The following is a 55371-nucleotide window of genomic DNA, read 5'->3' as shown; positions in this document are numbered from 1 at the left end:
AAGCGCTGGCCACCGAACTGGGCCTTACCACCCAGCGGCTGCTGGGTGATCATCGAGTACGGGCCGGTCGAACGCGCGTGGAGCTTGTCGTCGACCAGGTGGTGGAGCTTGAGGATGTACATGTACCCGACGGAGATCGGGTCCGGGAACGGCTCGCCGGAGCGGCCGTCGAACAGCCTCGCCTTACCGGTCGGGAGCACCATGCGCTCGCCGTCGCGGTTCGGGATGGTGTGCTGGAGCAGACCCGCGAGCTCGTCCTCGCGCGCACCGTCGAAGACCGGGGTCGCGACGTTGGTGCCGGGGGCGACCTGGTCGGCGCCGATCGCCTGGAGGCGCTGCGCCCACTCGTCCGCGAGGCCGGAGACGTCCCAGCCGCGGCTGGCGAGCCAGCCGAGGTGGATCTCCAGGACCTGTCCCGGGTTCATTCGGGACGGGACACCCAGCGGGTTGAGGATGATGTCGACCGGAGTTCCGTCCTCGAGGAACGGCATGTCCTCGATCGGAAGGATCTTCGAGATAACACCCTTGTTGCCGTGACGGCCGGCGAGCTTGTCACCGTCGGTGATCTTGCGCTTCTGGGCGACGTAGACGCGGACCAGCTGGTTCACGCCCGGGGGAAGCTCGTCGCCCTCCTCGCGGTCGAAGACGCGGACGCCGATGATCTTGCCGATCTCGCCGTGCGGGACCTTCAGCGAGGTGTCACGGACCTCGCGCGCCTTCTCACCGAAGATCGCGCGGAGCAGACGCTCCTCGGGGGTCAGCTCGGTCTCACCCTTGGGCGTGACCTTGCCGACGAGGATGTCGCCGGCGACGACCTCGGCACCGATACGGATGATGCCGCGCTCGTCGAGGTCGGCGAGGACCTCCTCGGAGACGTTCGGGATGTCCCGGGTGATCTCCTCCGGGCCGAGCTTGGTGTCACGGGCGTCGACCTCGTGCTCCTCGATGTGGATCGAGGAGAGGACGTCGTCCTGCACGAGGCGCTGCGACAGGATGATCGCGTCCTCGTAGTTGTGGCCCTCCCACGGCATGAACGCCACGAGGAGGTTCTTGCCGAGCGCCATCTCGCCGTCTTCGGTGGCGGGACCGTCGGCGAGGACCTGGCCCTCGATGACGCGCTGCCCCTCGTCCACGACGACCTTCTGGTTGACAGAGGTGCCCTGGTTGGAGCGGGAGAACTTGTGCAGGCGGTACGTGATGTACGTGCCGTCGTCGTTGGCGACCGTGATGTAGTCGGCCGACAGCTCCTGGACGACACCGTCCTTCTCGGCCTTGAGCACGTCGCCGGCGTCGGTGGCGCAGCGGTACTCCATGCCCGTGCCGACGAGCGGGGCCTCCGACTTAATCAGCGGCACCGCCTGACGCATCATGTTCGCGCCCATGAGGGCACGGTTGGCGTCGTCGTGCTCGAGGAAGGGGATCATCGCGGTCGCGACCGACACCATCTGGCGCGGCGAGACGTCCATGTAGTCCACGTCCGACGGCTCGACGTAGTCGACCTCGCCGCCACGCTTGCGGACCAGGACGCGCGGCTCGGTGAACTGCATCTCGTCGTTGAGCGCGGCGTTGGCCTGCGCGATGACGAAGCGGTCCTCCTCGTCGGCGGTGACGTAGTCGACCTCGTCGGTGACCTGGCCGTCGACGACCTTGCGGTACGGCGTCTCGATGAAGCCGAACGCGTTGACGCGGCCGTACGAGGCGAGCGAACCGATCAGACCGATGTTCGGGCCTTCGGGGGTCTCGATCGGGCACATGCGTCCGTAGTGGGACGGGTGCACGTCTCGGACCTCGAAGCCGGCCCGCTCACGGGACAGACCACCAGGGCCCAGCGCCGAGAGACGACGCTTGTGCGTCAGACCCGACAGCGGGTTGTTCTGGTCCATGAACTGCGAGAGCTGCGAGGTTCCGAAGAACTCCTTGATCGACGCCACCACAGGGCGGATGTTGATCAGGGTCTGCGGGGTGATCGCCTCGACGTCCTGCGTGGTCATGCGCTCGCGGACGACGCGCTCCATGCGAGCCAGACCCGTGCGGACCTGGTTCTGGATGAGCTCGCCGACGTTGCGCAGACGACGGTTGCCGAAGTGGTCGATGTCGTCGGTCTCGACGACGATCTCGTTGCCGTTCTCGCCGACCGTCTCGGTCTCGCCCGCGTGGAGCTTCACGAGGTACTTGATCGTGGCGATGATGTCGTCGGTCGTGAGGACACCGGCGTCCAGCGGCTCGTCGGCGCCGAGCTTCTTGTTCACCTTGTAGCGGCCGACCTTCGCGAGGTCGTAGCGCTTCGGGTTGAAGTAGAGGTTCTCGAGCAGCGTCTGAGCGGCCTCACGGGTCGGCGGCTCGCCCGGACGGAGCTTGCGGTAGATGTCGAGCAGCGCGTCGTCCTGGCCCTGGGTGTGGTCCTTCTCCAGGGTGGCGCGCATGGACTCGTACTCGCCGAACTCCTGCAGGATCTGCTCGGTGGTCCAGCCGAGAGCCTTCAGGAGGACGGTGACCGACTGCTTGCGCTTGCGGTCGATGCGGACACCGACGAGGTCGCGCTTGTCGATCTCCATCTCCAGCCAGGCACCCCGGGACGGGATGATCTTGGCGGAGAAGATGTCCTTGTCGGACGTCTTGTCGATCGAGGAGTCGAAGTAGACGCCGGGCGAGCGGACGAGCTGCGACACGACGACACGCTCGGTGCCGTTGATGACGAAGGTGCCCTTGTTGGTCATGAGCGGGAAGTCGCCCATGAAGACCGTCTGGGACTTGATCTCGCCGGTCTCGTTGTTGGTGAACTCGGCAGTGACGAAGAGCGGGGCGCCGTACGTGAAGTCACGGTCCTTGCACTCGTCGATCGAGTTCTTCGGCGGCTCGAAGCGGTGGTCGCGGAAGGTCAGCGACATCGACCCGGAGAAGTCCTCGATCGGGGAGATCTCCTCGAAGATCTCCTCCAGACCGGACTTCGTGGGGACGTCCTGTCCCGACTCAAGGGCAGCCTCGACGCGAGCCTTCCAGGCGGCGTTGCCGAGCAGCCAGTCAAAGCTCTCGGTCTGCAGCGCGAGGAGGTTCGGAACCTCGAGGGGCTCCTTGATCTTTGCAAAGGAGATGCGCAGCGGGGCGGTGCTTGCGCCGTTGTTCGTATTGGTCGAGGCGTTGCGCGAGGCGGCCAAGAGGGGGTCCTTCCGAGGGCTCGGACTCACTACGCGCGTACCGGTCCCCAGCAACGCTTCACGGCAGACTTTTCCTGAAATGACCAAAAGGCCAGGTCAGATGGGGTCGGTCCACGAAGCTGATGCGAAGGTATGCCCCTGGTGACGGGCAGGGGGCAGCTAACAGGCAGCGCAAAGGGTCAGTGTAGCCACTTGGCTCACTGATGTCCAGGGCGACTTCTTCGCGACCCTCGTTGCTCTCAACTCCGCGGTACCTCGCGCCGTGCGGCGCACCTCGATACTGCCCGTTCAGTCGTCGATCCATGCCTCGGATACGGATCGTTGTGACGACGCGTCCTGAGAATTGCGCGCTGCGTGCGGTTCGTCAAGGCCCCCCGGTCGACGGGGCGCACGGCGAAGATCACCATACTCCGCCCCGGACGCCCTCACGAGCCCCCGCCACGCCCTTCCCCGGGAACGCCGAAAGGCGACCACCCAGAAGGGTGATCGCCTTTCAGTGCCCCCGCGTTACACGGGGACGAGAGTCACTCAGCGACTCGTAACGGTCTTACTTGACCGTGACGGAGGCACCGGCGGCCTTGAGGGCCTCGGCGGCCTTGTCAGCGGCCTCCTTCGCGACCTTCTCGAGGACCGGCTTCGGGGTGCCGTCGACGAGGTCCTTGGCCTCCTTGAGGCCCAGGGAGGTGAGCTCGCGCACGACCTTGATGACCTGGATCTTCTTGTCGCCGGCACCCTCGAGGATGACGTCGAACTCGTCCTGCTCCTCAGCCGCACCGGCAGCGTCGCCGCCACCAGCCGCGGGGGCGGCAACAGCGACGGCCGCGGCGGCGGTGACGTCGAACTTCTCCTCGAAGGCCTTCACGAACTCGGAGAGCTCGATGAGGGTCATCTCCTCGAACTGGGCGAGGAGGTCGTCCTGAGAGAGCTTCGCCATGATGGGCGATCCTTCCACTAATTCGGCTGGTGCCGATGTGTCTATAGAGGCGGGCGTAACGGCCCGCTACGACCCGCGCACTAGGCGGCGCGGATCAATGCGCGAGCCGAATTACTCGGCACCGCCCTGCTCGGCCTGCTTGGCGCGAAGAGCGTCCACGGTGCGGACGAGCTTCGACGGCAGCGCCTGGAAGAGCTGAGCAGCCTGAGACTGCTTGCCCTTGAAGGCACCGGCCAGCTTGCTGAGCAGAACCTCGCGGGACTCGAGGTCCGCAAGCTTCTTGATGTCGTCGGCGGAGAGAGCCTTACCGTCAAGGACACCGGCCTTGATGATGAGGTTCGGGTTCTCCTTGGCGAAGTCACGCAGGGCCTTCGCCGACTCCACCGGGTCACCGGTGACGAAGGCGACCGCGGTCGGACCAGCGAAGTGCTCGTCCAGTGCGGTGATCCCGGCCTCGTTGGCCGCAATCTTGGTCAGCGTGTTCTTCACCACGGCGTACTGGGCGTTCTCACCGAGCGAGCGACGCAGCGTCTTGAGCTGCGCGACGGTGAGACCCCGGTACTCGGTCAGCACGGCGGCGTTGGAGCTCTGGAACGCGTCCTTGAGCTCGGCCACCGATGCAGCCTTGTTGGGCGTCGGCATAGTGCGTTCGCCTCCTTCCGGGTGATGAGGACCGCTCAGAAGGGGCTGAACAAACAAAACGCCCCGGCGCAGGCGCACGGGGCGTAGCTCGACCGGATGAGAACATCCGGGAACTTTCCACAGTCACCTGCGCGGGTCGTCCGCAGTCAGCGGATCCTTCGGCCACCGCACCCGAGAGGGCACAGCAACGACCAGCGGTCTTTGGCTTCTGTGGAAGAGTACGTGAGGGTGTCCGCTTCGGGCAAATCAGCCCTGTGCGCCCGCCCCGCCCAGGCCCTTGAGCATCTCGAAGAGGTCGACGGTGTCCTCGGCCGGCGGGGCCTGGACCGCGGCCTTGGTGCCGTAGTCGCTGTAGTCGGCGGTGAGCTTCATCTTGCCCTCGGCCATGGTCATGTCGATGTCCATGCGCGCCGGGTAGCCGTCCTCGTTCACCCAGAGCTCGGTGTCGTAGCCCTTGAAGCCGGCCTTCTTCATGCTCTCGGTGAGCTCGGCGTGGTCTTCCTTGGAGAGCAGCTTCGAGGTCTCGTTCGCCTTGAGCATCTGCTCCAGGGTGAGCGTGCCCTTGTAGTGCTGGGTCTCCATGCCGTTGATCTTCTCGGAGCCGACGTGCTTCACGTCCGGGGAGTCGAGGAGCAGGGCGAGCTGCTGGGCCGGGTCCTGGTTCATGTTGTCCAGGCCGCCGGTCAGCTGCTTCTGGAGGCCCTTGTCGCCGGCGAGCTCGCCCGCGGCCTTCAGGTCCAGCTTCATCCAGCGCTTGCCGTCCATCTCGGCGGCCAGCTTGGTCCCCATGTCGATGTACATGACCTGGTCGAGCATGACCACGCGCATCTGCTCGGGCATGTCCGCGCCGGCGCCGGCACCCGCGCCGGCGAGCGCCGAGCCCTTCATGGTGAAGTCCATGGCCGCGGGGTCCCAGCCCTGGACGCCGGTCATCACGGCGGTGCCCGAGTCGGCGCCTGCGCCTTCCATGCTCATCGTCATCTTGACCTTGGCGGCCTTGGCGGCCGAGGTCTTCTCGTACGCGGCCGTGATGACCTTCGTGACGTCCCCGTGGTCGTTGGCCTTCGCCTCCGGCGCGGCCTTCGCGTCGCCGTCCTGACAGCCCGCGACACCGGTCACCACGGCCACGGCCGTCAGGGCCACACCGGCACGCTTCCAAGCGGTCTTGTTCATGAGCGTCCCCACCCGTTCGGTCCAGTCTTCTTTACGGTCTCTTGAACCGTAACAAGAAGCCGGCCCCGCTCCTCCGAAGAGGTGCGGGGCCGGCTGACCACTCAGCGAACCGGTGAGGTTCAGACCGCGGCCGGGTCCTCCTCGACGAGGAGGTTGCGGGTGCGGTTGGAGTCCAGCGGGATGCCGGGGCCCATCGTGGTGGTGAGGGCGGCCTTCTTGATGTAGCGGCCCTTCGCGGCGGACGGCTTCAGACGGAGGATCTCCTCCAGCGCCGCGGCGTAGTTCTCGACCAGCTTCGTGTCATCGAAGGAGACCTTGCCGATGATGAAGTGCAGGTTCGAGTGCTTGTCGACGCGGAACTCGATCTTGCCGCCCTTGATGTCGTTGACAGCCTTCGCGACATCGGGGGTGACGGTGCCGACCTTGGGGTTCGGCATGAGACCACGCGGGCCGAGGACGCGGCCGAGGCGGCCGACCTTGCCCATGAGGTCCGGGGTGGCCACAACGGCGTCGAACTCGTTCAGGCGGTTGCCCTTGGAGATCTCGTCGATGAGCTCGTCGGAGCCGACGATGTCGGCGCCCGCGGCGATCGCGGCCTCGGCACGCTCACCGGTCGCGAAGACCAGGACCCGGGCGGTCTTGCCGGTGCCGTGCGGGAGGTTCACGGTGCCACGGACCATCTGGTCGGCCTTGCGCGGGTCGACGCCCAGGCGGAAGGCGACCTCGACGGTGCCGTCGAACTTGGTGGTGGCCGTCTCCTTGGCGAGACGGACGGCCTCGAGGGGGGCGTAGAGCCGCTCGCGGTCGATCTTGGCGTCCGCGGAGCGGAGAGCCTTGCTGCGCTTCACTGCTTCTCCTGGTGTTTCAGGTATGGAGTCGTGGTGCGGGCCGCGCAGGCCCTACCACTGAAGGTCAAACGGGGGTGATCAGCCCTCGACCGTGATGCCCATGGAACGGGCGGTGCCGGCGATGATCTTGGACGCGGCGTCCAGGTCATTGGCGTTGAGGTCGGGGAGCTTGACCGTGGCGATCTCGCGGACCTGGGCGGCCGTGAGCTTGGCGACCTTGGTCTTGTGCGGCTCGCCGGAGCCCTTCTCCACACCCGCGGCCTTGAGGATCAGCTTGGCGGCCGGCGGAGTCTTGGTGATGAAGGTGAAGGAGCGGTCCTCGTAGACCGTGATCTCCACCGGCACGACCATGCCACGCTGCGACTCGGTCGCGGCGTTGTAGGCCTTGCAGAACTCCATGATGTTGACGCCGTGCTGACCCAGCGCGGGGCCGACCGGCGGGGCCGGGTTGGCCGCACCAGCGTTGATCTGGAGCTTGATAAGCCCCGTGACCTTCTTCTTCTTGGGAGGCATTGCTCTCTCCGGGTCCTAGTGAGAGTGTTCAGCCCGCCTTCCGGTCATCCGGATGCAGGCATACCGCACAACGATAACGGGTATAGACGTGCGGCTAAAAACCGAGCAGGTCAGAGCGGCTGTGAGAAGCCCCTCTGACCTGCTCGGAAGACGGTGAGATCAGTTCTTCTGGATCTGGTCGAAGCTCAGCTCGACCGGGGTCTCGCGACCGAAGATCTCGACGAGGCCCTTGACCTTCTTCGAGTCGGGGTTGATCTCGTTGATCGTGGCCTGGAGCGTCGCGAAGGGGCCGTCGGTGACGGTGACCGAGTCGCCGACCTCGAAGTCGAGGACCTGGACCTCCAGCTTGCGGGCCGGAGCCGGCTTGCCCTCGGCCTCGGCGGCCTCGCGGGCGGCCTTCTCCTCGGCCTCCGGGGCGAGCATCTTGACGATCTCGTCCAGGGTCAGCGGGTACGGGTCGTAGGCGTTGCCCACGAAGCCGGTGACGCCGGGGGTGTTGCGGACGACGCCCCAGGACTCGTTCGTCAGGTCCATGCGGACGAGAACGTAGCCGGGGAGCTTGTTCTGCTTGACGTTCTTGCGCTCGCCGCCCTTGATCTGGACGATCTCTTCCTCGGGGACCTCGGCCTGGTAGATGAAGTCCTCGACGTTGAGCGAGACGGCACGCTGCTCGAGGTTGGCCTTCACGCGCTTCTCGTAGCCCGCGTAGGTGTGGATGACGTACCACTCGCCGGGGAGGGTGCGGAGCTCCTCGCGGAGCGCGGCGATCGGGTCGACCGGGGCGGCCGGCTCGGCCTCCTCCTCGGTCTCGACCTCGTCGGCCTCGTCCTCGACGGCGGTCTCGTCGTCCTCGTCGGACTCGACCTCGTCGTCCTCGTCGGACTCGTCGTCCTCGTCGGACTCGACGTCCTCGTCGTCGGACTCGTCGATCTCGACGTCCTCGTCCGCAGCGTCCTCAGCAGCGTCGACCTCGACGTCCTCGACGTCCTCGTCGGCGGCCTCGACGATGTCCAGCTCGTCCTCGACGGACTCGGACTCGAAGGCGTCGTTCAGGTTCGCGTCAGACACGGTGGCTGCTTCTTCCTGCGATACAGATGGGGTGGAACAAAAAGTCAGCCGAAGACGTACTTGACTGCTTCCTGGAAGCCATAGTCAATCACGGTGACAAGGCCGATCATGATGACGACGAAGACAATCACCACGGTGGTGTACGACGTCAGCTGGCTGCGAGTGGGCCAGACGACCTTGCGGAGCTCCGCGATGATCTGGCGGTAGAAGAGCGCGAGGCGGGCCAGAGGGCCCTTCTTGCCGCGCTTGCCGCCCTTGCGGGCCTTCTTCTTGGAATCGGTGGCCGCGTCCTCGGCATCAGGCATGTCGATGGAGCCTACGGCGTCCGTCACGATCTCTCACCTGATTCCGGGTCGGCCGTGCCGCGCCCGGGTGGAGCCGCACGGCGGTGCAATGAAGTACGTACACATGCGCACAACACCTGGCGGTGTGTGTAGCAGGGCCGGAGGGACTTGAACCCCCAACCGCCGGTTTTGGAGACCGGTGCTCTACCAATTGAGCTACGACCCTTTGTTGGTGTCCCTCAACCTACCGCATCGTGAGATGTGGTCGGTGCGGGCCAACGAGGAGTGAGCATACGCGGTGATGGGGGCTCACGTCGAACAGAAACCGCGCCGACCTGCTCTCGGACGGGCGTACGACCGGGAATGACCGTTCCTGTCCGGTCCGTGAAACCCGTGTCCCGGGGCCGTATCCGGTCTGGGACGATGGGCCGTATGAGCGCTGCTACCCCTCCCACCGAGCGTCGGGTCTCCGCACGCATCGGTGCGATCTCCGAGTCCGCCACCCTCGCCGTCGACGCCAAGGCCAAGGCCCTCAAGGCCGCCGGGCGCCCGGTGATCGGCTTCGGTGCCGGCGAGCCCGACTTCCCGACCCCCGACTACATCGTCGAGGCGGCCGTCGAGGCCTGCAGGAACCCGAAGTTCCACCGCTACACGCCGGCCGGCGGTCTGCCCGAGCTGAAGGCCGCGATCGCCGCCAAGACGCTCCGCGACTCCGGTTACGAGGTCGACGCCTCCCAGGTCCTGGTGACCAACGGCGGCAAGCAGGCGATCTACGAGGCCTTCGCCGCGATCCTCGACCCGGGCGACGAGGTCATCGTCCCGGCGCCGTACTGGACGACGTACCCCGAGTCGATCCGCCTCGCGGGCGGCGTCCCGGTCGAGGTCGTGGCGGACGAGACCACCGGCTACCGCGTGTCGGTGGAGCAGCTGGAGGCGGCGCGCACGGAGAAGACCAAGGTCGTCCTCTTCGTCTCCCCGTCCAACCCGACCGGCGCGGTCTACTCCGAGGCCGACGCCGAGGCGATCGGCCGCTGGGCCGTCGAGCACGGCCTGTGGGTCCTGACCGACGAGATCTACGAGCACCTGGTCTACGGCGACGCGAAGTTCACCTCGCTGCCGGCGATCGTGCCCGAGCTGCGCGAGAAGTGCATCGTGGTCAACGGCGTGGCGAAGACGTACGCGATGACGGGCTGGCGCGTCGGGTGGATCGTGGGCCCGAAGGACGTCGTGAAGGCCGCGACGAACCTCCAGTCGCACGCCACGTCCAACGTGAGCAACGTCGCGCAGGTCGCCGCCCTCGCCGCCGTGTCGGGCAACCTGGACGCCGTCGCGGAGATGCGGACGGCCTTCGACCGCCGCCGCCAGACGATCGTGCGCATGCTCAACGAGATCGAGGGCGTGTACTGCCCGACCCCCGAGGGCGCGTTCTACGCGTACCCGTCGGTGAAGGGCCTGCTCGGCAAGGAGATCCGCGGCAAGCGCCCGGAGACCTCCGTGGAGCTCGCCGCCCTGATCCTGGACGAGGCCGAGGTCGCGGTCGTCCCGGGCGAGGCCTTCGGCACGCCGGGCTACCTGCGCCTGTCGTACGCGCTGGGCGACGAGGACCTGGTCGAGGGCGTGTCCCGGATCCAGAAGCTGCTGGCGGAAGCCAAGTAGGCGCGGGGAGTCGGCAGCGACTCCCCGCGGGCCCCCGGTTCTTCGGAGCCGGGGGCCCGTTTTTACGTTCGGGCAAGGTACCGATAGGGAAAACGGACTGTTTTCGTCCATTCGGGTGCGGCAGGATCAGCCAATGGAGCACGTTCACCGCGACCTCAGCGCCCTGCCCAAGGCCCATCTGCATCTGCACTTCACCGGCTCGATGCGGCCCACGACGCTCATCGAGCTGGCCGACAAGTACGGCGTCCGCCTCCCGGACGCCCTGAGCAGCGGTACGCCCCCGAAGCTGCGGGCGACCGACGAACGCGGCTGGTTCCGTTTCCAGCGCCTCTACGACATCGCGCGCTCCTGCCTGCGCGAGCCCGACGACATCCGGCGGCTGGTCCGCGAGGCGGCCGAGGAGGACGTCAGGGACGGCTCGGGGTGGCTGGAGATCCAGGTCGACCCGACCTCGTACGCGCCGCTGCTCGGCGGTCTGATCGCGGCGATGGAGATCATCCTCGACGCGGTAGACGCGGCCTCCCGTGACACCGGGCTCGACATGCGGGTGGTCGTCGCGGCGAACCGCATGAAGCACCCGCTGGACGCGCGGACCCTCGCCCGGCTCGCGGTGCGGTACGCGGACCGGGGCGTGGTCGGCTTCGGGCTCTCCAACGACGAACGGCGCGGCATGGCCCGCGACTTCGACCGGGCCTTCGCGATCGCCCGGGACGGCGGTCTGCTCGCGGCCCCGCACGGCGGCGAGCTGACGGGCCCGTCCTCGGTGCGGGACTGCCTGGACGACCTGGGGGCGACGCGGGTCGGCCACGGCGTCCGCTCGGCGGAGGACCCCCGGCTGCTGCGGAAGCTCGCGGAGCGCGGGATCACCTGCGAGGTCTGCCCCGCCTCCAACGTGGCCCTCGGGGTGTACGAGAAGCACGAGGACGTGCCGCTGCGGACGCTCTTCGAGGCGGGCGTGCCGATGGCCCTGGGCGCGGACGACCCGCTGCTCTTCGGTTCGCGGCTCGCGGCCCAGTACGAGATCGCCCGCCGCCACCACGCCTTCACGGACGAGGAGCTGGCGGAGCTGGCCCGTCAGTCGGTGCGGGGCTCGGCGGCCCCGGAGGACGTGCGGGAGAAGCTCCTGACGGGCATCGACGACTGGCTCGCCGCCTGACCGCCCGAGGGGGCCCTCGGGCGGCCGGCTCAGAGGCTGACGCCGACCGTCACCGGCTCGTTGACCAGGGTGATCCCGAAGGCGTCCCGGACGCCCGCGACGACCTCGCGGGCGAGCGCGAGGAGGTCCTCGGTGGTCGCCTCGCCGCGGTTGGTGAGGGCGAGGGTGTGCTTGGTGGAGATCCGGGCGGGCCCGGAGCCGTACCCCTTGGTGAAGCCGGCCTTGTCGATGAGCCAGGCGGCGGAGGTCTTCACCTGACCGTCGGTGCCCGTGGGGAAGGCGGGCGGGGCGACGTCGGCGCCGAGGCGCTCGGCGACGCGGGTGAGGAAGGTCTCGTACTCCCCCGCCGTGAGGATCGGGTTGGTGAAGAAGGAGCCGGCGGACCAGGTGTCGTGGTCCTCGGGGTCCAGGACCATGCCCTTGCCCGCGCGGAGCCGGAGGACGGTCTCGCGGGCGTGCGCGAGCGGCACGCGGTCGCCGACCTCGACGCCGAGGGCCCGGCCGGTCTCGGGGTAGTTCACCGGCGCGGACATGCCGTCCGCGTCCTCCAGCTCGAAGCGGACGCGCAGCACGACGTACCGGTCGGGCTGGTCCTTGAAGAGGCTGTGGCGGTACGAGAAGGCGCACTCGGCGCCCGTGAGGGTGACCGTCTCGTCGGCGCGCCGGTCGTAGGCGACGACCTCGGTGACGGTGGCGGAGACGTCCTGGCCGTAGGCGCCGACGTTCTGGATCGGGGTGGCACCGGCCGAGCCGGGGATGCCGGCGAGGCACTCGATCCCGGCGAGCCCGGCCTCGACGGTCCGGGCGACGGCGTCCGTCCAGACCTCGCCCGCGGCGAGCTCCAGGCGCGTGCCGTCCAGGACGAAGCCGGTGGTGGCGATGCGCAGCGCGGTGCCGTCGAAGCCCTTGTCGCCGATGACCAGGTTGGATCCGCCGCCGATGATCAGGAGCGGGGTGCCGCCGGCGTCGGCCTCGCGGACGGCCGCGATCACCTCGTCGTCGGTGGTGGCGGTGACGAGCCGGGTGGCGGGTCCGCCGAGCCGGAAGGTGGTCAGGGGCGCGAGGGGGGCGTCTGCGATCTGCTGCACGGGCTCAAGGGTACGGGCCCGCCGCTCGCGCGACGGGCCCGTGAGGTGCGTGCGGCGGGCGTACGTCAGGCGAGGCGGACGACGGCCCGGGACATGCCCAGGACCTTCTGTCCGGCGCTCGTGGCCGTGATGTCGACCCGCACCTGCTGGTCGTCGAGCTTGGCGCCGACCTTGGCGGAGACCTCGATCTCGGCGCCGACGCCGTCGTTGGGGACGACGACGGGCTTGGTGAAGCGGACGCCGTACTCGACGACGGCGGCGGGGTCGCCGGCCCAGTCGGTGACGACGCGGACCGCCTCGGCCATGGTGAACATGCCGTGGGCGATGACGTCCGGCAGGCCGACCTCGACCGCGAACTTCTCGTTCCAGTGGATCGGGTTGAAGTCCCCGGAGGCACCGGCGTACTGGACGAGCGTGGCGCGCGTCACGGGGAACGTGCGCGCGGGCAGCTCGGTGCCGACCTCGACGTCGTCGTAGGCGATCTTCGCGGTCATGGTCAGGCCTCCTCGGGCGCGCGGGAGACGAGCTTGGTCCAGGCGGTCACGACGTGCTCGCCGGTCTCGTCGTGGACCTCGCCGCGGATGTCCAGGATGTCGTTGCCGGCGAGGGACTTGATCGCCTCGATGGTGGAGGTGACCGAGAGCCGGTCCCCGGCGCGGACGGGCCGGGTGTAGGCGAACTTCTGGTCGCCGTGGACGACGCGGCTGTAGTCGAGGCCCAGCTGCGGGTCCTCGATGACGGCGCCGGCCGCCTTGAAGGTGATGGCGAACACAAAAGTCGGCGGGGCGATCACATCGGGGTGGCCGAGTTCCTTGGCCGCCTCCTGGTCGGTGTACGCGGGATTCGCGTCACCGATCGCCTCGGCGAATTCGCGGATCTTCTCGCGGCCGACCTCGTAGGGCGCGGTGGGCGGATAGGTCCGGCCCACGAAGGACTGGTCGAGCGCCATGGACTCGATACCTCCTGCTGGATCTGGTGCGACTGGCGACTTGCTGCGACAAACGACACGAGGCCGCCCCCGGGTGGGGACGGCCTCGTGTACGAGCCTGATTAACGCGTCTCGCGGTGCGCGGTGTGCGAGTTGCAGCGAGGGCAGTGCTTCTTCATCTCAAGACGGTCCGGGTTGTTACGCCGGTTCTTCTTGGTGATGTAGTTCCGCTCCTTGCACTCCACGCAGGCCAGCGTGATCTTCGGGCGGACGTCGGTGGCAGCCACGTGAGTGCTCCTTGACGGACGGATGGGATGGATTAACGCATGAAAGAGTAGCCGATCGCAGGACCGACCCCACAATCGGCTACCGTGTGTAGCGGTGACCGGACTTGAACCGGTGACACAGCGATTATGAGCCGCTTGCTCTACCGACTGAGCTACACCGCTTTGATGATCCGGATCCCCGCCCGAGGGCGGGGGTCCTTCTCACCAGAGCCCCAATACGGAATCGAACCGTAGACCTTCTCCTTACCATGGAGACGCTCTACCGACTGAGCTATTGGGGCGAGCGAGGAAGACATTACACGGTCTCCGGCCCATCGCCCAAATCCGTTTCCGCGACCCCCCTCGACGGCCCCCACCAGGCGTCCCGTAGGCCACTCGTGGACTCGCCGGTACGACTTTTGCGCTCCTCCTCGAAGGCGGGTCCGAGCGCCCCTAGGCTCGGGCCCACCCCGCGCGGTCTTGATCTTGAGGAGTCCTGAGGAGCCCGATGTCAGCCGACAGCAAGCAGCCCCAGCCGCCCGAGGACGGGGCCGCCACCACCGCCGACGCGACCACGCTCCTGCTCTCCCACGCCCGCCTCACCGACGGCCGCACGGTGGACGTCCGGCTCGTCGGCGGACGGATCGAGGCCGTCGGCACCGCCGGCAGCCTCAGCTCCGCCGGCCCGCGCGTCGACCTCGCCGGCTACCTCCTCCTCCCGGCCGCCGCCGAGCCCCACGCCCACGCCGACACCGCCCTCTCCGCCGAGACCCCGGGCCCCGTCTCGTACGCCCCCGAGGAGGTCCAGCGGCGGGCCACCGAGGCCGCGCTCCTCCAGCTGGGCCACGGCGCCACGGCGCTGCGCGCGCACGTGCGGATCGGCGACGTCCAGGGGCTGGGGCCGCTGGAGGCCGTCCTCCAGGCCCGGCGCTCGCTGCGCGGCCTCACCGACCTGACGGCCGTGGCGGTCCCCCGCCTCCTCACCGGCGTCGCGGGCGCGGACGGGCTCGCGATGCTGCGGGACGCGGTGAAGATGGGCGCCGGGGTCGTCGGCGGCTGCCCGGACCTCGATCCCGACCCGGCGGGCTACGTGGAGGCGGTCCTGGAGGTCGCGGCCGAGCACGGCTGCCCGGTGGACCTGCACACGGACGGGAACGACCCGGCCCGGCTCGGGCGGCTCGCGGCGATGGCCGGCGGGCTGCGGCCCGGCGTGACGATCGGGCCGTGCGGCGCCCTCGGGCGGCTGCCGGGGGACGCGGCACGGCGGGTGGCGGACCAGCTGGCGGCGGCCGGGGTGACGGTGGCGTGCCTGCCGCAGGGCGGCTGCGGGGCGACGGAGACGCGCGGCGTGGCGCCGGTGCGGCTGCTGCGGGCGGCCGGGGTGCGGGTCGCGGCGGGCAGCGGGGCGCTGCGGGACGTCTCGAACCCGGTGGGGCGGGGCGATCCGCTGGAGGCGGCGTACCTCCTGGCCTCGCTCGGCGGGCTGCGGCCACCGGAGGCGTACGCGGCGGTGAGCACCGAGGCGCGGGCGGCCATGGGACTGCCCGAGGTGCGGGTCGAGGCCGGGTTCCCGGCGGAGCTGCTGGCGGTGCGCGGGGAGCGTCTCGCGGGCGTGCTGTCGCTCGCGTACAGCCGGATCGTCGTGCACCGGGGGCGGGTGGTGGCGCGGACGAGCGCGGTGCGGGAGTACTGCGACTCGGCGGCGGCCCTGGACCTCCCCCGTCAGACGCGACCCGAACGGCCGCCCGAGCCGGGGAGCCCCGGGGCCGGTCCCGTCGTACGGTCGTGAGTATGCGCATCGTCATCGCTGGAGGACACGGTCAGATCGCCCTGCGCCTGGAGCGGCTCCTCGCCGCGGGCGGGCACGAGGTCGCCGGGATCATCCGGCGTCCGGAACAGGGGGACGACCTGCGGGAGGCGGGCGCGGAGCCGGTCGTCCTGGATCTGGAGTCGGCCTCGGTGGAGATGGTCGCGGCCGTCCTCCAGGGCGCCGACGCGGCCGTCTTCGCGGCGGGCGCGGGCCCGGGCAGCGGGGCGGGCCGCAAGGAGACCGTGGACCGGGCGGCGGCGGTTCTCTTCGCCGACGCGGCGGAGCGGGCGGGCGTACGGCGGCACGTGGTCGTCTCGTCGATGGGCGCGGACGCGGCGCACGAGGGCGACGAGATCTTCGACGCGTACCTGCGGGCGAAGGGCGCGGCCGACGACGACGTCCGGGCGCGTACGGGCCTGGAGTGGACGATCCTGCGCCCCGGCGGCCTCACGGACGAGCCGGGCACGGGGCGGGTGCGCCTGGAGGCGCACACGGGGCGCGGTCAGGTCTCGCGGGACGACGTGGCGGCGGTGCTCGCCGAACTCCTCGACACCCCGGCCACGGCCGGCCTGACCCTGGAACTGATCGGCGGCCCGACCCCGGTCGACGTCGCGGTGAAGGACGTGGCCGGAAACTGACGGGACCGGCCCCTCCGAGAAACGAGTGAAGGTCCCCGGTGCAAGCACCGGGGACCTTCTTCACGTGGCGACGCCAGGATTCGAACCTGGGTAGGCTAAGCCGACGGATTTACAGTCCGCTCCCATTGGCCACTCGGGCACATCGCCATGGGTTCGTTGTTCGGGAGCCGCTTTCGCGGTGTTCCCTGGCAACGACGTAAACAATACCTGATCCCCGGGGGTGCTTCGCCACCGGATTGATCAGCGGTGGGGGGCGTGGCGAACCCCCTAGGCTTTGGGGGTACCCCACAGCACCCGAACAAGGAGCCACGAGTCATGGCCGACTCCAGTTTCGACATCGTGTCCAAGGTCGAGCGGCAGGAGGTCGACAACGCCCTCAACCAGGCCGTGAAGGAGATCTCGCAGCGTTACGACTTCAAGGGCACCAGCGCCTCGATCTCCTGGTCGGGCGAGAAGATCCTGATGCAGGCGAGCGGCGAGGAGCGCGTCCTCGCGATCCTCGACATCTTCCAGTCCAAGCTGGTCAAGCGGGGCATCTCGCTGAAGTGCCTGGACGTCGAGGGCGACCCGCAGCTCTCCGGCAAGGAGTACAAGCTCTTCGCCTCCGTCCAGGAGGGCATCTCCCAGGAGAACGCCAAGAAGGTCGCGAAGACCATCCGCGACGAGGGCCCCAAGGGCGTCAAGGCGCAGGTCCAGGGCGACGAGCTGCGGGTCAGCTCGAAGAGCCGCGACGACCTGCAGGCCGTGCAGGCGCTGCTCAAGGGCAAGGACTTCGACTTCGCGATCCAGTTCGTGAACTACCGCTGAGCCCCCTCCCGTACCGCGAGGCTCGTGTCCGAAAACCGCCAGCCCGAGGCGTGGTGGGCCCGCACACTGGATCCTGAGAGACCCGTGTGGGGAGAGGAACAAGCCATGACCGTGTACGCGTACGTCGACGGCCCCCTGGGCGAGATGCTCCTTGTCGGACAGCTCGCCGAAGGGGGCCGTGCCGTTCTCCGCTCCCTGTCGCTGCCGGGGCAGAAGGGCGGCGTCGAGGTCGAGGACGGGTGGACGCTCGCGCCCGGGGCCTTCGTGGAGGTCGCGGAGCAGCTGGGCGAGTACTTCGCCGGGCGCCGGGACCGGTTCGACCTGCCGCTCGCCGCCGACGCCGGGACGGAGTTCCAGCGGCGCGTCTGGCAGGCCCTGGAGGAGATCCCGTACGGGACGACCGTGTCGTACGGCGACATCGCCCGGCAGGTCGGTTCGAGCGGTGCCGGGGTCCGGGCCGTGGGGACCGCGATCGGGCGCAACCCGCTGCTCGTGGTCCGGCCCTGCCACCGGGTGATCGGGGCGGACGGGAGCCTGCGCGGGTACGCGGCCGGGCTGGAGCGGAAGGAACGGCTCCTGGGGCTCGAAGGGGCCCTCGTGTGACGGCTGACGGCCTCTTCCCGCTCGCCGAGGGGCTGCCCACGCGCGCGCGTGCCGAGATCGCGCCCGGCGCGGTGCACGTGCCCGGGTGGCTGCCGTTCGCGCGGCAGCGGGAGATCGTGGACGCCTGCCGCGAGTGGGGCCGGGGCCCCGCTCCGTACCGGCACACCGTGCTGCCCGGCGGGGGCGTCATGTCCGTCAGGTCGCTGTGCCTGGGCCGGCAGTGGGAGCCGTACCGCTACCTCGACCGGGTCGGCGTGCCCGTACCGGACTGGCTGACCGGGCTGGGGCGGGCGGCGCTCGTGGAGGCGTACGGGGAGGACCTGGGCTTCACCCCGGACACGGCGCTCGTGAACTTCTACGGACCCGGGGCCCGGATGGGCATGCACCAGGACCGGGAGGAGCGCTCGGGGGCACCCGTGGTGTCGCTGAGCCTCGGGGACCGGTGCGTCTTCCGGTTCGGCAACGAGGAGACGCGGGGGCGGCCCTACCAGGACGTGGACCTGGTGTCCGGGGACCTGTTCGTCTTCGGGCGCGAGTCCCGGTGGGTCCACCACGGGGTGCCCAAGGTGTACCCGGGGACGGCGGAGCCGGGACTGGGGCTCGTCGGGCGGCTGAACATCACGTTGCGGGAGACCGGACTACCCCTGGCGGGGACCTAAGGTTCCGTACATGACATCCGAACTGCGCCGGTCGCTCGGCGTCTTCGACGCGGTCGCGATCGGCCTCGGTTCGATGATCGGCGCGGGCGTCTTCGTGGCGCTCGGGCCGGCCGCCTGGGCCGCCGGGTCGGGATCCGGGCTGCTCGTGGCGCTCGGCCTCGCCGCCGTCGTCGCCTACTGCAACGCCATGGCCTCGGCGCGGCTCGCCGCGGTCTACCCGGCCTCCGGCGGCACGTACGTGTACGGTCGCGAACGCCTCGGCTCCTTCTGGGGCTACCTCGCCGGCTGGGCCTTCGTCGTCGGCAAGACGGCCTCCTGCGCGGCCATGGCCCTGACCGTCGGCGCCTACGCCTGGCCGGAGCACGCGCACGCGGTCGCCGTCGGCGCCGTCGCGGCCCTGACCGCCGTCAACTACCGGGGTATTCAGAAGTCCGCGCTCCTCACGCGCGTCGTCGTGGCGGTGGTCCTCGCGGTCCTCGCGGCCGTCGTCACGGTCTCCTTCCGGGCCGGTGACGCCTCCGCCGGCACGCTCGGCGGAGAGCTCGTCGCGGGCGGGGTCCTCCAGGCCTCCGGTTTGCTCTTCTTCGCATTCGCGGGGTACGCGCGGATCGCCACGCTCGGCGAGGAGGTCCGCGATCCGGCCCGCACGATCCCCCGGGCCGTCCCGATCGCGCTCGGCATCACGCTCGCCGTCTACGCCCTCGTCGCCGTCAGCGTCCTCACCGTCCTCGGCCCCGAGGCCCTCGCCCACTCCCCCGCGCCGCTCGCCGACGCGGCCCGCGCGGCGGACGCCGGGTGGCTCGTGCCGGTCGTCACGGCGGGGGCGACGGTCGCCGCGCTCGGCTCGCTGCTCTCGCTGATCCTCGGCGTCTCGCGGACGACCCTGGCGATGGCCCGCGACGGCTACCTGCCGGGCGCGCTCGCGGCCGTACACCCGCGTTTCCGGGTCCCGCACCGGGCGGAGGTCGCCGTGGGCGTCCTCGTCGCCCTGGTGGCCGCCACCGCGGACCTGCGGGGCGCCATCGGCTTCTCGTCCTTCGGCGTCCTCGTCTACTACGGAATCGCCAACGCCTCCGCCTGGACCCTCGGCGGCGGCCGGACCCGGGCGCTCGCGGCGCTCGGACTCGCCGGCTGCGGGGTGCTCGCGTTCGCGCTGCCGCTGGGGTCGGTGCTGGCGGGGGCGGGGGTGCTCGCGGGTGGGGTCGTGGCGTGGTCGGTCAGTCGGGGGCGGGCGGTGCCGCCGCGCGGGTAGCTCCGCGGGCGGGGGTGTCGGTGCCGGTGCCGGTGCCGGTGGGTGGGGCGCCTGCGGCGGGCCTTCACCCCACCCCGCCCCTTCCCGAAACCGGGGCGCTGCCCCGGACCCCGCGCCTCAAGCGCCGGCGGGGCTGGATTTCCGCCCGCATCGCCCGTCAGTCCGTCGGGACGATTTCCTTGCCCAGTGGCAGCAGCGAGACCGGGATCATCTTGAAGTTCGCGATGCCGAGCGGGATGCCGATGATCGTGATGCAGAGCGCGATGCCCGTCGTGATGTGGCCCAGCGCCAGCCACCAGCCCGCCAGGATCAGCCACAGCACGTTGCCGACGCACGAGGGCGCTCCGGCGTCGCGGCGGTCGACGACCGTGTGGCCGAAAGGCCAGAGCGCGTAGAGGCCGATGCGGAACGCGGCGAGGCCGAAGGGGATGCCGATGATCGTGATGCAGAGCAGGACGCCCGCGAGCATGTAGCCCAGGAACATCCAGAATCCGCAGAGGATCAGCCATATGACGTTGAGGACGGTCTTCACGGGCGGCGACCTGCCATCTCTTCGAGCCGGGCGATGCGCTCGGCCATCGGCGGATGTGTGGAGAACATCTTGGACACGCCCTTGCCCGGGCCGAAGGGGTTCGCGATCATCATGTGGCTCGCGGTCTCGATCTTCGGTTCCGGCGGGAGCGGCAGCTGCTTCGTCCCCGCGTCCAGCTTCCGCAGCGCGCTGGCGAGGGCGAGCGGGTCGCCCGTGAGCTGGGCTCCGGAGGCGTCGGCCTCGTACTCCCGGGAGCGGGAGATGGCGAGCTGGATGATCGAGGCGGCGATCGGGCCCAGGATGACGATCAGCAGGTAGCCGAGGATGCCGGGGCCGTCGTCGTCGCTGGAGCGGCCGACCGGGATCAGCCAGGCGAAGTTGACGAGGAACATGATCACCGAGGCGAGGGCGCCGGCGACCGAGGAGATGAGGATGTCCCGGTTGTAGACGTGGCTGAGCTCGTGGCCGATGACCCCGCGGAGCTCGCGCTCGTCGAGGATCGCGAGGATGCCCTCGGTGCAGCACACGGCCGCGTTGCGCGGGTTGCGGCCGGTGGCGAAGGCGTTGGGCGCCTGGGTCGGCGAGATGTAGAGCCGGGGCATGGGCTGGCGGGCCTGGGTCGAGAGCTCGCGCACCATCCGGTAGAGCGCGGGCGCCTCGAACTCGCTGACCGGGCGGGCCCGCATGGCCCGCAGCGCCAGCTTGTCGCTGTTCCAGTACGCGTACGCGTTGGTGCCGAGCGCCACGACGAGCGCGACGATCAGGCCCGTACGCCCGAAGAAGCTGCCGATGACGATGATGAGGGCGGAGAGCCCTCCGAGGAGGACGGCGGTCCTCAGCCCGTTGTGCCGGCGGTGCACGGTACGCCCTCCAAGTGGTGCGGCAGGGGAACCCTTTTCGCTGCGTGATGGTCCTCTGGCTGTTCTGGTCCAGTGGACCCTCCCTTACTGGTCAACGCCAGGCGGGAGGCTCGGGTTCCCCGGGCCGCGGGGGGTGCCGTGTGGGCCGTACGGGTGATCAGCGGGCCGCCGGGACGCCGATCTTCGCGAGGGCGTCGGCTCCGACGGCGGTGGGCTCGACCTCGCTGGTGCAGTGGCCGCAGCGGGTGGCGATGGCCGGGATCTCGGTGAAGCAGCGGGGGCAGTCGCGCTTCTCGGCCTTGGGGTCGGCGGCCTCCTCCTTGGCGAACTTGTTCTGGATCTTCGTCATGGGGACGACGATCAGGAAGTACAGGACCGCGGCCGTGATGACGAAGGCGATGACGGCGGCGATGGCCAGGCCGTACGGGAAGACCGTGCCCTGGACCTTGAAGCTGGCCTCGCTGAAGTCGCCGACCGAGCCGGTCGCGAGACCGATGAGCGGGGTGATGAACGCCTTGCTGAAGCCCGTGACGACGGCCGTGAACGCCGAGCCGACGGCCAGACCGATGGCCATCGAGACGACGTTCCCGCGAAGTATGAAGTCCTTGAATCCGTTCAGCACGGGGTGTTGCTCCTCGGTTTTTCTCTGTGGGGGGTCAGAAGAGGCTGTCCGTCGCGAAGCGGAGGGCGAACTGCGGGTAGCCCGACAGGACGGCTCCGGCGGCGGCGGTCAGCGCGATCGCCAGGGTGACCGGTGCGGTGGCACGGTACGCGCGCGTGGCGGGCGCTCCCTCCGGCCCCTCCGGCGTGCGGAAGAGGAGGGCCGTCCAGCGCAGGTAGTAGTACAGCGCGATCACGACGTTGAGACCCATGACCACGGCCAGCCACCCGAGGCCCGCGTCGACGGCCGCCGAGAAGACGGTCACCTTGGCGAAGAGGCCGATGATACCCGGGGGCAAACCGGCCAGATTCAGGAGGAAGAAGGCGAGCGCGAGGGCGGCGGCGGGGCTGGCCGCGTACAGGCCGCGGTAGTCCGCGAGGCGGTTGCGGGGGTGCGCGCGGGCGACGAGGGCGACGACCGCGAAGGCGCCGAGGTTCACGACGGCGTACATGAGGGCGTACGCGACGGTGGCGCCGATCTGGTCGTCGCCGGAGTACGCGGCGGCGGCGATCGGCACCAGGAGGTAGCCGGCCTGGGCCACGGAGGACCAGGCGAGCAGCCGGACCGCGCTCCACGCGCGCGTGGAGGCCTGCCGGAGGGCGGCGACGTTGCCGACGGTCATGGTGAGCGCGGCGAGGACGGCGAGCGCCGGTCCCCACACGTCGGCGTACGAGGGGAAGGCGACGACCGTCACGAGGATGAGGCCGGTGAAGCCGACGGCCTTGCCGACCACGGAGAGGTAGGCGGCGACGGGCAGCGGGGCGCCGACGTAGGTGTCGGGGACCCAGAAGTGGAAGGGGACGGCGGCCGTCTTGAAGGCGAAGCCGACGAGGGTGAGGGCGACGCCCGTCTCGGCGAGCGTCTGGAGCTGGCCGGGGACCTCGTCGAGGCGCTGGGCGATCTCGGTGAGGTGCAGGGTGCCGGTGGCCGCGTACACGAAGCTGACGCCGAGGAGGGTGACGGCGGTCGCGGTGACGGAGGAGAGGAAGAACTTGAGAGCGGCCTCTCCGGACCTGCGGTCGCCGCGCTTGAGGCCGACGAGCGCGAAGGCGGGCAGCGAGGCGACTTCGAGTGCCACGACGAGGGTGGCGAGGTCGCGGGAGGCGGGCAGCAGGGCCGCGCCGGCGGCCGAGGAGAGCAGGAGGAACCAGAACTCGCCGGCGGGGAGCTTCTTCCCGCGGGTCGCGTCCCCGGTCGCGTCCAGCGAGAGGAGCGCGGTGAGGAGGGCTCCGGCGAGGACGAGCAGCTGGATGACCAGGGTGAAGTGGTCGGCGGTGTAGCTGCACGCCGTCACCTGGGTGTCGGCGGTGAGGCAGAAGGTCTCGCGGTCGCCGGAGCGCAGCGGGAGGAGGAGCGCGAGGGCGGCGGCGAGGCCGCCGACCGCGGTCCAGCCGAGGACACGCTTGCGCTCGGGCGGGAGGAAGAGGTCGGCGACGAGGACGACGAGGGCGACCACGGCCGTGAGGGTCGGGGGCGCGATCGTCAGCCAGTCGACGGACTGGACGAGCGAGGCGTCTGCGCTGGCGAACGTCGTCACTGCGGTCACTGGGTGCCTCCGGCGAGGAGCTTCTGGACGGCCGGGTCGGTGAGGCCGAGGAGGACGGCGGGCCAGAGTCCGGCGAGGACGGTGAGGGCGACGAGCGGGGTCCAGGCGGCGAACTCGTACCCCTGGACGTCGGCGATCGGTGCCTCGCCCGCGGGGCGGGGGCCGCCCATGCAGACGCGGCGGACGACGACGAGGAGGTACGCGGCGGTGAGGAGGGTGCCGAAGGCGCCGATCGCCGTGAAGGTGAGGAAGGCGGCGCGGTTGAGGCCCGCCGCCGGTTCGAAGGCGCCGAAGAGCGCGAGCATCTCGCCCCAGAAGCCGGCCAGGCCGGGGAGGCCGAGGGAGGCGACGGCGGCGAAGGCGAGGAGGGCGCCGAGGCGGGGGGCGCGGCCGTAGAGGGCGGCGCCGGTGGCTCCGGCGAGGGTGTCGAGGTCGGCGGTGCCGTAGCGGTCCTTGAGGGCGCCGACCAGGAAGAAGAGCAGGCCGGTGACGAGGCCGTGGGCGATGTTGGCGAAGAGGGCGCCGTTGACCCCGGTGGGGGTCATGGTGGCGATGCCGAGGAGCACGAAGCCCATGTGGCCGACGGAGGAGTACGCGATCAGGCGCTTGAGGTCGCCCTTGGCGCCGGGGCGCGCGAGGGCGAGGCAGGCGAGGGATCCGTAGATGATGCCGGCGACGGCGAAGGCGGCCAGGTAGGGCGCGAAGGTGTGCATGCCGTCGGGGGCGATCGGCAGGACGATGCGGACGAAGCCGTAGGTGCCCATCTTGAGGAGCACGCCGGCGAGGAGGACCGAGCCGACGGTCGGGGCGGCGGTGTGGGCGTCCGGGAGCCAGCTGTGGAGGGGCCACATCGGGGTCTTCACGGCGAGGCCGAGACCGATCGCGAGAACGGCGATGACCTGCACGGACGTGGTCAGTCCACGGCCGTTGTCAGTGGCCAGTGCCACCATGTCGAACGTGCCGGCCTTCACGCCGATGAGGAGCAGGCCGAGCAGCATGACGACGGAGCCGAGCAGCGTGTAGAGGACGAACTTCGTGGCGGCGGCCTGCCTGCCCTCGCCGCCCCAGCGGGCGATGAGGAAGTACATCGGGATGAGGACCATCTCGAAGGCCAGGAAGAAGAGGACGAGGTCGAGGACGGCGAAGGTGGCGAGGGTGCCGGCCTCCAGGACGAGGAGAAGTGCGACGAACGCCTTCGGGGACGGGCCCGACGGCATCTTGAAGTAGCTGTAGAGCGCGCAGAGGAAGGTCAGGAGCGCGGTCAGGACCAGGAGGGGGAGGGAAATGCCGTCGACACCGAGGTGGATCCGCACGTCCAGTGCCTGGATCCACGTGATGTCCGTCGTGGCCTGCATCCTCGACGGCTGGTCGTGGTCGAAGCCGAGCGCGAGGACGATGGCGGCCAGCAGGATCACGCCGGTGACGGTCACGCCGTGGCGGAGCACGGCCTGGTCGGGGGACTTCCCCTTCAGCCCGGGCGGGGCCGGGAGGAGAGCGGCGGCGGCGCCGACGAGCGGGCCGGCGACGATCAACGCGAGAAGGAACTGCATCACGGATTCGCTGATATCGATCACGGCTCACGCTCCTGCGGCGGCGTTGGCGAGGGCGACTGCGGCGATCACCAGGACGACGGAGCCGGCGAGCAGGGCGCTCAGGTAGGTCTGGACGTTGCCGGTCTGGGCGCGGCGGACGAGCCATCCCAGTCCCCTGGCGGTCTGGCCCGCGCCCCGGACGTAGGTGTCGACGACCTCGCGGTCCAGGAAGCGGACCAGGGAGGCGGCGGCGACGACGGGGCGGACGAAGGCGGCCCGGTAGACGGCGTCGAGGTGGAAGCCGTCGGCGGCGGGGCGGTGCAGCGGTCCCAGGAGGGCGCGGCCGGGGTCGGCCGGGTCCTCGGCGGGGTGCGGCAGGGTCAGCGCCTCGGCCTCGACGAGACCGGCCTCGGCGTCGGGGTCGGGCACGTGCGGCACGGGTGCGGGGAGGTCGGCGGCGGTCCTCACGGCCAGGGTGCGCCAGACCGCGTACGTGATCACGCCTCCGGCGGCGGCGAGGCCGGTGCCGAGGACGGCCGTGGTGACCGTCGGGGTGAGGGCGTGGCCGTCGAACCAGTCGTCGAGGTAGGTGACGGTGAGCCCGAAGCCGAGGGACGGGATCGCCAGCACCCACAGGACGGACGTCATGGCGATCGGCTGGCGGCCGTGGTCCGGCGCCTCGGGGCCGCGGCCGCGGAAGGTCCGCAGCCAGAGGCGGAGCGCGTAGGCGGCGGTGAGCAGGGCGGTGAGGAGCCCGGCGACGAGGACGGTCCAGCCCGCCCCGGCGGGAGCGACGGTGCGGTCCCCGAGCGCGGTGTGCTCGGCGGCCACGAGGACGGCTTCCTTGGAGAAGAAGCCGGCGAAGGGCGGGATCGCGGCGAGCGCGAGGAGGGCGACGGTCATCGTCCAGTACGCGTCGGGGATGCGCTTCGCGAGGCCGCTCGTGCGGGACATCGCGGTGAGCGAGTTGGTGCCGGCGGCGTGGATGACCGTACCGGCGGCGAGGAAGAGCAGCGCCTTGAAGGCGGCGTGCGAGAGGAGGTGGAAGACGGCGGCCCCGCGGTCGCCGACGGCGAGCGCTCCGGCCATGTAGCCGAGCTGGCCGATCGTCGAGTAGGCGAGGACCCGCTTGATGTCGTCCTGCGCCAGGGCGGCGAGCGCCGAGCCGACCATCGTGATCGCGGCCATCACGGCGAGCACGGTCATGGCGGCGGCCGAGGCGGCGAAGACGGGGAGCAGCCGGGCCGTGAAGTAGATGCCGGCGGCGACCATCGTCGCCGCGTGGATGAGCGCGGAGACGGGGGTGGGGCCGGCCATCGCGTCCGGGAGCCAGGTGTGCAGCGGGAACTGCGCGGACTTGCCGGCCACGCCCGCGAGGAGCAGCAGGGCGATCAGCGTGGGGTGGTCGAGGCCGCCGCTCGCGACGGCGCCGAGGACGCCGGTGATCCGGAAGGTGCCGGCGTCGGCGGCGAGCGCGAAGAGACCGATGAGGAAGGGGACGTCACCGAGCTTCGTGACGAGGAAGGCCTTGAGGGACGCGGCACGTGCCTCGGGCGTCTCCCAGTAGTGGCCGACGAGGAAGTACGAGCAGATGCCCATGATCTCCCAGCCGACCAGGAGCACCATCAGGTCGCCGGAGTAGACGACGAGCAGCATCGCGGAGGTGAAGAGGGAGACGAGCGCGGCGTACGAGGGGTAGCGCGGGTCGTCGCGGAGGTAGCCCGTCGAGTAGACCTGCACGCAGGTCGCGACGACGCCGACGAGGACGGCGACGAGGGCGGCGAAGCCGTCGATGTGCAGGGCGAGGTCGATGGGGACCGAGCCGGTCGGGGTGAGCTGGGTGGCCGCGTCGATCGCCTTGCCCCCGCCCTGGCGGACGGCGACGAGGACGGCGAGGACGGCGGCGGTGAGCGTCGGGAGGACGGCGAGCGGGCGGACGAAGCCGGGGGCCTTGCGGCCGAGGAGCAGTCCGGCGGCGGAGCCGAGGAAGGGGAGGACGGGGACGAGGACGGCGAGGGTGGTCGTGGTCACGCGGCGGCCTCGGTCTTCTCGTCGAGGGGGCGTTCCCTCGGTTCGTCTTGTTCGTCGTCCGCTTCGGTCCCGTCGGTCCCGTCGTCGGCGTCCGTCTCGTCGTCGGCCGGGTTCCGGTGTTCGGCGGTGTCGCGGAGGAGGTCGACGTCCGCGGTGCCCTTGTTCCGGTAGACCATCAGGACGATCGCGAGGCCGATGCCGATCTCGGCGGCGGCGACGGCGATGGTGAAGAGGGTGAGCGCCTGGCCGGCGTGGAGGGTGTCGCGGAGCCAGACGTCGAAGGCGACGAGGTTGAGGTTGACGGCGTTGAGCATGAGCTCGACGGACATCAGGACCAGGATCGCGTTGCGGCGGGCGAGGACGCCGTAGACGCCCACGCAGAAGAGGAGGGCGGCGAGGACCGCGGGGTAGGCGAGGTGCATCAGCGTTCCCGCCCCTTCTCGTCCTTCTTGCGGGAGAGGACGATCGCGCCGACGAGCGCGGCGAGGAGGAGCACGGAGAGGGCCTCGAAGGGCAGTACCCAGTGCCGGAAGAGGGTGGAGCCGGTGACCTCGGTGGAGCCCTGGACGGCGCCGTCCAGGTCGATCCAGGTCGTGCGGAAGGCGTCGACGACGACCCAGACGAGGGCGACGGCGGCGGCGACGGCCACGGCGAGGGCGACCGGGCGGTTGCCCGAGTCCGCGTCCGGGGAGCGGCCGATGGGGGCCTTGGTGAGCATGAGGCCGAAGAGGAGGAGCACGACGACGGAGCCGACGTAGATCAGGACCTGGACCCAGGCGATGAACTCGGCCGTCAGGAGCAGGTACTCGACGGCGAGCCCGCCGAGCGCCACGACCAGCCAGAGCGCGGCGTGGACGAGCTGGCGGGTGGTGACGGTGACGACGGCCGCGCCGAGGGTGACGAGGCCGACGAGGAGGAAGGCGATCTCGACGCCGGTGGGCGAGAGGAAGGCGTGGTCCTCCGCCGCTCGTGCGGCCTGTGCCGCTGTTGCCGCTGTTGCCGCTGTTGCCGCGAGGGTCACTGCTCGTCCTCCTCGGCCGCCGCGGCCTGGGCCGCCGCAGCCTTCTCCGCCGCCTTGCGCGCGGCCGCGATCTCCTTCGGTTCCTCCGCCTTCGGGTCGAGCGCGGGCGGCTCGGGGACGGTCCACATCCACTCGCGGAGCTTGTCCCGCTCGTGGGTGAGCTCGTGGATGTCGGTCTCCGCGTACTCGAACTCCGGCGACCAGAAGAGGGCGTCGAAGGGGCAGACCTCGATGCAGATGCCGCAGTACATGCAGAGCGAGAAGTCGATGGCGAAGCGGTCCAGGACGTTCCGGCTGCGCTCGCGGCCGCCGGGGACGGCGGCCGGGACCGTCTCCTTGTGGGAGTCGATGTAGATGCACCAGTCGGGGCACTCGCGGGCGCACAGCATGCAGACCGTGCAGTTCTCCTCGAACAGGCCGATGACGCCGCGCGTGCGGGGCGGCAGCTCGGGCTGGACGTCGGGGTACTGCGCGGTGACGGTCTTCTTCGTCATCGTGCGGAGCGTGACGGCGAGGCCCTTGGCGAGGCCGGAGCCGGGGATGGGAGGCATGGTTACTGGATCGCCACCTTCACGATGCCGGTGAGCGCGATCTGCGCCAGGGCGAGCGGGACGAGCGTCGTCCAGGCGAGCTTCTGCAGCTGGTCCTCGCGCAGGCGCGGGTAGGTCACCCGGAGCCAGATGACGACGAAGGCGAGGACGGCCGTCTTGAGCAGGGTCCAGACCCAGCCGAGGCCGTCGGCGCCGAACGGGCCGTGCCAGCCGCCGAGGAAGAGGACGGTGGTGAGACCGCAGAGGACGACGATTCCCGCGTACTCGGCGAGCAGGAAGAGCGCGAAGCGGAGGCCGGTGTACTCGGTGTACGCGCCGAAGATGATCTCCGAGTCGGCCACCGGCATGTCGAACGGCGGACGCTGGAGCTCGGCGAGTCCGGCCACGAAGAAGACGATCGCGCCGATGATCTGCCAGGGCAGCCACCACCACTCGAAGGCGTTCAGGATGCCCGGGAGCGAGACGGTGCCGGCGGCCATCGCGACCGAGGCGGCGGCGAGCAGCATCGGCAGCTCGTACGCGAGGAGCTGGGCGGCGGTGCGGAGACCGCCGAGCAGCGAGAACTTGTTGGCCGACGCCCAGCCGGCCATCAGGCTGCCGAGCACGCCGACGCCCATGACGGCCAGGACGAAGAAGATGCCCGCGTCGACGACCTGGCCGACGGCCCCCTCGCTCGGTCCGATCGGGATCGCGACGAGGACGAGGAGGTACGGGAGGAGGGCGACGGCCGGCGCGAGCTGGAAGATCCGCCGGTCCGCGTCCTTCGGGACGACGTCCTCCTTCTGCGCGAACTTCACGCCGTCGGCGACGAGCTGCGCCCAGCCGTGGAAACCGCCGGCGTACATGGGGCCGAGGCGGCCCTGCATGTGGGCCATGACCTTGTGTTCCGTCTGTCCGACGACGAGCGGAAGGACGAGGAACACGGCGAAGACGACGATCAGCCGGAGGGCGACGTCGAGTACGTCGTTCACGCGGGGTCGCCTCCGGCGGGGTTGGTGGGTTCGGTGGGTTCGGTGGCGTCGGTGCGGTGGGGCGCCTCGGCGGGTTCCGCCGGTGCGTCGGCACCCTCGGCGGGCTCCGCGGACTCCGGGGCCGGGTCCGGGTCCGGGGCCGGGTCCGCGGCCGGGGCCTTCGGCGCGGGCTCGGCCTCGTCGAAGGCCGGTCGGGCGTGGTGCCAGGGGGCGTCGGAGCTGCGGGTCCGGGGGGTGGGGGCGGTGCCCGTGCCGGGCTCCGGCGCCGCCGTCGGCTCCCCCTGGCTCACCGAACCGTCGGACGCGGAGCGCGAGCGCCGCGGCGGGCGGGCCGCCGGGGCGGCTGCCCCGGCCCCCGGCTCGGCCGGGGCGGCCGGTTCCGGGGCATTCGTGCCCGGGGCATTCGTGCCCGGGGGCGCCGTCGGCGCCGTCTGGCTGGCCGAGCCCTCGCTCGCCGAGCGGGAGCGGCGGACCGGGGCCGACGGGTCCGGGGCCGACGGGTCCGGGGTCGACGGGGGCGTGCTCGCGTCAGGGGTCGTGGGCGTGCGCTCCGCCTGGCTCGCCGAGCCCTCCGTCACCGAGCGGGTGCGGCGGGGCGGGCGGGGCGGGGCGGGCGAGCCCGCGTCCGCAGTCGCCGTCGGGGCCGCCGTCGGGTCCGCCTGGCTCGCCGAGCCCTCCGCGACCGTCCGGGCCCTGCGGGCCGGGCGCTCGCCGGCCGCCGCGCGGGCGGGGCGGGCCGGGGCCGGCGGGAGCTGGCCCTTGAGGGGGCCCCACTCGTTGGGGTCCGGGACGCCGGGCGGGAGCATCTGGCGGCGCTTGGGACCGCCGCCGTCGTGGGACTCGCCCGGCTCCTTCGCGCCGGGCCACGCCTTCGCGACCCGCGCCGCGAGGACGAAGTCCTTGCGCAGCGGGTGGCCCTCGAAGTTCTCGGGAAGCAGGAGGGGAACGAGGTGCGGGTGGCCCGTGAAGTCCACGCCGAACATCTCGTGCGTCTCGCGCTCGTGCCAGCCCGCGCCCGCGTACACGCCGATGGCCGTCGGGAGCGCGGCGGCCTCGTGCGGGACGGTCGTGCGGACGAGGAGGCGGCGCGGGCGGCCGTCCGCGAGGGACACCACGTGCGCGCAGATCCGGAAGCCCGTGCCCGGTTCGTCGACGGCGCTCAGCCAGTCGAAGAAGGTGCAGCCGAGGCCGTCCCGGGCGGTCGTCAGGGCGTCGATCCAGGACGCGGGCGGGACGTCGACGGTCAGGAGGTCGTACGCCTGTTCCGCCGTCGCCTCCTCGCCGAAGAGTTCCGTGACCGCCTCGGGAAGGGAGTCGTACGCGTTCACTCGGCGGCCTCCGGGGCCTTGGCCAGGGGGCTCGTCAGCTGCGCGACGGTCGGCGTGGAGCCGTACCGCTCCGCGAGGTTCTCGCGCGCGATCTTCTCCTGGAGCTTGAGGATGCCCTGGAGGAGCGCCTCGGGGCGGGGCGGGCAGCCCGGTACGTAGACGTCGACGGGGATGATCTGGTCGACGCCCTTGGTGACCGAGTACGAGTCCCAGTAGGGGCCGCCGCAGTTCGAGCAGGCGCCGAAGGAGATCACGTACTTCGGCTCGGGCATCTGCTCGTACAGGCGCTTCACGGCCGGGGCCATCTTGTCCGTCACCGTGCCGGAGACGATCATCAGGTCCGCCTGGCGCGGGCCGGGCGCGAAGGGGATCACGCCGAGCCGGATGAAGTCGTGCCGGGCCATCGACGCGGCGATGAACTCGATCGCGCAGCAGGCGAGGCCGAAGTTGAAGACCCACAGGCTGTAGCGGCGGCCCCAGTTCAGGACCACCTTCATGGGCTCGGGCGCGAGGCGGGCGAGCGGTCCCAGCGTGGGGGCGGGCAGGGACACGGGGCCGGGGGTTCCGGGTGTTACGTCCATGCCAGGACGCCCTTCTTGTACGCGTAGAGCAGCCCCACGGCGAGGAAGCCGAGGAAGACGAACATCTCGACCAGGGTCGTGGCGCCGAAGCCGGGTGCCGCGAAGACCGTCGCCCAGGGGAAGAGGAAGATCGAGTCGACGGCGAAGATCACGTAGAGGAAGGCGTACACGTAGTAGCGGACCTGGGTGTGGGCCCAGCCCTCCCCCACGGGGTCGACTCCGCACTCGTAGGTGAGGAGTTTCTCCGGCGTCGGCACGACCGGCCTGAGCAGCCGGTTGGCGCTGAACGCCACGGCGACGAAGAGCACGCCGACGACGGCGAGCAGGCCGACGACGGAGTACGTCTGGAAGTAGTCCGCCGCGTCGGCCGCGACAACGGTCGGTTCCCGCACGTCCGCCCCTCGGTCTCGTGTCTCATGGATCAACGTGGATTTGTACGGACGCGAGTCTAGGCCCTGCTAAAGGGACGGTAAGCAGTCGCGGGGGAGGGACTGGGGAGGGAGGTGGGGAGGGAGAGGGGTGGGGATATCCCCCCTCTCCCTCACCGACCTCCCCCATGGCGTCGTGACGTGCGCGGACGGCAGTCTGGGGGCATGAGTTCCGCAGCCGATCATGACCCCGCCGGCTCCGCCGGCTCCGCCGGTTCCGCCGGTTCCGCCGGTTCCGCCGTCGCCCCCCGTCGTCCCGTGCGGGCCGCCTACGGGAAGGAGACCTGGAAGGAGATCGCCTTCCTCCTCTCCAACCTCTTCACCGCCCTGGCCGGTTTCGTCTACGCGGTCGTGACCGTCACGGTCGGCGTCGGCCTCTCCGTCACCGTCATCGGCCTGCCGCTGCTCGCCCTCGGGCTCGGCGGCGCACGGCTCATCGGCCGCTCGGAGCGGGGCCGGGCCCGCGCGCTCCTGGGCGTACGGGTCGTGGAGCCGTCCCGGCTGCCGGCGCGCGACGGCTTCTTCCCCTGGCTCTGGAACGCGCTGAAGGACCCGGTGGCCTGGCGGACCCAGCTGTACGGGCTGATCCGGCTGCCCTGGGGGATCGTGACGTTCACCGTCACCCTCGTCTCGCTGATCGTGCTCTGGCCGGTGCTGCCGTTCATCGCGCGCTGGCTGTCCAACGCCGACCGGGGCATGGTCCGGGGGCTGCTCTCGCCCTCCGACGAACTGGAGCGGCGGATCGCCGAGCTGGAGTCCGACCGGGGCGTCGTCGTCGACACGGCCGCGGCGGACCTGCGGCGCATCGAGCGCGACCTCCACGACGGGGCGCAGGCCCGGCTCGTCGCCCTGGCCATGGGGCTGGGCCTCGCCAAGGAGAAGCTCCTGGAGGACCCCGAGGCCGCGGCGGCGATGGTCGACGAGGCCCACGGCGAGGTGAAGCTCGCGCTCCAGGAGCTGCGGGACCTCGCCCGGGGCATCCACCCCGCCGTCCTCACCGACCGGGGCCTCGGGGCCGCGCTGTCCTCCGTCGCCGGGCGGTGCACGGTGCCGGTGAAGGTGGCCGTGGACCTGGAAGAACGGCCGGCCGAGGCGATCGAGGGCATCGCGTACTTCACCGTCTCCGAGCTGCTCCAGAACGTCTCGAAGCACGCGCGGGCCCGGACGGCGTCCGTGGAGGTCTGGCGGGTCGAGAACCGGCTGATGCTCCAGGTCGGGGACGACGGGGTCGGCGGGGCGCGGCTCGACGGCGGCTCGGGGCTCGCCGGTCTGACGGAGCGGCTGGGGGCCGTGGACGGACTGCTGGTCGTGGACTCGCCGGAGGGCGGGCCGACGACGGTGACGGCGGAGCTGCCGTGGCGGGGGCGGGCAGGCTCGTAGGACGAGAGGGGGGGTTAACCCCCCGGTGGAGACGCCCACTCCCCTCATGGTCGCGGGGCCGGCGAAACGGAACCCTGGAACTCGTACCGCTTCCCGGTCCCGACCCCATACCCGTACGGACAGACAAGGACGAACGCGATGGCCTCCCCCCGTCTCCCCGCCGCGATCCGCGCGCCGTTCGAGGGCCGCACCTGGCGTGCCTTCGGCTACGTGCTGATCGGGCTGCCGCTCAGCGTCGTCTGGTTCGCGCTCGCCGTCTCCCTCACCTCCGCCGGGCTCGGCCTGCTCATCACCTTCCTCGGCGTCCCGGTCCTCGCCGGCGCGCTCGGCATGTGCCGGGGCTTCGGCGCCGTCGAACGCGCCCGGGCACGCGGGCTGCTCGGCCTCGACGTGCGGGCGCCGGAGCCGGTGCGCGGGAAGACCGGCGGGGCGTTCTCCTGGATGGGCGCGATGCTGAAGAGCGGGGCGTCGTGGCGGCACCTGCTGTACGCGGTCCTGCACATGCCGTGGGCGGTGTTCGGCTTCACGGTCGCGCTCACGCTGTCCACCTGCGGCTTCGGACTCCTCACGTACCCGCTGTGGCAGTGGGTCTTCCCCCTGTACGCGGGACAGGACGGCCTCCAGCTGTACGGGGACGGGACCCGGAACTTCTACCTCGACTCGCCCTTCGAGCTCGCCGTCACCTGCGCCGTCGGACTGCTGCTCGTCCTCCTCTGGCCGTGGGTGCTGCGCGGGATCGTCTCGGTCGACCGGCTCCTCGTCTCCGGGCTGCTCGGGCCGTCGCGGCTCGCCTCCCGGGTGACGGAGCTGGAGTCCGACCGGGGCGTCGTCGTCGACACGGCCGCGGCGGACCTGCGGCGGATCGAGCGCGACCTCCACGACGGGCCGCAGGCGCGGCTCGCGTCGCTCGCGATGGACCTCGGGCTCGCGAAGGAGAAGCTCGCGGAGGACCCCGAGGCGGCGGCGGTGATGGTCGACGAGGCCCACGGCGAGGTCAAGCTCGCGCTCCGGGAACTGCGGGAGGTCGCCCGGGGCATCCACCCCGCCGTCCTCACCGACCGGGGGCTCGACGCGGCCCTGTCCTCCGTGGCCGCGCGGAGCGCCGTGCCGGTGACGGTCCAGGTCGACCTGCCGGGGCGGCCGGCGCCGGCGATCGAGGGGATCGCGTACTTCGCCGTCGTCGAACTCCTGCGGAACGTGCCCGGGCACGCCGGGGCCCGGCGGGCGTGGGTGGACGTGTGGCGGGCGGACGAGCGGCTGATGGTGCAGGTGCGGGACGACGGGGCGGCCGGGGGGTACGGGAACGGGCTCGGCGCCCTGACGGCGCGGGTCGAGGCGGTGGACGGGGTCGTGGCGGTCGACGCGACGACGGTGACGATCGAACTGCCCTGGCGCGCGCGGCCCTGAGGCGGGCGACAACACCTGAGGCCCGAGCCTCACCGGGGCGGCGCCACTGGCTGCCGCCCCGGTTGTCGCGGCGCCCCGCCGCACGGTGCCCTTCGGGCTGTCGCCCCGGGTGTGGGCAGGCGTTCCGCATCGGCCGGGGGTCCCCCTGCTCGAAGAGCTCGGGGGCGGGTGGGCACGCCCACCAGCGCGCGGCACCCCGGGGGCGGGTCCAGGCGCGGAATCCTGGGCCCGGCAGGGGGCGCCGTCCCGTGTGCCCACCCGTCCCGCCCTGCGGGACGACTGCCCACACGGAGGTGGCACCGGGCCCCGCCCGCGCCAGGAGCGCCGGCCCGCAGGGGCGGGTCCTCCGGGCGCCGTTCCACAGGGCTCCGCCTCCGATTCGGGTGGTGGTGCGGGAGCATGGGGGCGTACAGGGCGGCTTGGGTCGTCCGGGGAGCTAGTTATGGGGGCAGGACGTGGCGGAGCAGGTGCGGGTGGTCATCGCCGAGGACTCGGTTTTGCTGCGCGAGGGGCTGACCCGGCTGCTGACCGACCGGGGGCACGAGGTCGTCGCCGGTGTCGGGGACGGCGACGCGCTGGTGAGACTGGTGGGTGAGCTGGCGGACCAGGGCGCCCTGCCGGACGTCGTCGTGGCCGACGTCCGGATGCCGCCGACCCACACCGACGAGGGCGTCCGCGCGGCCGTGCACCTGCGCAAGGAGTACCCGGGGCTGGGTGTGCTCGTGCTGTCGCAGTACGTGGAGGAGCAGTACGCCACCGAACTCCTGGCCGGTTCGACGCGCGGTGTCGGCTATCTGCTGAAGGACCGGGTCGCGGAGGTCCGCGAGTTCGTGGACGCCGTCGTGCGGGTCTCGCAGGGCGGTACGGCCCTGGATCCCGAGGTCGTGCAGCAGCTGCTGGGCCGCAGCCGTCAGCAGGACGTGCTGGCGAACCTGACCCCGCGCGAGCGGGAGGTCCTCGGTCTGATGGCGGAGGGGCGGACGAATTCGGCCATCGCCAGGGAGCTCGTCGTGAGCGACGGCGCCGTGGAGAAGCACATCAGCAATATCTTCCTGAAGCTGGGGCTCTCCCCCAGTGAAGGTGACCATCGGCGGGTACTCGCCGTGTTGACGTACTTGAAGTCCTGACCCTCCTGCCCGAATCTGACACCCTGTCAGAAACAGGCAGGGGTTCGGGCGGTCCGGCCGGAGGTCCCCCATCGGGCCCCTGGCGGCGGGACCTAGGTCCAATGGCCGAGCCTCCGCACGGCCCCTCGGAGCCCCTCCGAGTGGCGACAGAACGTGACAATTCAGGTCAAGAGGGCGTCTCAAAAGAAGATCCGATGCGCGAGAAGTCCCGGGCGGCTCCCCCTCGTGGTCGTAGGGTGGGCCACGGGGCGACCGGTGATCGACCGGCCGTCTCCCGAGCCTTCTCCCGCCTCAGGGCGGAAGAGTCCCCTTGCCGCGAGGGAGGTCCAGTTCAGTGACCAGCCAGGTCAGTAGCGAGGCCGGTGAGGCCCTGGTCGGGGAGCAGCGCAGCGCCCCGGCGACGGCCCACCACAGCACCGAGAAGGAAGTGCGCCGGCTCGACCGGGTGATCATCCGTTTCGCGGGTGACTCCGGTGACGGCATGCAGCTGACGGGTGACCGCTTCACCTCGGAGACGGCGTCCTTCGGGAACGACCTCTCCACGCTGCCGAACTTCCCGGCCGAGATCCGCGCACCCGCCGGAACCCTGCCGGGTGTCTCGTCCTTCCAGCTGCACTTCGCCGACCACGACATCCTGACGCCGGGCGACGCCCCGAACGTGCTGGTCGCGATGAACCCCGCCGCTCTGAAGGCGAACATCGCCGACGTACCGCGCGGTGGCGAGATCATCGTCAACACCGACGAGTTCGCCAAGCGCGCCATGGCCAAGGTCGGGTACGCCGAGAGTCCCCTCGAAGACGGCTCCCTCGACGGCTACCACGTCCATCCCGTGCCCCTGACGACCCTCACCATCGAGGCGCTCAAGGAGTTCGGGCTCTCCCGGAAGGAGGCCGAGCGCTCCAAGAACATGTTCGCGCTCGGGCTGCTCTCCTGGATGTACCACCGCCCGACCGAGGGCACCGAGGCCTTCCTCCGGTCCAAGTTCGCGAAGAAGCCGCAGATCGCCGAGGCGAACGTCGCGGCCTTCCGGGCGGGCTGGAACTTCGGCGAGACGACCGAGGACTTCGCCGTCTCGTACGAGGTCGCCCCCGCGACCCGCGCGTTCCCCACGGGGACCTACCGGAACATCTCCGGGAACCTGGCCCTCTCGTACGGGCTCGTCGCCGCGAGCAGGCAGGCGGCGCTGCCGCTGTACCTCGGGTCGTACCCGATCACGCCGGCCTCCGACATCCTGCACGAGCTCAGCAAGCACAAGAACTTCGGCGTCCGCACCTTCCAGGCCGAGGACGAGATCGCCGGCATCGGCGCCGCCCTCGGGGCCGCGTTCGGCGGGTCGCTGGCCGTGACCACGACCTCCGGCCCCGGCGTGGCGCTCAAGAGCGAGACGATCGGGCTCGCGGTCTCCCTGGAGCTGCCGCTGCTGATCGTCGACATCCAGCGCGGCGGCCCGTCCACCGGTCTGCCGACCAAGACCGAGCAGGCGGACCTGCTCCAGGCGATGTACGGGCGGAACGGCGAGGCGCCGGTGCCGGTCGTCGCGCCGAAGACCCCGGCGGACTGCTTCGACGCGGCCCTGGAGGCGGCACGGATCGCCCTGACGTACAGGACCCCCGTGTTCCTGCTGTCGGACGGTTACCTCGCCAACGGCTCCGAGCCCTGGCGGGTCCCCGAGGTCGAGGAGCTCCCCGACCTGCGGACGCCGTTCGCCACCGGACCGAACCACACCGGGGCCGACGGCACCGAGGTCTTCTGGCCGTACAAGCGCGACCCCGAGACCCTCGCCCGCCCCTGGGCCGTCCCCGGCACGCCCGGCCTCGAGCACCGCATCGGCGGGATCGAGAAGCAGGACGGCACCGGCAACATCTCGTACGACCCCGCCAACCACGAGTTCATGGTCCGCACCCGCCAGGCCAAGATCGACGGCATCGACGTCCCCGACGTCGAGGTCGACGACCCGGACGGCGCGTCGACCCTGGTCCTCGGCTGGGGATCGACGTACGGGCCGATCACCGCCGCCGTGCGCCGGATCCGCCGGGAGAACGGGCGGATCGCGCAGGCCCACCTGCGGCACGTCAACCCCTTCCCGAAGAACCTCGGGGAGGTGCTGCGACGGTACGAGAAGGTCGTCGTCCCCGAGATGAACCTCGGCCAGCTCGCGACCCTGATCAGGGCGAAGTACCTGGTCGACGCCCGCAGCCACACCCAGGTCAACGGCATGCCGTTCAAGGCCGAGCAGCTCGCCGCCGCCCTCAAGGAGGCCATCGATGGCTGAGTCCGCCGAGAACCTGCTGAGCCTGGTGCCCAAGGCCGAGGCCGTGCAGACCATGAAGGACTTCAAGTCCGACCAGGAGGTCCGCTGGTGCCCCGGCTGCGGTGACTACGCCGTCCTCGCCGCCGTCCAGGGCTTCATGCCCGAGCTGGGCCTGGCGAAGGAGAACATCGTCTTCGTCTCCGGCATCGGCTGCTCGTCCCGCTTCCCGTACTACATGAACACCTACGGGATGCACTCGATCCACGGCCGCGCCCCGGCCATCGCGACCGGCCTCGCGACCTCCCGCCGCGACCTGTCGGTGTGGGTGGTCACGGGTGACGGCGACGCGCTGTCGATCGGCGGCAACCACCTGATCCACGCGCTGCGCCGCAACGTGAACCTGAAGATCCTGCTCTTCAACAACCGGATCTACGGCCTCACCAAGGGCCAGTACAGCCCGACGAGCGAGGTCGGCAAGATCACCAAGTCGACGCCGATGGGCTCGCTCGACGCGCCCTTCAACCCGGTGTCGCTGGCGATCGGCGCGGAGGCGTCCTTCGTGGCGCGGACCGTCGACTCCGACCGCAAGCACCTCACCGAGGTGCTCCGCCAGGCCGCCGACCACGACGGCACCGCGCTCGTCGAGATCTACCAGAACTGCAACATCTTCAACGACGGCGCCTTCGAGGTCCTCAAGGACAAGGACCAGGCGAAGGAGGCGGTGATCCGGCTGGAGCACGGGCAGCCGATCCGCTTCGGCGCCGAGCTCGGCAAGGGCGTCGTCCGCAACCCCGACACGGGTGACCTCGACGTCGTCACGGTGACGCCCGAGAACGAGTCCCGGCTCCTCGTCCACGACGCCCACGCGGCCTCGCCGACGACCGCCTTCGCGCTCTCGCGCCTCGCGGACCCGGACACCCTGCACCAGACCCCGATCGGCGTCTTCCGCTCCGTCGACCGGCCCGTCTACGACACCCTCATGGCCGAGCAGCTCGACGCGGCCGTGGAGCGGCAGGGCGAGGGCGACCTCGCGCGGCTGCTCGCGGGGAACGACACGTGGACGGTGGCGGGGTAGGTGGCGGCGCAGGTGGCGAGGTAAGACCCGGTCTCCGTACGGGGAGGGGCCCGGTCCGTTCGTCGGACCGGGCCCCTCTCGCCGTTCACGTCCGCGCGTCGTCGTACCGCGCGCGGGCCGCCTCGACCGCCGGGACCCGGCTGTCGGTCCAGCGGGCGAGCTCCGTGACCTGGCGGGCGGCCTCCTCGCCGAGGGCGGTGAGGCTGTAGTCGACCCGGGGCGGGATGACGGGCTTGGCGTCGCGGTGGACGAAGCCGTCGCGCTCCAGGGTCTGGAGCGTCTGCGTCAGCATCTTCTCGCTGACCCGCCCGACCCGGCGGCGCAGCTCGCTGAAGCGGTAGGGGCGCTCGGCCAGCGCGATGAAGACGAGGACGCCCCACCGGCTGGTGACGTGTTCGAGGACGTTGCGGGCGGGACACATGGCCCCGTCGACGTCGCCGAGCAGGCTGCCCGGCTCTTCGGAGTTCACGCTTCCACTTACCTTCACACCAGTACCTTACTTCAAAGTGGGTACTTACGAATCTACAGCGCCCCTCGTACGGTGAGTGGAGTCCCCCTCCCCCACGGGCAAAGGAACCACCACCATGAGCATCGTCGTCACCGGCGCCACCGGGCAGCTCGGCCGTCTCGTCATCGACGCCCTCCTCGACGCCGTCCCCGCGGAGCGGCTCGCCGCCGTCGTGCGCGACAAGGAGAAGGCGGCCGACCTCGCCGACCGCGGCGTCGAGCTGCGGATCGCCGACTACAGCCGTCCCGAGACGCTGGCCGGGGCCTTCGAGGCCGGCGACCGGGTGCTCCTGATCTCCGGCAGCGAGGTCGGACAGCGGGTCCCGCAGCACGCGGCCGTGATCGACGCGGCGAAGGCGGCGGGCGTCGCCCAGCTCGCGTACACCGGCGTCCTCGGCGGCGACGCGGCCGACTTCTCGCTGGCCGACGAGCACAAGGAGACCGAGCGGCTGATCCTCGCCTCCGGCCTTCCGTACACGCTGCTGCGCAACGGCTGGTACAGCGAGAACTACACGGCGAACCTCGCCCCCGTCCTCGCCCACGGCGCCGTCGTCTCCAACGCGGGCGAGGGCCGGATCGCCTCCGCGAGCCGCGCGGACTACGCCGCCGCGGCGGCGGCCGTCGTCGCCGGTCCGCTCGACGAGCACCTGGGCAAGGCGTACGAGCTGAGCGGCGACACGGCGTGGTCGTTCGCCGAGTACGCGGCCGAGGTCGCCGCCCAGTCCGGCCGTGAGGTCGTCCACAGCGCCGTATCCGCCGAGGCGCACCTCGCGATCCTCACCGGCGCCGGGGTGCCGGCGGTCTTCGCCGAGATCCTGGTGGACGTGGACCGGGCCGCCGAGCACGGCGCCCTCGCGCTGCGGACGGGCGACCTGTCCCGGCTCATCGGCCGCCCGACGACGCCGATCGCGGAGTCGATCAAGGAGGCCCTGGCGGCTACCGCCGCGTAATAGGCCACTTACGCGTGCGGTCATAACAATGTCATGACCGTATGGCGATACGGGCATGGCAACCCACCCCGTGCGGCGCTACCTTCGACAGGACAGCGTGGCGCGGGGCGGGAGGTCCGGTGGAGACAGAGAACAAGGCGGAGAAGCAGGAGAACAGCGGGAGAGCGGGACTGCTCTACGGATTCGGCGCGTACGCCGTCTGGGGCCTGGTCCCGCTCTTCTGGCCCCTCCTCAAGCCCGCCGGGGCCGTCGAGATCCTCGCCCACCGGATGGTGTGGTCCCTCGTCTTCGTCGGCCTCGCACTGCTCGCGCTGCGCCGCTGGAGCTGGATACCGGAGCTCGTGCGCGACCCGCGCAAGCTCGGCCTGATCACCGTCGCCGCGGCCGTCATCGCCGTGAACTGGGGCATCTACATCTGGTCGGTCAACAACGACCGGGTCGTCGAGGCCTCCCTCGGCTACTTCATCAACCCGCTCGTGACGATCGCCCTCGGCGTCCTCGTCCTCCAGGAGCGCCTGCGGCCGGTCCAGTGGGCGGCGGTCGGCGTCGGCCTCGCCGCCGTGCTCGTCCTCTCGGTCGGGTACGGGCGTCCGCCGTGGATCTCGCTCGTCCTCGCCTTCTCCTTCGGCGTCTACGGCCTGGTGAAGAAGAAGGTCAACCTCGGCGGCCTGGAGTCGCTCGCCGCCGAGACCGCCGTCCTCTTCCTGCCGGCCCTCGGCTACCTGGTCTGGCTCGGCACCCGAGGCACGCTGGTCTTCGGCACCGAGGGCGTCGGCCACGCGGCCCTGCTGGTGTCCACCGGCATCGTCACGGCGGTGCCGCTGATCTGCTTCGGCGCGGCCGCCATCCGCGTACCGCTGTCGACGCTCGGCCTGCTCCAGTACCTCGCGCCGACCTTCCAGTTCCTCCTGGGTGTCGCGTACTTCCACGAGGAGATGCCACCGGAGCGCTGGGCGGGCTTCTCCCTGGTCTGGCTCGCGCTCACGCTCCTCACCTGGGACGCGCTGCGCACGGCGCGCCGCAACCGCGTGCGGCTGGACGCCCTCGCCGTACGGGCCCCGGAAAATCCGGTGGCCGCGCCCACGGGGAGCCCGGCACCCTGACGTCCATGACGTCCGTGATCCCCGCGACCCCCACGACCCCCGAGCCGTTCCAGCGCGTCCGCGCCCTCCACACCGACAGCACGGTCACCGTCTACCAGGCGTACACCCCCGGGATCGGCCTCCCGGCCGCCCGCGACGGACGCTTCCCGAGCACGTGGAAGCGGGACCGGATGACGTGGATCAAGCCGTCGTTCCTGTGGATGATGTACCGCTGCGGCTGGGGGACCAAGGAGGGCCAGGAGACCGTCCTCGCCGTCGAGATCACCCGCGAGGGCTTCGAATGGGCCCTCCGGAACGCCGCCCTCTCTCACTACGCGCGCGGCTTCCACGCCGACGAGGCGTCCTGGAAGCGGGAGCTGCGCGAGGCCCCGGCCCGGGTCCAGTGGGACCCGGAACGGGACCTGCGGCTGAACCCGCTCCCGTACCGCTCGCTCCAGCTCGGCCTGGCGGGCGAGGCCTCGCGGCGGTACGCGGACGAGTGGACGGTCTCCGTGCGGGACGTGACGCCGCTCGCCCACGAGATCCACGGCCTGGTGCGGGCGGGCGACCTGACGGCCGCCGAGCGCCTGCTCCCGAGGGAGACCCCCTACCCGGAGGTACCGGGTCTCCTCGACCGCGTCCGGTCTCAGGCCCTGGCGACGGAGACGGCGAAGTTGAAGTCCCCGGTGCCGAGGACGCCGTAGAGGCGCAGCCAGATCGGCAGCATCTGCTCGGTCGCGCGGGCGGTGGAGAGGTCGCCGAGGTCGAGGACCCGGTCGGCCGGCCAGCCGAAGGAGCCGAGCAGCTCGGTGACGACGGCCTTGGCGTCGCCGTCGTCGCCGCTGACGAAGACGGCGTGGTCACCGGGGACGCGCCCCGGCTCGACCATCACCGCGTTGCTCATCGTGTTGAGCGTCTTGACGACCCGGGCCTCCGGGAAGGCCTTCTGGAGGTGCTCGGCGAGGCTGAGCCCGTCGAAGGTGACGACCTTCGGCGGAAAGCCACCGGAGAAGTCCAGCGGGTTGGACACGTCGACCAGGACCTTGCCGCGCAGGTTCTCCGCGCCGGCGGCCTCCAGGGCGGCGAGCGAGACGAGCCCGCCGGTCGCGTTCACGACGAGCTCGGCGGAGACGGCGGCGTCGGCGAAGGTCCCGTGGGCCCCGCCGTTCTCCGCCGCCCACTGGGCGGCGTCGGCGTTGTCGGCGGTCCGGGACCCGAGGGTCACGTCATGCCCGAGCCCCGCCAGCCTCCCGGCGATCCGACGCCCGACCTCGCCCGTGCCCAGTACGGCGATCTTCATACGACGCGCTCCTCCTCGTGACCTTCACGGCCCGTGGCCCCCGTGGCCCGTCTGGCCGAAAGCGACCGTCGGGTCCCGACTGTACGGCCACAACTGCCGCGCCGCGCGGTCGATTCCCGACGACACGGGGCTTTCGCCGAGGGCGAGTTGAGCCCTACTCGCCGGAGGCGTAGGCCACGAAACCGGCCCAGGCGCTGGGCGCGATGGCGAGACGGGGGCCTTCGGCGTCCTTGGAGTCGCGGATGTGGACGGCGGCGGGGGTGGTGGCGATCTCGACGCACGTATCGCCGTTGGCGCCATTGCTGTAGCTGCTCTTGAACCAGTCCAGTTCGGGCGTGCCGATCATGTCTCTCCCAGCAGTTGCTCGATGAAGTCCCGCGACTCCGCCGGAGTGAGGGCCACGGACCGGATGATGCCATAGCGCAGGTCCAGGAGCCGGAGCCGTTTCGGGTCGGAGACGGGACGGCCTCCGAAGTCTCCGTCCATACGCCCGATCGCCGTACCGTCACCGAACTTGAGGAGCTCGATCACCCCACTCGCCCCGGGATGGTCAGTGCGCGCGGTCGGCATGACCTGAATCGAGACATGAGGCAACTCGCTGACTTCGAGGAGGTGTTCCAGCTGTCGGCGCAGCACCATCTTCCCCCCGACGGGCCTGCGCAGCGACACCTCTTCCTGGATGAAGCTGAACTCCGGCGCCGGGGTCTTCCGCAGCACTGAGCGGCGGTCGTCACGCGCCACGAGATACCGATCCAGCTGTTCCTCGCTGTACGCGGGGCGCCACGTCCTCATCAGCGCCTCGGAGAACTCCCGAGTCTGCAGGAGACCGTGAATGTCGAAGTTGGTGTACATGCAGAACTCGACTGCTCGCGCCTCCAACTTCGCCAAGCTCCGCACTTTCTTCGGGTACCGGACCTCCATCACGTCGGCCTTCATCACCGAGACCATTCCGCCCGCGTTCAGCGCACCATCCACCTTGTCGAGGTACTCGGGGCGCGGGATACGCGCGCCCCGCTCGACCTTGCGGATCAGGTCCTCGCCGTATCCGAGCAGATCGCCCAGCTCGACCGCGCTCAGCCCCTTCATCTCTCGCCACCTCTTGAGCTGGCGGCCGACGGCGGCGACGACCGCCGCCCCCGACTCGTCACCAGGTTCAAGATCCCACCCTTCGGCCCCTGCACCGTCCACATCGATCACGCTCATGCGTGTCCACCTCCTCCGGCAGAGCCCTTCCGCAACTCCGCGCGGGACAGTCGGGACAGCACCGGACAGCCGCAGGACAGTAACCGTACGTAAGGGCGTGTTCGATGGGCAGCGTAGGCACGCGCCACCACGCTGGGTGGCATGAATCAGGAACTCAGCCAACTGATGGCGTCCGCACGCCAATTCGGAATCCAGCTCTCCGCGACCCGCCGTGGCGCACGGCTCGCCCGGCTGCTCGCCGTCGAGCAGCTGCGCTCCTGGGGACTGGGGGCCGCCATGGACCCGGCGGCCCAGATCGTCGCCGAGCTGGCGGCCACCGCGGCGACGCACGGGCACGTGTCCGGCCGGGACTTCCACCTCGCCCTTCTCGCGACGGAGGACACCCTCCGCATCGAGGTGACGGACACCCGGGGTGACCGCCTCCCGGCGATCGGGCGCCCCGGCGAGGAGGAATCGGGGCGCGGGCTCCTCCTCGTGGCGGGGCTCGCGCGGAGCTGGGGCGTACGGACGGGACCGATCCCCCGCAAGACCGTGTGGGCCGACCTGACTCTCCCGTGAGCGCCCACCGAAGACCGTCACCCACTGCCCGAGCCAGTGGAGCGGCGTGAAATACCCCTGCTACCCGACCATCGGCCTACTGAACGTGCAGAACGGCGTCACGTACCAGACCCCTCCCGCGGATGTGTGCTGATGATGGTCTTCGTCGTACTCCTGACGGCGGGCATCGAGACGCTTCAGGGCACGCTGGCCTTCCTCGGCCGGGGGTGCGACACCAGCGACCTGCTCATGAACTCCGTCGGCGCCGTCACCGGCGCGCTCGCCGGCTGGGTCGTCACCCTCCTGGAGCGGCCGAGGAGCCGGTTCGCGCACCGCTGGGAGGCGCGGAGCGCGTACGCCGCTTCCGGCTCACTCGCGGTGATCGCACTCGCCATGGGGCTCCTGGTGGAGCCGCAGGTCATGGACCGGACCGTGGGGTTCGCGCGGGCGACCGACGAGCAGGAGGAGGCGATCGAGGCCGCCGTGCGGGACGCGTTCGACGGACGCGGCGAGGTCACGGAGGTCAGCTTCCTGCACGGCCCGAATGGCACGGGAACGGTGGCGGCCCGGCTCTCTCCGGCGCGGACGTGCGTACCGATCCCGTCGGCGAGAAGGCCGAGACGGGGTGGATGACCAGCTGGCGTCGGTCCGACGCGCGCGGGGTCCTCATGCCCATGCGCCTCGACGTCCAGGTCGACCGGACGGGCCGCAGCAGCCAGGTGACGATGAACGACGTGCCGGACCAGACGGTCGCCAAGCCTCGCGTCAGCCGTGAGGCGGCCCTCGCCGCCGTCCTGGGGCCGGAGCAGGGTCGCGCCTCGGGCACCCCGTCCGCCGTGCTGCTGGCCGCGCAGCACGGCAGCGCGTGGGTCCCCGCGTGGTTCGTCGAGGTCGACGAGAACCACACGTACACCAGCGGGTACGTGGACGCCCTCACCGGCGAGGAATTCGAGCCCGAGCAGTAGCGGACCGGGCGCGTTCGGGCCCGCCGCGACGCTGCTTTCGGCGTCGCGGCGGACCGCGCGACAAAAGCTTTAAAGGCCTGGGGAAGTACCCTCCCAACCCCTCCCCTCCCTCCCGGAGGCACGCCGTCACTCACACGGGTGACTTCTGCCAACTGGACTGGATTCGGGGCCGGTTGCCTGGCATATGCTCACGCCGACAACCCCACACAACACGTCGGCCCCCGACGGGACTGCAATCCCGGTCGAGGGCCTGACCATCGAGGAAGTAGTAGCTTCCCCATGGCTGCCTCACAGGCTAGCGCGCTGCCGCGCGCTTCTGGGCTCGTTCACGTCAACGTCCGCCACACGGCCCACTACACCGTCGTGGGCAACCACCTCGCCCAGCGCCGGGGCATGTCCCTCGCCGCGAAGGGGCTCGCCACCTACCTCCAGTCGCTGCCCGCCGGGGCCCGCGTCAGCGTCAAGGCCGTCGCGGCCGAGCACACGGACACCGAGTTCCGCGTCGCCGCCGCCATGCGCGAGCTGGAGGGCCACGGCTACCTGGAGCGCGTTCGGGAGCGACTGCCCGACGGGCGTTTCGTGCTGCTCACGATCTCGTACAACCAGCCGAAGGGTGAGATCCGCCCCGCGCCGCCGACACCGCCAGGCCCTCCGGCACCGCCGACACCGCCGCCCTTGGCGCCATCGGAGCCGAAGCCCGCGCCGAAGCCCGTACAGAAGCCCGCACCTCGGGCCGAACAGCCGACCGTCGCCCCGCTGCCCGAACAGCACCGTCCCGCCGCCCAGTTGTTGGCCTCGCTCCGCGTCCACGAGCCCCGGCTCCTGCTGTCCGCCCGGGACGTCGAGCGGCTCGCCCCCTCCCTCACCGCCTGGCTCGATCGTGGCGCCCGGGCCGACGCCGTCGTACGGACCCTCTGCGCGCGCCTCCCGGAGGACCTCGCCCACCCGGCCGGCTTCCTCGCGCACCGCCTCGCCGCCCTCGTGCCGCCCGAGCTCCCCGCTCTCGCTCCGGCGCCCCGCTCCCCCGTCCAGCAGGTCTGCGAGGAGTGCGAGCGGCCCTTCCGCTCCCCCTCCGCCGAACCCGGCAGCCTCTGCCGTGACTGTCGTGACGTCTCGCCCCACGGGCAACGGGTCGCCTAGCCGTGCCGGTCGGGGCGGTGTCCGCTCACCGAACCAACCTGACCGGTTTCCGCTCTTGACGCAGAGTCAAATTCTCGCTGAACATTCAGCACGCGCAGCAGTGCGCACAGCCGTACCCACGAACAACTGAACACAGCGCACGCACTCGCACAGCTCCAGCGCCTCGTGGCACACACGCCCGGGGCGTCTCGCACGTTCCGTCCCCATCCCCGTTCGGAATCCGGAGCCCCCACAGATGAACATCTCCGTGCCCAGACGCATCACCGCGGCCGCCGCCCTCGCGGCGCTCGCCCTCGGCGGTCTCACCGGGACCGCCTCCGCCGGGTCGCAGGCGGCCGCCGCCGCGCCCGACATCCCGCTCGCCAACGTCAAGCAGCACTTGACGGACCTCCAGTCGATCGCCACCGCCAACGGCGGAAACCGCGCCCACGGCCGTACCGGCTACAAGGCGTCCATCGACTTCGTGAAGGCCAAGCTCGACGCCGCCGGCTACACGACCACGCTGCAGACCTTCACCTCCAACAGCGCCACCGGCTACAACCTGATAGCCGACTGGCCGGGCGGTGACCCGAACCAGGTCCTGATGGCCGGGGCGCACCTCGACTCGGTGTCCTCGGGTCCCGGCATCAACGACAACGGGTCCGGGTCCGCGGCCGTCCTGGAGACCGCCCTCGCGGTCGCCCGCTCCGGCTACCAGCCCACCAAGCACCTGCGCTTCGGCTGGTGGGGTGCGGAGGAGCTCGGGCTCGTCGGCTCGAAGTACTACGTGGCCCAGCTGCCGACGACCGAGCGCGCCAAGCTCGCCGGCTACCTGAACTTCGACATGATCGGGTCGCCGAACCCGGGCTACTTCGTCTACGACGACGACCCGACGATCGAGCAGACCCTCAAGAACTACTTCGCGGGGATCGGTGTCCCCACGGAGATCGAGACCGAGGGCGACGGACGCTCGGACCACGCCTCGTTCAAGAACGTCGGCGTCCCCGTCGGTGGTCTCTTCACCGGCGCGAGCCGGGTCAAGACCAGTGCCCAGGTGGCGAAGTGGGGCGGTACGGCCACGGCCTTCGACCGCTGCTACCACTCGTCCTGCGACACGACGGCGAACATCAACGACACCGCCCTCGACCGCAACAGCGACGCCCTCGCCCACGCGGTGTGGACGCTGTCCGGGACCACGACCACCCCGCCGACCGGCACGGTCTTCGAGAACACCGCCGACGTGGCCATCCCGGACTCCCCCGGCGCGGCCGTGACGTCCACGGTCAACGTCACCGGGGTCACCGGCAACGCCCCGTCCAACCTCGCCGTCGGCGTGGACATCGTCCACACCTACCGCGGTGACCTGGTCGTCGACCTCGTCGCGCCCGACGGGTCGGTCTACAGCCTCTCCAACCGCTCCGGCGGCAGCGCCGACAACATCCAGCAGACCTTCACCGTGAACGCGTCCTCCGAGGTCGCCAACGGTGCCTGGAAGCTCCGCGTCCAGGACAAGGCCTCCGCCGACACCGGGTACATCAACAGCTTCAAGCTGACGTTCCCGTAACGGAGAAACGAGCTCCCGGGTGGGTCGGTGACCATCGCCCCGACCCACCCGGGCTCCCAATCAGACTGCCCGCGGCGCCTACTTGGCCGCGTTGGCCGCGTCCACCAGCGCGTCCTTCGTCACCGCGCCGACGTAGACCGTGCCGTCGTCCGTGACCAGCGCGTTCACGATCTTCGTCGTGAAGACCGTGCCCGAGCCGAACTTCCCGCTGACCTTGTCGCCGAACGAGTCCAGGAGGCCCTGGATCTCCTTCGGTGCCTCGTCCGTCTTGGCGGGCACGTCGGCGCCGGTGTCGATCTTCGCGATCGTCGTCCAGCCCTCGCCGACGACGTTCATCTCGCCGCCCTCGCCCGCGCCGGGGGCGAAGCCCTTCGCGAAGTCCTTGCCGAAGTCCGGGCCGAAGCCGAAGCCGCCGGCCCCCTCGCCCTTCTCCGCCCCGTCCAGGCCCTCCGTGACCTTCGCGCCCTCCGGCGCCTTGAAGTCGAAGGTCGAGGCGTCCGGCTTGCCGAAGTCGACCTTCGTGAAGCCGGCGTCCAGGACCGGCTTGCCGCCCTGGACCGAGGCGAGCGTGAACTTCAGCGGCGTGCCGGTCGCCGAGTCCACCGCGATCTTGATCGACTCGACCGTCGATCCGGACTGCTTCGGCTTGATCACCAGCTGGTACGCGTCCCGGCCGGCCACCTTCGCCGTGCCGCCGACGGTGATCGACGTGGTGTCGCCGGCCGCCTTCAGGACCTCGTCGGCGAGCGCCTTCGGCGTGGCCGGGAGCTCCTTCTCCACGTCGGCGGAGCCCTTGTCCGGACCCTCGGACGCGCCCTTCTCGTGGACGACCTCGTTCGCCTTGCTGTCGTACGCCCAGACGTCGTCGCCGTTGTGGATCAGGCTGTACTCGTCGGAGCCGTCGACCAGCGTCAGCTTCTGGCGCTCGGGGCCGTCGGCGGCCACGCGGAGCGTGTGCGTGCCGGAGACGAGCTCGGTGAGCTTCTGGGCCGGGTCCGTCGACGGGGAGGCGGAGGACGAGTCGTCGCCCGAGCCGCCCCCGATGCCCGCCAGACCCGAGGCCAGGCCCTCCAGCGGGAGGCCGAGGTCGGTCGAGATCCGGAACGTGCCGGAGAGGGTCTGGGTGTCCGAGGCCGCGATCTTCTCGATGAGCTGCTGGGCCGTGATGTCGGGGAGGTCCGGGTCGCCGGACGCGGCCAGCGCCGGGACGAGCCCGATGGTCGCCGCGGCGACTCCTGCCACCGCGGCCGGGACGATGAACCGGCTCGCCTTACGGGTGTCTGCCATGGTCTCCGCTTCCTCCGTGCGCCGTCGTGCCGTAGTGGTCGATGACTCCATCTCACCAAAACGGGGACCCGGAGGCGTCAGCCCCCGGGATCAACCTCACGTACTGCTCCGGTATGACCCGACCCTGAGTTTCCCTCGGTCTGGCGGCGGAGGAAAAGGCCCCGGCCCGCGTGGGACAGCGCCTCGGCCCGCGTGGGACAGCGCCCCGACCCGTGGTGGACCGCGCCTCAGCCCGCGCGGTGGACCACCGCGTCGCACAGCTCCTGGAGGGCCGCCTTCGCGTACCCCTCGGGCAGCGGGTCGAGCATCGCCCGCGCCTCCTCGGCGTACCGCACGGTGTCCCGGCGGGCGTGTTCCAGGGCGGGGTGGACGCGCAGCCGGCGCAGCACCTCGGCGTGCCGGGCGTCGTCGGTGAGGTCGCCGTCGACGAGGGCGACGAGCTCGACGTCCTCGGGGCGGCCGTGGGCCGCGGCCTCGGCCCGCAGGCGCAGGACGGGGAGGGTGGGGATGCCCTCGCGGAGGTCGGTGCCGGGGGTCTTGCCGGACTCGTGGGAGTCGGAGGCGATGTCGAGGACGTCGTCGGCGAGCTGGAAGGCGACGCCGAGCCGCTCGCCGTACTGGGTGAGGATGTCGACGACGCCGGGTTCGGCGCCGGCCATCATCGCGCCGAAGCGGCAGGAGACGGCGACGAGCGAGCCGGTCTTGCCGCCGAGGACGTCGAGGTAGTGGTCGATCGGGTCGCGGCCGTCGGTCGGTCCCGCGGTCTCCAGGATCTGGCCGGTCACGAGCCGTTCGAACGCCTCGGACTGGATGCGTACGGCCTCGGGACCGAGGTCCGCGAGCGTGTGCGACGCACGCGCGAAGAGGAAGTCACCCGTGAGGACGGCGATGGAGTTGCCCCAGCGCGTGTTGGCGCTCGGGACGCCGCGCCGGACGTCGGCCTCGTCCATGACGTCGTCGTGGTACAGCGTGGCCAGGTGGGTGAGTTCGACGACCACGGCGGAGGGCACGACGCCCGGCGCGTAGGGGTCGCCGAACTGGGCGGCCAGCATCACGAGCAGGGGGCGGAACCGCTTGCCACCTGCCAGGACGAGGTGCTGCGCGGCCTCGGTGATGAAGGGGACGTCGCTCTTGGTGGCGGCCAGGAGGCCCGCCTCCACGGCCGCCAGACCGCTCTGGACATCGGCCTCAAGAGCCTGGTCCCGCACGCTGAGGCCGAACGGCCCGACGACGGTCACGAGGGGGTCTCCTGTCTGCTGACGCCTGCTCGGCGATCAAACGGTTGATCACACGGATTGTCGATGTGTCGCTCGATTCGCTCAAGCCAGCGTATCCGGTCACCTTTCGATCACCGTGGGCGCCTTCCCGTCACCCCCGGTATGTTCGTGATCAGCTCATACGACCAGGAGTAGGCGTTTTGTCCCGAACAACGATCGACACCGATACGAACGGCGAAGGCGAGCAGCCGCCACCCGAGGACGACCGCGCGTTCCTCGGCCACCCCCGAGGGCTCCTCACCCTCTCGGGGCTCGAGGTCTGGGAGCGGTTCTCCTTCCTCGGCATGCAGGCGATCCTCGTGCTGTACTTCGCCGCGGCCGTCTCCGAGGGCGGCCTCGGCATGGACTCCGGGACCGCCGCCTCGGTCTCCGCCGCGTACGGCACGCTCGTCTACCTCGTCTCGGTGGCCGGCGGCTGGCTCGCGGACCGCATCCTCGGCTCGTACCGCGCGGTCCTCTGGGGCGGCGTCCTCATCGCCTGCGGCCACTACTCGATGGCCGTGCCGACCGGCGCCATGACCTGGGTCGGCCTCGGCCTGATCAGCTCCGGCACGGGCCTCCTGAAGCCGAACGTGGCGACGATGGTCGGCAAGCTGTACCGCACCGACGACGACCGCCGGGACGCCGGCTTCGCGCTCTACTACATGGCGATCAACATCGGCGCCTTCGCCGGACCGCTGATCACCGGCTGGCTCGCCGACCACAAGGGCTACCACTGGGGCTTCTCGGCCGCCGCGATCGGCATGACCTTCGGCCTGGTCCAGTACGTCACGGGCCGCCGTCACCTGGCCGGACGCAAGCACGGCGCCGAGTTCCCGCTCGCCCCCGACGCGATGCGCCGCGCCGTCCGCGCGATGGCCGTCGGCGCGGTCGTGGTGGCCGCCGCCGCCACGGGCCTCGCCCTCGCCGGCTGGCTCACCATGGACCGGTTCGTCGACGTCCTCACGCTGATCTCGGTGATCGCGCCCGTCGTCTACTTCTGGGTGATGTTCCGGAGCCCCCGGGTCACCGCCGAGGAACGCGGCCGCCTGAAGCCGTACATCGTGCTGTTCCTGGCCTCGGTGGCGTTCAACTTCATCCTCTTCCAGGCGTACTCGACGATGATGCTGCTCGCGTCCACCAACGCCCGCACGACCATCCTCGGCTTCGACTTCCCGGCCAGCTGGTACGCCTCCGCCCTCGGCGCCTTCGAGGTCCTCCTGGCCCCCGTGGTGGCCGCCGTCTGGGCCCGGATGGGCCACCGCCAGCCGCACGCCTCCAACAAGATCGCCATCGGCGTGATCCTCGGCGGCCTGTCCTTCCTCCTGATGGTCCTGCCGACCTCCGGGCACGCGGACGACACGTACCAGATGGCCGCCTGGTGGATCGTCGGCTCGTACCTGCTCCTCGGCCTCGGCGACGTGCTCCTGGAGACCTCCGGCATGTCCGCCACGAGCAAGCTCGCCCCGAAGGCCTTCTCCAGCCAGACGATGTCGCTCTGGTTCCTCTCCCTCGCACTCGCCAACGGCATCCAGGCGCAGACCGTGAAGCTCTACGACGACGTCTCCAAGCCCGTGTACTTCGGCGTCAACGGCGCCGTGGCCGTCGCCGTCGGCCTCGCCGTGATCGCCCTGGCGCCCTGGCTGCGCCGCACGATGCACCCCGTCCACTGAGGTGACCTGATGACGACGAAGATGACGAAGATCCGTACCGACTTCCCGTACGAGACCCGGCACGAGGACGTCCGCATCCCGCTGCCGGACGGAACGCAGCTGTACGCGCGCGTGTGGCGGCCCGTCACCGACGACCCCGTGCCGGCGCTCCTGGAGTACCTGCCGTACCGCCTGACCGACTGGACCGCGCCCCGCGACTGGCAGCGCCACCCCTGGTACGCCGGCCACGGCTACGCGTCCGTACGGGTCGACGTCCGCGGCCACGGCAACAGCGAGGGCCTCCCCGGCGACGAGTACGACGCCGTGGAGCTCGCCGACGGCGTCGCCGTCGTGAACTGGCTCGCCGAGCAGCCCTGGTGCACCGGCAAGGTCGGCATGTTCGGCATCTCCTGGGGCGGCTTCAACTCGCTCCAGATCGCCGCGCTCGCCCCCGAACCGCTCAAGGCGGTCGTCACCGTCTGCTCCACCGACGACCGCTACGACAACGACGTCCACTACATGGGCGGCTCGGTCCTCGGCGTCGACATGCACGCCTGGGCCGCGACCATGCTCGCCTTCGTCGCGCGCCCGCCGGACCCGATGTACCTCGGCGAGCAGTGGCGCGAGCTGTGGCTCAGGCGCCTGGAGAGCGTCGAGCCGCTCGTCCACACCTGGCTCGGCCACCAGACCCGGGACGCGTACTGGAAGCACGGCAGCGTCTGCGAGGACTACTCGGCGATCAAGGCCGCCGTCCTCGCCGTCGGCGGCTGGCACGACCCGTACCGGGACACCGTCCTGCGGCTCGCCGAGCACCTCCCACAGGACCGGGTGCGCGGGATCATCGGCCCCTGGTCCCACCAGTACCCGGACCGCGGCCTGCCGCCCGGCCCCGCGATCGGCTTCCTCCAGGAGACGCTGCGCTGGTGGGACCACCACCTCAAGGGCGTCGACAACGACGTGATGGCCGAGCCGCTGCTGCGCTCCTGGATCAGCGAGTCGCACCCGCCCGCCACCGTCTACGAGGAGCTGCCGGGGCGCTGGGTCGCCGACACCGCCTGGCCGTCCCCGCACGTCACGCCCGTCACGTACGGCTTCCAGGGCGCGCCGGTCGTCGTCGACTCCCCGCAGCAGACCGGCATCGACGCGGGCCGCTTCTTCCCCTTCGGCAACGACGCCGACCTGCCGCCGGACCAGCGCGACGAGGACGCCCACTCGGCCTGCTTCGACTTCCCCGTGCCCGAGGACGGCGGGCCGATCGAGATCCTCGGCCGCCCGTCGGTGAGCCTCGCCCTGAAGGCGGGGGCGCCGACCGGGCAGGTCGTCGCCCGGCTCTGCGACATCGCGCCCGACGGCTCCTCGACGCTCGTCACGCGCGGCGCGCTGAACTTCTCCGCCCGCTACGGCCGCGACCGGGCGGTGGAGGCGCAGGTCGGGGAGGTGGAGAGCTTCGACTTCGAGCTGAACGGCATCGGGCACACCTTCCCGCCCGGCCACCGGGTGCGGCTCGCGGTCTCGTCGACGTACTGGCCGTGGATCTGGCCGCAGCCGGACGCCGCGGGCTTCACCCTCGACCCGGCGGGCTCCTCACTGACGCTGCCCGTCCGCGAGCACACCGAGGACGCGGTCGAGTGGGAGGAGCCGGAGCAGTCGGCCCCGCTCGGCGTCTCCTACCCGCAGAGCCTGGAGGAGCCGCGCCCCGAGCGGGTCGTCGTCAGGGACGTGGCGAAGGGCGAGTGGAAGCTGGAGGTCGACCCGAAGTACGGCGGCACGCGCGTGTACCCGGACGGTCTGGAGTTCACCGAGGACGCCGTGGAGACGTACACGATCGACGAGGGCGACCCGCTGTCGGCGCGGACCCGCTCGGAGTGGTCGATCCGCCTCCACCGGCCGGAGCTGGCCTGGGACGTGACGGTCGACACGGTGTCGGAGATCGCCTGCGACGCGGACGCCTTCTTCACGCGCAACGAGGTCGTGTGCAAGGAGGGCGGCGAGGTCGTCTTCCACCGGACCTGGGAAGAGCACATCCCCCGCACGGCGGGCTGAGGCCGCGCCGTACGGGGGACGTGAGGGGTCTTGCGGGCCTTACGGGTCGTACGGGCCCTACGGGGCTTACGCCTTCGCGCCGGCCTTGCGGCGGCGGCCGAAGAGCAGCGCACCGGCACCGAGGACGACGGCACCCACGGCGGCGAGGCCGAGCGGGAGGGTGCTGTCGTTCGCACCGGTGTCCGCGAGGGCGCCGGCCGCGGCCGAGCCCTGCGGGGTGGTGTTGCTGTTGCCGGTGGTGGCGGTCGCCACGGGGGCGGGGGTGGTGGTCGACGGGGACGGCGTGGGCTTCGCGGTGGGCTCCTCCGTCGGCTCCTCGGTCGGCTCGTCCGTCGGGGCCGTGGTCGGCTCCTCGGCCGCGACGATGTCGAAGTCGGCGGTGTCCATGGCCTCGCCGAGACCGCAGGGGGAGTCGTCGGCCCCCTCCGCCTCGTACGCGCCCATGGCGAAGGCGACGCCCTCACCGGCCGGGGTGTCCTTCTCGACGGTCAGACGCAGCCTGACGTCCTCGGCGCCGCCCTCGGCGATCGTGCCGAGCTCGATCGGACCGGTCTCCTCGCTGAACTTCTTCCAGCCCGGGGCGTCGGTGGTGGACCACTCGACCTGGATGCGCCGCTCCTCCCAGTCCGTGTCCTCGTCGATCTCGTCGGTCTCCTCGTCGATGGACTCGGGCAGCCGGAGCGCGCCGGCGTACGCCTGGACGCCGTTGAGGGCAACGTCGGAGGCGTTGCTGACCTTCATCGAGAAGATGCCGCTCTGACCGGCGGTGATGGCCGTCGGGCCGGTCAGCGCGACCTTGATGTTCGGGTCCTCGACGCACTCCTCCCAGTCGCCGTTCTCGAACTCGTCGAGGGCGTCCTCGGCGTCGGAGAGCTCCTGCTCGGCCTCGGTGCGCTCGTCGTCGAGGCGGGAGAGCTCGCTGAACAGCGCCACCATGGCGTCGTCGAAGGCCGTGTCGGCGGCGTCGTAACGCTCCTGGGCGTCCTCGCGGGCGCCGATGGCGTCGTCGACGGCCTTCTCCGCGTCCTCGACGGCCTTCGCCGCGGCGTCCTTCTCCGTCTGCGGGGCGTCGTCCTTGATCGCGTCCAGGGCCTCCTGGGCCTTGGTCAGCTCCTCCTCGGCGGTCTCCACGGCCGTCTTGGCG

General features: G+C 71.0%; 55 protein-coding genes and 4 tRNA genes (2 of these 59 running past the window's edge). 23 read left to right on the top strand and 36 right to left on the bottom strand.

What is annotated here, in order from left to right; translation table 11 throughout:
- The 9 genes from rpoB to AB0G79_RS04850 all read right to left on the bottom strand — a co-directional run.
- Positions 1-3155: the 5' portion of a DNA-directed RNA polymerase subunit beta gene (gene rpoB, locus AB0G79_RS04890; protein WP_360800200.1), read on the bottom strand. 328 nt of this gene lie to the left of the window's left edge; the window shows 3155 of its 3483 coding nt (coding positions 1-3155); the start codon lies at positions 3153-3155; its stop codon lies off the left edge, out of view.
- A 547-nt stretch (positions 3156-3702) separates the two neighbouring features.
- The gene (gene rplL, locus AB0G79_RS04885) at positions 3703-4089 is read right to left on the bottom strand and encodes a 50S ribosomal protein L7/L12 (RefSeq protein ID WP_360800197.1); all 387 of its coding nucleotides are present in this window, start codon (positions 4087-4089) and stop codon (positions 3703-3705) included.
- 111 nt (positions 4090-4200) lie between these two features.
- Positions 4201-4731 carry a 50S ribosomal protein L10 gene (gene rplJ, locus AB0G79_RS04880; RefSeq protein ID WP_030757401.1) on the bottom strand — a complete coding sequence of 177 codons (531 nt, stop codon included), beginning with the start codon at positions 4729-4731 and terminating at the stop codon, positions 4201-4203.
- A gap of 246 nt (positions 4732-4977) precedes the next feature.
- Positions 4978-5904, bottom strand: a complete 927-nt coding sequence (locus AB0G79_RS04875) for a hypothetical protein (protein WP_360800194.1) — start codon at positions 5902-5904, stop codon at positions 4978-4980.
- Between the two features lie 119 nt (positions 5905-6023).
- Positions 6024-6752, bottom strand: a complete 729-nt coding sequence (rplA, locus tag AB0G79_RS04870) for a 50S ribosomal protein L1 (RefSeq protein ID WP_360800191.1) — start codon at positions 6750-6752, stop codon at positions 6024-6026.
- Between the two features lie 78 nt (positions 6753-6830).
- Positions 6831-7265, bottom strand: coding sequence for a 50S ribosomal protein L11 (rplK, locus tag AB0G79_RS04865; protein WP_137993976.1), 435 nt, complete (start codon positions 7263-7265; stop codon positions 6831-6833).
- A 159-nt stretch (positions 7266-7424) separates the two neighbouring features.
- Positions 7425-8333 carry a transcription termination/antitermination protein NusG gene (gene nusG, locus AB0G79_RS04860; RefSeq protein ID WP_360800188.1) on the bottom strand — a complete coding sequence of 303 codons (909 nt, stop codon included), beginning with the start codon at positions 8331-8333 and terminating at the stop codon, positions 7425-7427.
- Between the two features lie 44 nt (positions 8334-8377).
- Positions 8378-8665: a preprotein translocase subunit SecE gene (gene secE, locus AB0G79_RS04855; RefSeq protein WP_360800185.1), complete on the bottom strand. Its 288-nt coding sequence runs from the start codon at positions 8663-8665 to the stop codon at positions 8378-8380.
- 105 nt (positions 8666-8770) lie between these two features.
- Positions 8771-8843, bottom strand: a tRNA-Trp gene (locus AB0G79_RS04850).
- A 206-nt stretch (positions 8844-9049) separates the two neighbouring features.
- Here AB0G79_RS04850 and AB0G79_RS04845 point away from each other — a divergent pair.
- Positions 9050-10273, top strand: a complete 1224-nt coding sequence (locus AB0G79_RS04845) for a pyridoxal phosphate-dependent aminotransferase (RefSeq protein WP_360800182.1) — start codon at positions 9050-9052, stop codon at positions 10271-10273.
- A gap of 133 nt (positions 10274-10406) precedes the next feature.
- Positions 10407-11429 carry an adenosine deaminase gene (locus tag AB0G79_RS04840; RefSeq protein ID WP_360800179.1) on the top strand — a complete coding sequence of 341 codons (1023 nt, stop codon included), beginning with the start codon at positions 10407-10409 and terminating at the stop codon, positions 11427-11429.
- Between the two features lie 29 nt (positions 11430-11458).
- On the opposite strand, the gene AB0G79_RS04835 is transcribed toward AB0G79_RS04840, so the two are convergent.
- The 6 genes from AB0G79_RS04835 to AB0G79_RS04810 all read right to left on the bottom strand — a co-directional run bounded on the left by AB0G79_RS04835 (position 11459) and on the right by AB0G79_RS04810 (position 14013).
- Positions 11459-12586, bottom strand: a complete 1128-nt coding sequence (locus AB0G79_RS04835; RefSeq protein ID WP_360800596.1) for a UDP-N-acetylmuramate dehydrogenase — start codon at positions 12584-12586, stop codon at positions 11459-11461.
- Positions 12583-13011 carry a MaoC family dehydratase gene (locus AB0G79_RS04830; RefSeq protein ID WP_360800176.1) on the bottom strand — a complete coding sequence of 143 codons (429 nt, stop codon included), beginning with the start codon at positions 13009-13011 and terminating at the stop codon, positions 12583-12585. The genes AB0G79_RS04835 and AB0G79_RS04830 overlap by 4 nt, the downstream gene beginning before the upstream one ends.
- A 2-nt stretch (positions 13012-13013) precedes the next feature.
- The gene (locus AB0G79_RS04825) at positions 13014-13466 is read right to left on the bottom strand and encodes a MaoC family dehydratase N-terminal domain-containing protein (RefSeq protein ID WP_360800173.1); all 453 of its coding nucleotides are present in this window, start codon (positions 13464-13466) and stop codon (positions 13014-13016) included.
- 101 nt (positions 13467-13567) lie between these two features.
- The gene (gene rpmG, locus AB0G79_RS04820; protein WP_003956487.1) at positions 13568-13732 is read right to left on the bottom strand and encodes a 50S ribosomal protein L33; all 165 of its coding nucleotides are present in this window, start codon (positions 13730-13732) and stop codon (positions 13568-13570) included.
- Positions 13733-13821: 89 nt separating this feature from the next.
- Positions 13822-13894: transfer RNA gene (locus tag AB0G79_RS04815), tRNA-Met, on the bottom strand.
- Positions 13895-13940: 46 nt separating this feature from the next.
- Positions 13941-14013, bottom strand: a tRNA-Thr gene (locus AB0G79_RS04810).
- A 206-nt stretch (positions 14014-14219) separates the two neighbouring features.
- Between AB0G79_RS04810 and AB0G79_RS04805 the strand changes: the two genes are divergently transcribed.
- Both AB0G79_RS04805 and AB0G79_RS04800 read left to right on the top strand, forming a co-directional pair.
- Positions 14220-15500, top strand: coding sequence for an amidohydrolase family protein (locus AB0G79_RS04805; RefSeq protein WP_360800170.1), 1281 nt, complete (start codon positions 14220-14222; stop codon positions 15498-15500).
- 2 nt (positions 15501-15502) lie between these two features.
- The gene (locus AB0G79_RS04800; protein WP_360800167.1) at positions 15503-16159 is read left to right on the top strand and encodes an SDR family oxidoreductase; all 657 of its coding nucleotides are present in this window, start codon (positions 15503-15505) and stop codon (positions 16157-16159) included.
- Between the two features lie 65 nt (positions 16160-16224).
- Here the strand turns inward: AB0G79_RS04800 and AB0G79_RS04795 are convergent.
- Positions 16225-16306 (bottom strand) — tRNA-Tyr (locus AB0G79_RS04795).
- 168 nt (positions 16307-16474) lie between these two features.
- On the opposite strand from AB0G79_RS04795, the gene AB0G79_RS04790 reads away from it, so the two are divergent.
- The 4 genes from AB0G79_RS04790 (at position 16475) to AB0G79_RS04775 (ending at position 19480) form a co-directional block, all read left to right on the top strand.
- A complete protein-coding gene (locus AB0G79_RS04790; RefSeq protein ID WP_360800164.1) occupies positions 16475-16966 on the top strand; it encodes a YajQ family cyclic di-GMP-binding protein in 492 nt (163 codons plus the stop codon).
- Between the two features lie 105 nt (positions 16967-17071).
- Positions 17072-17569 (top strand): methylated-DNA--[protein]-cysteine S-methyltransferase, encoded by a 498-nt coding sequence (locus AB0G79_RS04785; protein WP_360800161.1) that lies wholly within the window; start codon positions 17072-17074, stop codon positions 17567-17569.
- Positions 17566-18228, top strand: coding sequence for an alpha-ketoglutarate-dependent dioxygenase AlkB (locus tag AB0G79_RS04780; protein ID WP_360800158.1), 663 nt, complete (start codon positions 17566-17568; stop codon positions 18226-18228). The genes AB0G79_RS04785 and AB0G79_RS04780 overlap by 4 nt, the downstream gene beginning before the upstream one ends.
- Positions 18229-18238: 10 nt before the next feature.
- The gene (locus AB0G79_RS04775) at positions 18239-19480 is read left to right on the top strand and encodes an amino acid permease (protein WP_360800155.1); all 1242 of its coding nucleotides are present in this window, start codon (positions 18239-18241) and stop codon (positions 19478-19480) included.
- A 157-nt stretch (positions 19481-19637) separates the two neighbouring features.
- Here AB0G79_RS04775 and AB0G79_RS04770 read toward each other — a convergent pair whose 3' ends face one another.
- From AB0G79_RS04770 to AB0G79_RS04710, 13 genes are all read right to left on the bottom strand, one after another.
- On the bottom strand, positions 19638-20012 hold the full coding sequence (locus AB0G79_RS04770) for a YccF domain-containing protein (protein ID WP_360800152.1): 375 nt from the start codon (positions 20010-20012) through the stop codon (positions 19638-19640).
- Positions 20009-20872, bottom strand: a complete 864-nt coding sequence (htpX, locus tag AB0G79_RS04765; protein WP_360800149.1) for a zinc metalloprotease HtpX — start codon at positions 20870-20872, stop codon at positions 20009-20011. Before htpX ends, AB0G79_RS04770 begins: the two co-directional genes overlap by 4 nt.
- A gap of 157 nt (positions 20873-21029) precedes the next feature.
- Positions 21030-21494 (bottom strand): large conductance mechanosensitive channel protein MscL, encoded by a 465-nt coding sequence (gene mscL, locus AB0G79_RS04760; protein ID WP_360800146.1) that lies wholly within the window; start codon positions 21492-21494, stop codon positions 21030-21032.
- 34 nt (positions 21495-21528) lie between these two features.
- Positions 21529-23070: an NADH-quinone oxidoreductase subunit N gene (locus tag AB0G79_RS04755; protein WP_360800593.1), complete on the bottom strand. Its 1542-nt coding sequence runs from the start codon at positions 23068-23070 to the stop codon at positions 21529-21531.
- Positions 23071-23075: 5 nt separating this feature from the next.
- On the bottom strand, positions 23076-24629 hold the full coding sequence (locus tag AB0G79_RS04750) for an NADH-quinone oxidoreductase subunit M (RefSeq protein ID WP_360800591.1): 1554 nt from the start codon (positions 24627-24629) through the stop codon (positions 23076-23078).
- Positions 24630-24656: 27 nt separating this feature from the next.
- A complete protein-coding gene (locus AB0G79_RS04745; protein WP_360800143.1) occupies positions 24657-26642 on the bottom strand; it encodes an NADH-quinone oxidoreductase subunit L in 1986 nt (661 codons plus the stop codon).
- On the bottom strand, positions 26639-27064 hold the full coding sequence (gene nuoK / locus AB0G79_RS04740) for an NADH-quinone oxidoreductase subunit NuoK (RefSeq protein ID WP_360800140.1): 426 nt from the start codon (positions 27062-27064) through the stop codon (positions 26639-26641). Before nuoK ends, AB0G79_RS04745 begins: the two co-directional genes overlap by 4 nt.
- Positions 27064-27663 (bottom strand): NADH-quinone oxidoreductase subunit J, encoded by a 600-nt coding sequence (locus AB0G79_RS04735; RefSeq protein WP_360800137.1) that lies wholly within the window; start codon positions 27661-27663, stop codon positions 27064-27066. Before AB0G79_RS04735 ends, nuoK begins: the two co-directional genes overlap by 1 nt.
- Complete coding sequence (locus tag AB0G79_RS04730) at positions 27660-28214, bottom strand: NADH-quinone oxidoreductase subunit I (protein WP_360800134.1); 555 nt, start codon at positions 28212-28214, stop codon at positions 27660-27662. Before AB0G79_RS04730 ends, AB0G79_RS04735 begins: the two co-directional genes overlap by 4 nt.
- A gap of 2 nt (positions 28215-28216) precedes the next feature.
- Positions 28217-29185, bottom strand: coding sequence for a complex I subunit 1 family protein (locus tag AB0G79_RS04725; protein WP_360800131.1), 969 nt, complete (start codon positions 29183-29185; stop codon positions 28217-28219).
- Positions 29182-30513, bottom strand: coding sequence for an NADH-quinone oxidoreductase subunit C (locus AB0G79_RS04720; protein ID WP_360800128.1), 1332 nt, complete (start codon positions 30511-30513; stop codon positions 29182-29184). The genes AB0G79_RS04725 and AB0G79_RS04720 overlap by 4 nt, the downstream gene beginning before the upstream one ends.
- The gene (locus tag AB0G79_RS04715) at positions 30510-31094 is read right to left on the bottom strand and encodes an NADH-quinone oxidoreductase subunit B family protein (protein WP_360800125.1); all 585 of its coding nucleotides are present in this window, start codon (positions 31092-31094) and stop codon (positions 30510-30512) included. The genes AB0G79_RS04720 and AB0G79_RS04715 overlap by 4 nt, the downstream gene beginning before the upstream one ends.
- Positions 31085-31486 carry an NADH-quinone oxidoreductase subunit A gene (locus AB0G79_RS04710; protein ID WP_360800122.1) on the bottom strand — a complete coding sequence of 134 codons (402 nt, stop codon included), beginning with the start codon at positions 31484-31486 and terminating at the stop codon, positions 31085-31087. The genes AB0G79_RS04715 and AB0G79_RS04710 overlap by 10 nt, the downstream gene beginning before the upstream one ends.
- Before the next feature lie 201 nt (positions 31487-31687).
- On the opposite strand from AB0G79_RS04710, the gene AB0G79_RS04705 reads away from it, so the two are divergent.
- The 5 genes from AB0G79_RS04705 (at position 31688) to AB0G79_RS04685 (ending at position 38762) form a co-directional block, all read left to right on the top strand.
- Complete coding sequence (locus AB0G79_RS04705; protein WP_360800119.1) at positions 31688-32902, top strand: sensor domain-containing protein; 1215 nt, start codon at positions 31688-31690, stop codon at positions 32900-32902.
- A 138-nt stretch (positions 32903-33040) separates the two neighbouring features.
- Positions 33041-34309, top strand: a complete 1269-nt coding sequence (locus AB0G79_RS04700) for a sensor domain-containing protein (RefSeq protein WP_360800116.1) — start codon at positions 33041-33043, stop codon at positions 34307-34309.
- 467 nt (positions 34310-34776) lie between these two features.
- Complete coding sequence (locus tag AB0G79_RS04695; RefSeq protein ID WP_360800588.1) at positions 34777-35436, top strand: response regulator transcription factor; 660 nt, start codon at positions 34777-34779, stop codon at positions 35434-35436.
- Positions 35437-35770: 334 nt separating this feature from the next.
- Positions 35771-37708, top strand: coding sequence for a 2-oxoacid:acceptor oxidoreductase subunit alpha (locus tag AB0G79_RS04690; protein ID WP_360800113.1), 1938 nt, complete (start codon positions 35771-35773; stop codon positions 37706-37708).
- Positions 37701-38762: a 2-oxoacid:ferredoxin oxidoreductase subunit beta gene (locus AB0G79_RS04685; RefSeq protein WP_360800110.1), complete on the top strand. Its 1062-nt coding sequence runs from the start codon at positions 37701-37703 to the stop codon at positions 38760-38762. Before AB0G79_RS04690 ends, AB0G79_RS04685 begins: the two co-directional genes overlap by 8 nt.
- Before the next feature lie 85 nt (positions 38763-38847).
- Here the strand turns inward: AB0G79_RS04685 and AB0G79_RS04680 are convergent, their stop codons facing one another.
- Positions 38848-39183, bottom strand: a complete 336-nt coding sequence (locus tag AB0G79_RS04680; RefSeq protein WP_360800585.1) for a helix-turn-helix domain-containing protein — start codon at positions 39181-39183, stop codon at positions 38848-38850.
- A 163-nt stretch (positions 39184-39346) separates the two neighbouring features.
- Between AB0G79_RS04680 and AB0G79_RS04675 the strand changes: the two genes are divergently transcribed.
- The 3 genes from AB0G79_RS04675 to AB0G79_RS04665 all read left to right on the top strand — a co-directional run bounded on the left by AB0G79_RS04675 (position 39347) and on the right by AB0G79_RS04665 (position 42005).
- On the top strand, positions 39347-40219 hold the full coding sequence (locus tag AB0G79_RS04675) for an NAD(P)H-binding protein (RefSeq protein WP_360800107.1): 873 nt from the start codon (positions 39347-39349) through the stop codon (positions 40217-40219).
- A 119-nt stretch (positions 40220-40338) separates the two neighbouring features.
- A complete protein-coding gene (gene rarD / locus AB0G79_RS04670) occupies positions 40339-41322 on the top strand; it encodes an EamA family transporter RarD (RefSeq protein ID WP_360800104.1) in 984 nt (327 codons plus the stop codon).
- 5 nt (positions 41323-41327) lie between these two features.
- A complete protein-coding gene (locus AB0G79_RS04665) occupies positions 41328-42005 on the top strand; it encodes a DUF4291 domain-containing protein (RefSeq protein ID WP_360800101.1) in 678 nt (225 codons plus the stop codon).
- Here AB0G79_RS04665 and AB0G79_RS04660 read toward each other — a convergent pair.
- The 3 genes from AB0G79_RS04660 to AB0G79_RS04650 all read right to left on the bottom strand — a co-directional run bounded on the left by AB0G79_RS04660 (position 41948) and on the right by AB0G79_RS04650 (position 43804).
- Positions 41948-42601, bottom strand: coding sequence for an NAD(P)-binding domain-containing protein (locus AB0G79_RS04660; protein ID WP_360800099.1), 654 nt, complete (start codon positions 42599-42601; stop codon positions 41948-41950). The two genes, AB0G79_RS04665 and AB0G79_RS04660, sit on opposite strands and share 58 nt — an antisense overlap.
- A gap of 154 nt (positions 42602-42755) precedes the next feature.
- The gene (locus tag AB0G79_RS04655; RefSeq protein ID WP_360800096.1) at positions 42756-42947 is read right to left on the bottom strand and encodes a DUF397 domain-containing protein; all 192 of its coding nucleotides are present in this window, start codon (positions 42945-42947) and stop codon (positions 42756-42758) included.
- Positions 42944-43804 (bottom strand): helix-turn-helix transcriptional regulator, encoded by an 861-nt coding sequence (locus AB0G79_RS04650; RefSeq protein WP_360800093.1) that lies wholly within the window; start codon positions 43802-43804, stop codon positions 42944-42946. The genes AB0G79_RS04655 and AB0G79_RS04650 overlap by 4 nt, the downstream gene beginning before the upstream one ends.
- Positions 43805-43945: 141 nt before the next feature.
- Here AB0G79_RS04650 and AB0G79_RS04645 point away from each other — a divergent pair, with 141 nt between their 5' ends.
- The 5 genes from AB0G79_RS04645 (at position 43946) to AB0G79_RS04625 (ending at position 47989) form a co-directional block, all read left to right on the top strand.
- Positions 43946-44362, top strand: a complete 417-nt coding sequence (locus AB0G79_RS04645) for an ATP-binding protein (protein WP_360800090.1) — start codon at positions 43946-43948, stop codon at positions 44360-44362.
- Positions 44363-44494: 132 nt separating this feature from the next.
- Positions 44495-44974: a VanZ family protein gene (locus tag AB0G79_RS04640; protein ID WP_360800087.1), complete on the top strand. Its 480-nt coding sequence runs from the start codon at positions 44495-44497 to the stop codon at positions 44972-44974.
- On the top strand, positions 44971-45306 hold the full coding sequence (locus AB0G79_RS04635; RefSeq protein WP_360800084.1) for a hypothetical protein: 336 nt from the start codon (positions 44971-44973) through the stop codon (positions 45304-45306). Before AB0G79_RS04640 ends, AB0G79_RS04635 begins: the two co-directional genes overlap by 4 nt.
- A gap of 279 nt (positions 45307-45585) precedes the next feature.
- Complete coding sequence (locus AB0G79_RS04630) at positions 45586-46446, top strand: helix-turn-helix domain-containing protein (protein ID WP_360800081.1); 861 nt, start codon at positions 45586-45588, stop codon at positions 46444-46446.
- 235 nt (positions 46447-46681) lie between these two features.
- The gene (locus AB0G79_RS04625; protein ID WP_360800078.1) at positions 46682-47989 is read left to right on the top strand and encodes a M28 family metallopeptidase; all 1308 of its coding nucleotides are present in this window, start codon (positions 46682-46684) and stop codon (positions 47987-47989) included.
- Positions 47990-48067: 78 nt separating this feature from the next.
- Here the strand turns inward: AB0G79_RS04625 and AB0G79_RS04620 are convergent, their stop codons facing one another.
- On the bottom strand, positions 48068-49276 hold the full coding sequence (locus tag AB0G79_RS04620) for a DUF2092 domain-containing protein (protein ID WP_360800075.1): 1209 nt from the start codon (positions 49274-49276) through the stop codon (positions 48068-48070).
- A 227-nt stretch (positions 49277-49503) separates the two neighbouring features.
- A complete protein-coding gene (locus AB0G79_RS04615) occupies positions 49504-50514 on the bottom strand; it encodes a polyprenyl synthetase family protein (RefSeq protein ID WP_360800072.1) in 1011 nt (336 codons plus the stop codon).
- A 179-nt stretch (positions 50515-50693) separates the two neighbouring features.
- Here AB0G79_RS04615 and AB0G79_RS04610 point away from each other — a divergent pair, with 179 nt between their 5' ends.
- Together AB0G79_RS04610 and AB0G79_RS04605 are read left to right on the top strand one after the other, a co-directional pair.
- On the top strand, positions 50694-52205 hold the full coding sequence (locus AB0G79_RS04610; RefSeq protein ID WP_360800069.1) for a peptide MFS transporter: 1512 nt from the start codon (positions 50694-50696) through the stop codon (positions 52203-52205).
- A gap of 9 nt (positions 52206-52214) precedes the next feature.
- Positions 52215-54227: a CocE/NonD family hydrolase gene (locus AB0G79_RS04605; RefSeq protein ID WP_360800066.1), complete on the top strand. Its 2013-nt coding sequence runs from the start codon at positions 52215-52217 to the stop codon at positions 54225-54227.
- 66 nt (positions 54228-54293) lie between these two features.
- On the opposite strand, the gene AB0G79_RS04600 is transcribed toward AB0G79_RS04605, so the two are convergent.
- Positions 54294-55371, bottom strand: partial view of an LPXTG cell wall anchor domain-containing protein gene (locus AB0G79_RS04600; protein ID WP_360800063.1) — the 3' portion only. 323 nt of this gene lie beyond the right edge of the window; 1078 of the gene's 1401 nt are visible here — the last part of the coding sequence; its start codon lies off the right edge, out of view; the stop codon is at positions 54294-54296.

This window comes from Streptomyces sp. NPDC020807 (assembly GCF_040641575.1).
GTDB lineage: Bacteria > Actinomycetota > Actinomycetes > Streptomycetales > Streptomycetaceae > Streptomyces.
This window is presented reverse-complemented; position numbering and strand designations above follow the sequence as displayed.

What these genes read in the sequence shown, in the direction of transcription:
- rplL (WP_360800197.1), bottom strand. Translation starts at nt 4,089, where the DNA reads ATGGCGAAGCTCTCTCAGGACGACCTCCTCGCCCAGTTCGAGGAGATG.
- rplJ (WP_030757401.1), bottom strand. Translation starts at nt 4,731, where the DNA reads ATGCCGACGCCCAACAAGGCTGCATCGGTGGCCGAGCTCAAGGACGCG.
- AB0G79_RS04875 (WP_360800194.1), bottom strand. Translation starts at nt 5,904, where the DNA reads ATGAACAAGACCGCTTGGAAGCGTGCCGGTGTGGCCCTGACGGCCGTG.
- rplK (WP_137993976.1), bottom strand. Translation starts at nt 7,265, where the DNA reads ATGCCTCCCAAGAAGAAGAAGGTCACGGGGCTTATCAAGCTCCAGATC.
- AB0G79_RS04845 (WP_360800182.1), top strand. Translation starts at nt 9,050, where the DNA reads ATGAGCGCTGCTACCCCTCCCACCGAGCGTCGGGTCTCCGCACGCATC.
- AB0G79_RS04840 (WP_360800179.1), top strand. Translation starts at nt 10,407, where the DNA reads ATGGAGCACGTTCACCGCGACCTCAGCGCCCTGCCCAAGGCCCATCTG.
- AB0G79_RS04830 (WP_360800176.1), bottom strand. Translation starts at nt 13,011, where the DNA reads ATGACCGCGAAGATCGCCTACGACGACGTCGAGGTCGGCACCGAGCTG.
- AB0G79_RS04825 (WP_360800173.1), bottom strand. Translation starts at nt 13,466, where the DNA reads ATGGCGCTCGACCAGTCCTTCGTGGGCCGGACCTATCCGCCCACCGCG.
- AB0G79_RS04805 (WP_360800170.1), top strand. Translation starts at nt 14,220, where the DNA reads ATGTCAGCCGACAGCAAGCAGCCCCAGCCGCCCGAGGACGGGGCCGCC.
- AB0G79_RS04800 (WP_360800167.1), top strand. Translation starts at nt 15,503, where the DNA reads ATGCGCATCGTCATCGCTGGAGGACACGGTCAGATCGCCCTGCGCCTG.
- AB0G79_RS04790 (WP_360800164.1), top strand. Translation starts at nt 16,475, where the DNA reads ATGGCCGACTCCAGTTTCGACATCGTGTCCAAGGTCGAGCGGCAGGAG.
- AB0G79_RS04785 (WP_360800161.1), top strand. Translation starts at nt 17,072, where the DNA reads ATGACCGTGTACGCGTACGTCGACGGCCCCCTGGGCGAGATGCTCCTT.
- AB0G79_RS04775 (WP_360800155.1), top strand. Translation starts at nt 18,239, where the DNA reads ATGACATCCGAACTGCGCCGGTCGCTCGGCGTCTTCGACGCGGTCGCG.
- AB0G79_RS04750 (WP_360800591.1), bottom strand. Translation starts at nt 24,629, where the DNA reads ATGCAGTTCCTTCTCGCGTTGATCGTCGCCGGCCCGCTCGTCGGCGCC.
- nuoK (WP_360800140.1), bottom strand. Translation starts at nt 27,064, where the DNA reads ATGCACCTCGCCTACCCCGCGGTCCTCGCCGCCCTCCTCTTCTGCGTG.
- AB0G79_RS04730 (WP_360800134.1), bottom strand. Translation starts at nt 28,214, where the DNA reads ATGCCTCCCATCCCCGGCTCCGGCCTCGCCAAGGGCCTCGCCGTCACG.
- AB0G79_RS04715 (WP_360800125.1), bottom strand. Translation starts at nt 31,094, where the DNA reads ATGGACGTAACACCCGGAACCCCCGGCCCCGTGTCCCTGCCCGCCCCC.
- AB0G79_RS04705 (WP_360800119.1), top strand. Translation starts at nt 31,688, where the DNA reads ATGAGTTCCGCAGCCGATCATGACCCCGCCGGCTCCGCCGGCTCCGCC.
- AB0G79_RS04700 (WP_360800116.1), top strand. Translation starts at nt 33,041, where the DNA reads ATGGCCTCCCCCCGTCTCCCCGCCGCGATCCGCGCGCCGTTCGAGGGC.
- AB0G79_RS04685 (WP_360800110.1), top strand. Translation starts at nt 37,701, where the DNA reads ATGGCTGAGTCCGCCGAGAACCTGCTGAGCCTGGTGCCCAAGGCCGAG.
- AB0G79_RS04680 (WP_360800585.1), bottom strand. Translation starts at nt 39,183, where the DNA reads ATGTGTCCCGCCCGCAACGTCCTCGAACACGTCACCAGCCGGTGGGGC.
- AB0G79_RS04675 (WP_360800107.1), top strand. Translation starts at nt 39,347, where the DNA reads ATGAGCATCGTCGTCACCGGCGCCACCGGGCAGCTCGGCCGTCTCGTC.
- AB0G79_RS04665 (WP_360800101.1), top strand. Translation starts at nt 41,328, where the DNA reads ATGACGTCCGTGATCCCCGCGACCCCCACGACCCCCGAGCCGTTCCAG.
- AB0G79_RS04660 (WP_360800099.1), bottom strand. Translation starts at nt 42,601, where the DNA reads ATGAAGATCGCCGTACTGGGCACGGGCGAGGTCGGGCGTCGGATCGCC.
- AB0G79_RS04655 (WP_360800096.1), bottom strand. Translation starts at nt 42,947, where the DNA reads ATGATCGGCACGCCCGAACTGGACTGGTTCAAGAGCAGCTACAGCAAT.
- AB0G79_RS04650 (WP_360800093.1), bottom strand. Translation starts at nt 43,804, where the DNA reads ATGAGCGTGATCGATGTGGACGGTGCAGGGGCCGAAGGGTGGGATCTT.
- AB0G79_RS04645 (WP_360800090.1), top strand. Translation starts at nt 43,946, where the DNA reads ATGAATCAGGAACTCAGCCAACTGATGGCGTCCGCACGCCAATTCGGA.
- AB0G79_RS04640 (WP_360800087.1), top strand. Translation starts at nt 44,495, where the DNA reads ATGATGGTCTTCGTCGTACTCCTGACGGCGGGCATCGAGACGCTTCAG.
- AB0G79_RS04635 (WP_360800084.1), top strand. Translation starts at nt 44,971, where the DNA reads ATGACCAGCTGGCGTCGGTCCGACGCGCGCGGGGTCCTCATGCCCATG.
- AB0G79_RS04630 (WP_360800081.1), top strand. Translation starts at nt 45,586, where the DNA reads ATGGCTGCCTCACAGGCTAGCGCGCTGCCGCGCGCTTCTGGGCTCGTT.
- AB0G79_RS04625 (WP_360800078.1), top strand. Translation starts at nt 46,682, where the DNA reads ATGAACATCTCCGTGCCCAGACGCATCACCGCGGCCGCCGCCCTCGCG.
- AB0G79_RS04620 (WP_360800075.1), bottom strand. Translation starts at nt 49,276, where the DNA reads ATGGCAGACACCCGTAAGGCGAGCCGGTTCATCGTCCCGGCCGCGGTG.
- AB0G79_RS04605 (WP_360800066.1), top strand. Translation starts at nt 52,215, where the DNA reads ATGACGACGAAGATGACGAAGATCCGTACCGACTTCCCGTACGAGACC.